51 protein-coding genes and 3 tRNA genes (1 of these 54 only partly in view) are annotated in these 57671 nt (G+C 45.1%); 32 read left to right on the forward strand and 22 right to left on the reverse strand.

Features of this window, described 5'->3' with window-relative positions; translation table 11 throughout:
• A protein-coding gene (locus FTU44_RS05745) for a cation:proton antiporter (protein WP_100329312.1) crosses the window boundary here: on the reverse strand, positions 1 to 1520 show its 5' portion. Its footprint begins 334 nt before the window's first position; the window shows 1520 of its 1854 coding nt (coding positions 1-1520); it begins with the start codon at positions 1518 to 1520; its stop codon lies beyond the left edge, outside the window.
• 75 nt (positions 1521 to 1595) lie between these two features.
• Positions 1596 to 3818 (reverse strand): primosomal protein N', encoded by a 2223-nt coding sequence (locus tag FTU44_RS05750; RefSeq protein WP_180049798.1) that lies wholly within the window; start codon positions 3816 to 3818, stop codon positions 1596 to 1598.
• A gap of 150 nt (positions 3819 to 3968) precedes the next feature.
• Here FTU44_RS05750 and gspF point away from each other — a divergent pair, with 150 nt between their 5' ends.
• From gspF to FTU44_RS05765, 3 genes are all read left to right on the forward strand, one after another.
• Positions 3969 to 5174, forward strand: coding sequence for a type II secretion system inner membrane protein GspF (gspF, locus tag FTU44_RS05755; protein WP_180049800.1), 1206 nt, complete (start codon positions 3969 to 3971; stop codon positions 5172 to 5174).
• 79 nt (positions 5175 to 5253) lie between these two features.
• Positions 5254 to 5688, forward strand: a complete 435-nt coding sequence (gspG, locus tag FTU44_RS05760) for a type II secretion system major pseudopilin GspG (RefSeq protein ID WP_005095357.1) — start codon at positions 5254 to 5256, stop codon at positions 5686 to 5688.
• 284 nt (positions 5689 to 5972) lie between these two features.
• Complete coding sequence (locus FTU44_RS05765) at positions 5973 to 6308, forward strand: hypothetical protein (RefSeq protein ID WP_005095358.1); 336 nt, start codon at positions 5973 to 5975, stop codon at positions 6306 to 6308.
• A 153-nt stretch (positions 6309 to 6461) separates the two neighbouring features.
• Here FTU44_RS05765 and lnt read toward each other — a convergent pair whose 3' ends face one another.
• Together lnt and FTU44_RS05775 are read right to left on the reverse strand one after the other, a co-directional pair.
• On the reverse strand, positions 6462 to 8021 hold the full coding sequence (lnt, locus tag FTU44_RS05770) for an apolipoprotein N-acyltransferase (RefSeq protein WP_180049801.1): 1560 nt from the start codon (positions 8019 to 8021) through the stop codon (positions 6462 to 6464).
• Positions 8018 to 8857: an HlyC/CorC family transporter gene (locus tag FTU44_RS05775; protein ID WP_005095361.1), complete on the reverse strand. Its 840-nt coding sequence runs from the start codon at positions 8855 to 8857 to the stop codon at positions 8018 to 8020. The genes lnt and FTU44_RS05775 overlap by 4 nt, the downstream gene beginning before the upstream one ends.
• Positions 8858 to 9059: 202 nt before the next feature.
• On the opposite strand from FTU44_RS05775, the gene tusA reads away from it, so the two are divergent.
• Positions 9060 to 9320 (forward strand): sulfurtransferase TusA, encoded by a 261-nt coding sequence (tusA, locus tag FTU44_RS05780; RefSeq protein WP_180049803.1) that lies wholly within the window; start codon positions 9060 to 9062, stop codon positions 9318 to 9320.
• Between the two features lie 248 nt (positions 9321 to 9568).
• Here tusA and FTU44_RS05785 read toward each other — a convergent pair whose 3' ends face one another.
• Positions 9569 to 11281, reverse strand: a complete 1713-nt coding sequence (locus tag FTU44_RS05785) for an electron transfer flavoprotein-ubiquinone oxidoreductase (protein WP_005095364.1) — start codon at positions 11279 to 11281, stop codon at positions 9569 to 9571.
• 186 nt (positions 11282 to 11467) lie between these two features.
• Between FTU44_RS05785 and FTU44_RS05790 the strand changes: the two genes are divergently transcribed.
• From FTU44_RS05790 to FTU44_RS05810, 5 genes are all read left to right on the forward strand, one after another.
• A complete protein-coding gene (locus FTU44_RS05790) occupies positions 11468 to 12079 on the forward strand; it encodes a DUF1285 domain-containing protein (RefSeq protein ID WP_005095365.1) in 612 nt (203 codons plus the stop codon).
• A 48-nt stretch (positions 12080 to 12127) separates the two neighbouring features.
• Positions 12128 to 13000 (forward strand): glutamate racemase, encoded by an 873-nt coding sequence (murI, locus tag FTU44_RS05795; protein ID WP_100355488.1) that lies wholly within the window; start codon positions 12128 to 12130, stop codon positions 12998 to 13000.
• 118 nt (positions 13001 to 13118) lie between these two features.
• Positions 13119 to 14147, forward strand: a complete 1029-nt coding sequence (locus FTU44_RS05800; protein ID WP_005095369.1) for a DUF4062 domain-containing protein — start codon at positions 13119 to 13121, stop codon at positions 14145 to 14147.
• A gap of 65 nt (positions 14148 to 14212) precedes the next feature.
• Positions 14213 to 15226, forward strand: a complete 1014-nt coding sequence (gene hemH / locus FTU44_RS05805) for a ferrochelatase (protein WP_005172935.1) — start codon at positions 14213 to 14215, stop codon at positions 15224 to 15226.
• A 22-nt stretch (positions 15227 to 15248) separates the two neighbouring features.
• Positions 15249 to 15893 carry an MBL fold metallo-hydrolase gene (locus FTU44_RS05810; protein ID WP_100534671.1) on the forward strand — a complete coding sequence of 215 codons (645 nt, stop codon included), beginning with the start codon at positions 15249 to 15251 and terminating at the stop codon, positions 15891 to 15893.
• Positions 15894 to 15931: 38 nt separating this feature from the next.
• Here the strand turns inward: FTU44_RS05810 and FTU44_RS05815 are convergent, their stop codons facing one another.
• Positions 15932 to 16114, reverse strand: coding sequence for a hypothetical protein (locus FTU44_RS05815; protein WP_005095373.1), 183 nt, complete (start codon positions 16112 to 16114; stop codon positions 15932 to 15934).
• Between the two features lie 174 nt (positions 16115 to 16288).
• A complete protein-coding gene (locus FTU44_RS05820) occupies positions 16289 to 16462 on the reverse strand; it encodes a DNA gyrase inhibitor YacG (RefSeq protein ID WP_005095374.1) in 174 nt (57 codons plus the stop codon).
• A gap of 85 nt (positions 16463 to 16547) precedes the next feature.
• On the opposite strand from FTU44_RS05820, the gene FTU44_RS05825 reads away from it, so the two are divergent.
• The gene (locus tag FTU44_RS05825) at positions 16548 to 17192 is read left to right on the forward strand and encodes an SAM-dependent methyltransferase (protein WP_171063366.1); all 645 of its coding nucleotides are present in this window, start codon (positions 16548 to 16550) and stop codon (positions 17190 to 17192) included.
• 4 nt (positions 17193 to 17196) lie between these two features.
• Positions 17197 to 18396, forward strand: coding sequence for a TIGR03862 family flavoprotein (locus FTU44_RS05830; protein ID WP_180049805.1), 1200 nt, complete (start codon positions 17197 to 17199; stop codon positions 18394 to 18396).
• 157 nt (positions 18397 to 18553) lie between these two features.
• On the opposite strand, the gene FTU44_RS05835 is transcribed toward FTU44_RS05830, so the two are convergent.
• Positions 18554 to 19135 carry a hypothetical protein gene (locus tag FTU44_RS05835; protein WP_005095379.1) on the reverse strand — a complete coding sequence of 194 codons (582 nt, stop codon included), beginning with the start codon at positions 19133 to 19135 and terminating at the stop codon, positions 18554 to 18556.
• A 15-nt stretch (positions 19136 to 19150) separates the two neighbouring features.
• Positions 19151 to 19927: a class I SAM-dependent methyltransferase gene (locus FTU44_RS05840; protein ID WP_074383957.1), complete on the reverse strand. Its 777-nt coding sequence runs from the start codon at positions 19925 to 19927 to the stop codon at positions 19151 to 19153.
• Positions 19928 to 20040: 113 nt separating this feature from the next.
• On the opposite strand from FTU44_RS05840, the gene FTU44_RS05845 reads away from it, so the two are divergent.
• The 3 genes from FTU44_RS05845 to FTU44_RS05855 all read left to right on the forward strand — a co-directional run bounded on the left by FTU44_RS05845 (position 20041) and on the right by FTU44_RS05855 (position 22679).
• Positions 20041 to 21312, forward strand: a complete 1272-nt coding sequence (locus FTU44_RS05845) for a hypothetical protein (RefSeq protein ID WP_180049807.1) — start codon at positions 20041 to 20043, stop codon at positions 21310 to 21312.
• Between the two features lie 126 nt (positions 21313 to 21438).
• Complete coding sequence (locus tag FTU44_RS05850; protein ID WP_005172920.1) at positions 21439 to 21636, forward strand: hypothetical protein; 198 nt, start codon at positions 21439 to 21441, stop codon at positions 21634 to 21636.
• 89 nt (positions 21637 to 21725) lie between these two features.
• Positions 21726 to 22679, forward strand: a complete 954-nt coding sequence (locus tag FTU44_RS05855; protein ID WP_180049808.1) for a 2-hydroxyacid dehydrogenase — start codon at positions 21726 to 21728, stop codon at positions 22677 to 22679.
• 70 nt (positions 22680 to 22749) lie between these two features.
• On the opposite strand, the gene FTU44_RS05860 is transcribed toward FTU44_RS05855, so the two are convergent.
• Positions 22750 to 23244, reverse strand: coding sequence for a hypothetical protein (locus FTU44_RS05860; RefSeq protein ID WP_005095391.1), 495 nt, complete (start codon positions 23242 to 23244; stop codon positions 22750 to 22752).
• A 226-nt stretch (positions 23245 to 23470) separates the two neighbouring features.
• Positions 23471 to 23860: a hypothetical protein gene (locus tag FTU44_RS05865; RefSeq protein ID WP_005095392.1), complete on the reverse strand. Its 390-nt coding sequence runs from the start codon at positions 23858 to 23860 to the stop codon at positions 23471 to 23473.
• An 11-nt stretch (positions 23861 to 23871) separates the two neighbouring features.
• On the opposite strand from FTU44_RS05865, the gene FTU44_RS05870 reads away from it, so the two are divergent.
• A complete protein-coding gene (locus FTU44_RS05870; protein ID WP_141667087.1) occupies positions 23872 to 24921 on the forward strand; it encodes a hypothetical protein in 1050 nt (349 codons plus the stop codon).
• Between the two features lie 25 nt (positions 24922 to 24946).
• Here the strand turns inward: FTU44_RS05870 and glyS are convergent, their stop codons facing one another.
• Complete coding sequence (gene glyS / locus FTU44_RS05875) at positions 24947 to 27016, reverse strand: glycine--tRNA ligase subunit beta (protein ID WP_180049810.1); 2070 nt, start codon at positions 27014 to 27016, stop codon at positions 24947 to 24949.
• On the reverse strand, positions 27016 to 27999 hold the full coding sequence (gene glyQ / locus FTU44_RS05880; protein ID WP_005095400.1) for a glycine--tRNA ligase subunit alpha: 984 nt from the start codon (positions 27997 to 27999) through the stop codon (positions 27016 to 27018). The genes glyS and glyQ overlap by 1 nt, the downstream gene beginning before the upstream one ends.
• 313 nt (positions 28000 to 28312) lie before the next feature.
• On the opposite strand from glyQ, the gene FTU44_RS05885 reads away from it, so the two are divergent.
• Both FTU44_RS05885 and FTU44_RS05890 read left to right on the forward strand, forming a co-directional pair.
• A complete protein-coding gene (locus tag FTU44_RS05885) occupies positions 28313 to 29155 on the forward strand; it encodes a transglutaminase family protein (protein ID WP_179999123.1) in 843 nt (280 codons plus the stop codon).
• Between the two features lie 232 nt (positions 29156 to 29387).
• Positions 29388 to 30506: an HPP family protein gene (locus FTU44_RS05890; RefSeq protein WP_180049812.1), complete on the forward strand. Its 1119-nt coding sequence runs from the start codon at positions 29388 to 29390 to the stop codon at positions 30504 to 30506.
• Positions 30507 to 30628: 122 nt separating this feature from the next.
• On the opposite strand, the gene FTU44_RS05895 is transcribed toward FTU44_RS05890, so the two are convergent.
• The 3 genes from FTU44_RS05895 to FTU44_RS05905 all read right to left on the reverse strand — a co-directional run bounded on the left by FTU44_RS05895 (position 30629) and on the right by FTU44_RS05905 (position 33402).
• A complete protein-coding gene (locus FTU44_RS05895) occupies positions 30629 to 32041 on the reverse strand; it encodes a DASS family sodium-coupled anion symporter (RefSeq protein WP_005172903.1) in 1413 nt (470 codons plus the stop codon).
• 83 nt (positions 32042 to 32124) lie between these two features.
• Complete coding sequence (locus FTU44_RS05900; protein ID WP_100329294.1) at positions 32125 to 32910, reverse strand: sulfite exporter TauE/SafE family protein; 786 nt, start codon at positions 32908 to 32910, stop codon at positions 32125 to 32127.
• A gap of 216 nt (positions 32911 to 33126) precedes the next feature.
• On the reverse strand, positions 33127 to 33402 hold the full coding sequence (locus FTU44_RS05905; protein ID WP_005172901.1) for a PspC domain-containing protein: 276 nt from the start codon (positions 33400 to 33402) through the stop codon (positions 33127 to 33129).
• Positions 33403 to 33645: 243 nt separating this feature from the next.
• Between FTU44_RS05905 and FTU44_RS05910 the strand changes: the two genes are divergently transcribed.
• On the forward strand, positions 33646 to 34338 hold the full coding sequence (locus tag FTU44_RS05910) for a hypothetical protein (RefSeq protein WP_180049814.1): 693 nt from the start codon (positions 33646 to 33648) through the stop codon (positions 34336 to 34338).
• A 180-nt stretch (positions 34339 to 34518) separates the two neighbouring features.
• On the opposite strand, the gene FTU44_RS05915 is transcribed toward FTU44_RS05910, so the two are convergent.
• From FTU44_RS05915 to FTU44_RS05935, 5 genes are all read right to left on the reverse strand, one after another.
• Positions 34519 to 34594 (reverse strand) — tRNA-Lys (locus FTU44_RS05915).
• A gap of 58 nt (positions 34595 to 34652) precedes the next feature.
• Positions 34653 to 34728: transfer RNA gene (locus FTU44_RS05920), tRNA-Lys, on the reverse strand.
• A gap of 20 nt (positions 34729 to 34748) precedes the next feature.
• Positions 34749 to 34824, reverse strand: a tRNA-Lys gene (locus FTU44_RS05925).
• Positions 34825 to 35019: 195 nt separating this feature from the next.
• Positions 35020 to 36861, reverse strand: a complete 1842-nt coding sequence (locus tag FTU44_RS05930) for a long-chain-acyl-CoA synthetase (protein ID WP_180049816.1) — start codon at positions 36859 to 36861, stop codon at positions 35020 to 35022.
• Positions 36862 to 37034: 173 nt separating this feature from the next.
• Positions 37035 to 40517, reverse strand: coding sequence for an Rne/Rng family ribonuclease (locus FTU44_RS05935; protein ID WP_180049818.1), 3483 nt, complete (start codon positions 40515 to 40517; stop codon positions 37035 to 37037).
• A 766-nt stretch (positions 40518 to 41283) separates the two neighbouring features.
• On the opposite strand from FTU44_RS05935, the gene FTU44_RS05940 reads away from it, so the two are divergent.
• From FTU44_RS05940 to FTU44_RS05970, 7 genes are all read left to right on the forward strand, one after another.
• Positions 41284 to 42240: an RluA family pseudouridine synthase gene (locus FTU44_RS05940; protein WP_180049819.1), complete on the forward strand. Its 957-nt coding sequence runs from the start codon at positions 41284 to 41286 to the stop codon at positions 42238 to 42240.
• Between the two features lie 390 nt (positions 42241 to 42630).
• Positions 42631 to 43299: an HAD-IA family hydrolase gene (locus FTU44_RS05945; RefSeq protein WP_180049821.1), complete on the forward strand. Its 669-nt coding sequence runs from the start codon at positions 42631 to 42633 to the stop codon at positions 43297 to 43299.
• 406 nt (positions 43300 to 43705) lie between these two features.
• On the forward strand, positions 43706 to 44503 hold the full coding sequence (locus tag FTU44_RS05950; protein ID WP_005095421.1) for a 2-keto-4-pentenoate hydratase: 798 nt from the start codon (positions 43706 to 43708) through the stop codon (positions 44501 to 44503).
• A gap of 24 nt (positions 44504 to 44527) precedes the next feature.
• Positions 44528 to 45421: an acetaldehyde dehydrogenase (acetylating) gene (locus tag FTU44_RS05955; RefSeq protein WP_004278526.1), complete on the forward strand. Its 894-nt coding sequence runs from the start codon at positions 44528 to 44530 to the stop codon at positions 45419 to 45421.
• A gap of 11 nt (positions 45422 to 45432) precedes the next feature.
• Positions 45433 to 46452, forward strand: coding sequence for a 4-hydroxy-2-oxovalerate aldolase (dmpG, locus tag FTU44_RS05960; protein ID WP_180049822.1), 1020 nt, complete (start codon positions 45433 to 45435; stop codon positions 46450 to 46452).
• Positions 46453 to 46881: 429 nt separating this feature from the next.
• Positions 46882 to 48141, forward strand: coding sequence for an OprD family outer membrane porin (locus tag FTU44_RS05965; protein ID WP_180049878.1), 1260 nt, complete (start codon positions 46882 to 46884; stop codon positions 48139 to 48141).
• Positions 48142 to 48426: 285 nt separating this feature from the next.
• Positions 48427 to 49287: an alpha/beta fold hydrolase gene (locus tag FTU44_RS05970; RefSeq protein WP_005095425.1), complete on the forward strand. Its 861-nt coding sequence runs from the start codon at positions 48427 to 48429 to the stop codon at positions 49285 to 49287.
• A gap of 379 nt (positions 49288 to 49666) precedes the next feature.
• On the opposite strand, the gene hcaR is transcribed toward FTU44_RS05970, so the two are convergent.
• On the reverse strand, positions 49667 to 50575 hold the full coding sequence (gene hcaR / locus FTU44_RS05975) for a DNA-binding transcriptional regulator HcaR (RefSeq protein ID WP_074383970.1): 909 nt from the start codon (positions 50573 to 50575) through the stop codon (positions 49667 to 49669).
• A 280-nt stretch (positions 50576 to 50855) separates the two neighbouring features.
• Here hcaR and hcaE point away from each other — a divergent pair, with 280 nt between their 5' ends.
• The 7 genes from hcaE (at position 50856) to FTU44_RS06010 (ending at position 57413) form a co-directional block, all read left to right on the forward strand.
• A complete protein-coding gene (gene hcaE / locus FTU44_RS05980; protein WP_005095430.1) occupies positions 50856 to 52223 on the forward strand; it encodes a 3-phenylpropionate/cinnamic acid dioxygenase subunit alpha in 1368 nt (455 codons plus the stop codon).
• Positions 52220 to 52738, forward strand: coding sequence for a 3-phenylpropionate/cinnamic acid dioxygenase subunit beta (gene hcaF / locus FTU44_RS05985; RefSeq protein ID WP_159516200.1), 519 nt, complete (start codon positions 52220 to 52222; stop codon positions 52736 to 52738). The genes hcaE and hcaF overlap by 4 nt, the downstream gene beginning before the upstream one ends.
• A complete protein-coding gene (gene hcaC, locus FTU44_RS05990; RefSeq protein ID WP_005095433.1) occupies positions 52738 to 53064 on the forward strand; it encodes a 3-phenylpropionate/cinnamic acid dioxygenase ferredoxin subunit in 327 nt (108 codons plus the stop codon). Before hcaF ends, hcaC begins: the two co-directional genes overlap by 1 nt.
• Positions 53065 to 53066: 2 nt before the next feature.
• Positions 53067 to 53882, forward strand: coding sequence for a 3-phenylpropionate-dihydrodiol/cinnamic acid-dihydrodiol dehydrogenase (hcaB, locus tag FTU44_RS05995; protein ID WP_005095434.1), 816 nt, complete (start codon positions 53067 to 53069; stop codon positions 53880 to 53882).
• 113 nt (positions 53883 to 53995) lie between these two features.
• Positions 53996 to 54961 carry a 3-carboxyethylcatechol 2,3-dioxygenase gene (locus FTU44_RS06000; protein WP_074383973.1) on the forward strand — a complete coding sequence of 322 codons (966 nt, stop codon included), beginning with the start codon at positions 53996 to 53998 and terminating at the stop codon, positions 54959 to 54961.
• Positions 54962 to 54966: 5 nt separating this feature from the next.
• A complete protein-coding gene (hcaD, locus tag FTU44_RS06005) occupies positions 54967 to 56193 on the forward strand; it encodes a 3-phenylpropionate/cinnamic acid dioxygenase ferredoxin--NAD(+) reductase subunit (RefSeq protein WP_005172868.1) in 1227 nt (408 codons plus the stop codon).
• A 311-nt stretch (positions 56194 to 56504) separates the two neighbouring features.
• Positions 56505 to 57413, forward strand: coding sequence for a DMT family transporter (locus FTU44_RS06010; protein ID WP_100534656.1), 909 nt, complete (start codon positions 56505 to 56507; stop codon positions 57411 to 57413).
• The last annotated feature ends 258 nt before the right edge of the window (positions 57414 to 57671 follow it).

Below are 57671 nucleotides of genomic sequence, written 5' to 3' on the forward strand. Positions count from 1 at the left end.
AGATGCACATGATGACGATCACGTGCGCGTACCCATAAACAAGTTTCAGGATAATTCAGCCGGATATACCGCACGATCAGCATCGAATCTTCAATATCATCAATGGCAATAATCACTTGCTGGGCCATCGCAATTCCTGCATGTGCCAAAGTTTCTGGCTCTGTCGCATCGGCCTGATAGAAAGGAATTTGATACTGCGCAAGCAGTTCAGTGGCTGGCACATTGCTGTCCATGACACTAAATGCATGCTGTTGTTGCAGTAAAATCCGGGCAATAATTTGTCCAAAGCGGCCAAATCCAATCAGCAAAATAGGGGGGCTGGCTTGAGGACTGGAATCGGTTTCAAAGGTCGCAGCCAGATGATTGTTTTGATCCAGACGCGGTAAAACCTGACTGTGTAATAACCAGTAAAATGCCGGGCTAAGTAATAATGAGAAACTCACCATCCAGAGCAAGGGAGACAGCAGATTGGCTGCGATGATCTGGTCGGATACCGCAATCACCAGCGCCAGCAAGGCAAACTCGCCACCTTGTGCCAGGCTGGCTGCCAGCAAGCTACTGTTGCGCCAGCTATTTTGATGATAACGCGCCAATACCAAACTGATTGCAAACTTGACCAAGATCAAAGTGAAAGTGCCACCGAGAATGATCCAGAGGAAATTCAACAGATCAGATAGCTGTAATGACATGCCCAGACTGATAAAGGCTAGGCCCATCAATAAGCCCTGAAAAGGCCGAATGGTGCTTTCTACCGCGGGCCGGAAATCTGAATCTGCCAGTAAAATCCCGGCAAATAAAGCGCCAAGAAACAGATTCAGTCCAAGCGTATTCATCAAGAGCAGCAGTGCCAAAGTTACCGCAATCGCCACAATGGCATGCAGTTCGTGACTGCCACTTTTTGCAATCCAGCGATATAGTGGCTGCATCAGATAGCGATTACACAGGAACAAGCCGGTAAAAGTGGTGATCATTGCGGCAAAATAAGCCACTCCGTGTTCGGTCGAGGGAATTCCGCTAAATAAAGGAATGGCGGCAATCACAGGAATGGCCAGCAGGGCATGCAGCAGCAGGATTGAATAGGTCTGTTGACCATAGCTGGTGGCAAACTGTTCCTGATTGTGGAGTTGTTGAATCACCAAGGTCATGGCTGACAGACTGCCAGCAAGTCCAATCACAATACTGGCAAGCAGGCTTTGTTGTAGAAAAATCCAGGCCAGCAGGCTAAAAATCAAGGTACTCATTAGTACCTGCAAAGCAGCCGTCATCCACAGAGATTGACTGATCTGGGCGATGCGTTGTGGTCTGAGTTGCAGCCCGATCCAGAACAGCAGTGCCAGCAGGCTGACGTTCATGAAACTGTTCATCAGGTCTGGAGTCTGAATCAGATGCAAAACACCCGGACTTAAGATCAGTCCTGTTAACAGATAGCCCAGTACGCTTGGTAGTCTGAGCCTTTTACTCAGTGGCACTATTAACAGTGCGACCACCAAAACCAGTGTTATTTGTAACAGTATCGACATTTTCCTGTCCTAAATTTTATGCTTGATCCAGACGTTGATGCGTATGTCCCGGACATGGACTCAGATGCAATTCTCTTAGCTGAGTTCTTGCGGGTCAATGTCCAGTGTCAGCTTCATGCTGGAAGGTTTGTCCTGCAGCATATTCTGCCACCAGCTGCGCACATAGTAATGCAAACGTGGACGATCTGCTGACAAGAGCACCATATGCGACTGATAGCGCCCAGCCTTACGTTCCATCGGCGCAGGAATTGGCCCCCAGATGTCCAGCGCCAGATCAGGATATTGCCTGAGGAATGCCGCATGTTTCTGTAAGAATTCGGTGTTTTGTGCCTGATCCTTGGATTCGCAGCGAATCAGGATGGCATAACGATAAGGCGGCATCTGGGCAATTTGCCGTTCCTTTAAGGTCTGCTGGGCAAACACACGATAATTTTCATTGACCAAGGTATTCAGCAGGGCATGATCCGGTCTGAGCGTCTGCAAATAGACATCGCCTTTGTGTTCACCACGTCCAGCCCGGCCTGCGACCTGAACGATCAGTTGTGCGGTACGTTCGGTGGCACGGAAATCCACACTGAGCAGACCGGAATCAATATCCAGAATCGCCACCAGCGTCACATAAGGAAAATGATGCCCTTTGGCCAGCATCTGGGTGCCGAGCAGAATCGCGGGTTCACTTTTTTGAATCTTGTCATAGATTTTTTGCCAGCTACCCACCCGGCTGGTGGAATCGCGATCGACCCGAATCACTTCATGATCCGGAAAAAGTTCATTCAGATGTTCTTCGACCTTGCCAGTGCCCATACCCAGTGTGACCAGTTCCTGATGCTGACACTGCGGACAGTGCTCCGGCATCCGGTGAATGGTGCCACAGTGATGGCAATGCAGATGCTGATAAGGCTGGCGATGCACAGTAAAATTGGCATCGCAGTGCGGACATTGTGCCTGCCAGCCACAACTGCCACAAAGCAGGACGGGAGCATAGCCACGGCGGTTTAAAAAGATCAGTACCTGTTCTTTTTTCTCCAGACGCTTTTTGATGTCCTGAATCAATTGCAGACTGATGCCATGCTTTTTCTGTGCCACCTTTAAATCCAGAATATGGATTTTCGGCATTAAGGCTGTGCCGGCACGTTGATTCAGCTCCAGCACCTGCATTTTGTCATATTCAACCAGCGCATAACTGTCAATGCTTGGCGTCGCTGATCCCAGCAGCACTGGACATTGCTGTAAATGGCCGCGGTACAGCGCCACATCGCGGGCATGATAGCGGAAGCCTTCCTGCTGCTTAAAAGACAAATCATGTTCTTCATCCAGAATGATCAGACCTAAATTCGGTATGGGGGTATAGATGGCGGAACGTGTGCCGAGGATGATTGAAGCTTTGCCAGTTTCTGCTGCCTGCCAGGCTTGCAGACGTTTTGTATCATTTAGGCCTGAATGCAATAGCGCGATATGACACTGAAAACGCGACTGGAAACGGCTAATCGTTTGCGGGGTCAGACCAATTTCCGGCACCAGCACCAAAACCTGCTTGCCCTGTTTCAGCACCTGTTGCATGATTTGTAGATAGACTTCGGTTTTACCACTGCCGGTCAGACCATCCAGTAAAAAAGCCTGATATTGATTGCGATACTTTAATACCTGATCAATGGCATGTTTCTGTTCAGGATTAGCGGTTAGCGGCATTTGCGCCAATTGCATCGGCTGTGGACTGAAATCTTGTGGCTCCAGCACACAGGTACAAATCTCTTTTTTCTCCAGTGCTTTTAAGGTCGCAGTTTCAATTCCGGCCAAATTCAATACATTTTCAGTGGTGCCAACCGGATGCAGTTTTAAAATCCGGTAGGCTTCCTGCTGCTTTTCCGAACGGCGTATTTTAGCTTCAGCATCAGGGTTCAGAAGTTTCCAGGTGCGGGCCAGCAGGTTATAAGGCTTACCTTGGCGTAACAGCGTTGGCAGGGCACTGTGCACCACTTCACCCATCGGAAACTGATAATACTGTGCCGACCATGTCAACAAACTTAAAACTTTAGGGTCTATGATGGCACGTTCATCCAGCAATTCAGTGACGGGCTTGAGTTTAAAACGTGGGTCGACCGGAGTATCTGCGGAGAGCTTTTCGATAATCACCCCAACCAGATTCTGTCGTCCAAAAGATACCAATACGCGTGCGCCGACTTGGGCCTGCTCAAATTGTTCTGCATTCATGCTGTAATCAAAACAATCGAATACATGCACAGGTACAGCAACGCGTACGCGACAAAGTGGACTAGAATCGGTATGAGAATTTTGCATGTCTGGTGCTGGATATCCTGAAGAAATTTCGTCGTGCTTAAAGTTCGATTATGGTAGAGTGAGCAGATAATTTATATCAAAGAATATGAATGATTTCGGTGGTCTGACGCAACAGCGTTAAGCAAAATTTTGGAAAATTAGAGCATTACAATGCCTGCATATCAGTTTATTGCGCTTGATGCTTCAGGAAAGCAGCAAAAAGGCGTGCTGGAGGGGGATTCTGCACGTCAGATCCGGCAACAGTTAAGGGATAAAGCACTTATTCCGGTCTCTGTTGATCCTGTCGAGAAAAAAGACAAACATGATCGGCGGAAATGGTTTGAAAAAAGCATTACCGCTTATGATCTGGCCTTAATGACCCGGCAATTATCTGTACTGGTCGCTGCCGCGATTCCGCTGGAAGAAGCCATCCGCGCCGTTGGCAAGCAAAGCGAAAAAGTACATGTACAAAATCTGCTGATGTCGGTGCGTTCCAAGGTTCTGGAGGGGCATAGTCTGGCGCAGGGTCTGCAACAGTCCGGGCGGTTTCCAGAATTGTATATTGCCACCATTGCGGCCGGTGAGCGTTCCGGGCATCTGGATCTGATTCTGGATCAATTGGCTGACTATACCGAAAACCGTTTTGCCATGCAGAAAAAAATTCAAGGCGCGATGGTCTATCCAATTATTCTGATGCTGATGTCTTTTGCCATCGTGATGGGGCTGATGACTTATGTGGTGCCAGATATCGTCAAGACTTTTGATCAAAGCAAAGATGCCTTACCGTGGATTACGGTCACCTTGATGAAAGCCAGTGATTTTATTCGTATTGCGTGGCCATTTCTCTTGGTTGGCGGTTTCTTGGGCATCTCCCTGCTGATACGATTCTTGAGAACCACAGCCGGGCATTATGCCTTCGACCGTTTAACCCTGAAACTGCCTTTATTTGGAAAATTATCACGCGGGATTAATGCCGCACGTTTTGCTAGTACCTTGTCCATTTTGACCCAGTCAGGCGTGCCTTTGGTCGATGCCCTACGGATTGGCGCTGCAGTCAGTAATAACTGGGTGATTCGTGATGCGGTCAATCTGGCAGCGGAAAAAGTCACCGAAGGCGGCAACCTGGCAACCCAGCTGGAGCGCAGTGGTTATTTTCCGCCGATGATGGTACAAATGATCAAAAGTGGCGAAGCCTCGGGCGAACTGGATCGCATGCTGGAGCGTGCATCACAGATGCAGGATCGGGAAGTCACCACGCTGATTTCGACTTTACTGGCCTTATTGGAACCTTTAATGCTGGTGCTAATGGCCAGTATTGTTTTGGTCATTGTGATTGCGGTGATGCTGCCAATCGTCAATATGAATAATATGATTTAAACAGAATCAAGTTAAAATTCCTGTGGTATTAAAATTAAATTGAATGTTGTGAATGATGCAAATGAATGAGAGAGATTGAATGAAAAGGAATCAATTAAATAAACAGACGGGCTTTACCTTAATCGAAGTGATGGTGGTGATTGTGATTCTCGGTGTGCTTGCTGCACTGATTGTACCGAACGTGATGGGACGCGGTGAAAAGGCCAAAGTGGATACCACTGTGATCAAGTTACAGAGTATTGCTGGTTCACTGGACCAATATAAGCTGGACAATGGCAAATATCCAAGCATGCAGGAAGGTGGTCTGGATGCACTGGTGAATCAGCCAGCGACTGCGAAAAACTGGTTGCCGGGCGGCTATGTCAAGGGCGGCTATCCTAAAGACAGTTGGGATAATGATCTGCAATATGTGATGCCGGGCACAAATGGTCGTACTTTTGATCTGTATTCATTCGGTGCAGATGGTCAGTCGGGTGGTGAAGGCACCGATGCTGATATTTATTATCAGCCTTGATTGAGAATCAATATAAACTCTCAATAGATGGAATATATCACTTCACTTAATAGATGTTTTCAATACTAAGTGAAGTGATAATAACTCTTAATTATAAATTATAATCTAAGTTTTTGATATTTATTGTAATTAATTAATAATTTGTATATGCGAGTTATAATAAGAATTATTCCCATATTTATCTATTACAATTATCGTAAAATATGAATAAATATAGACTTTCTATTTACTCAAAAAGGCTCATAATGATCTGAACGGCACTTGACGAGCCAACGGAGAAGAATATGAAAGCATTAATCTTAGGGGATGAAATAAACCAATTTCATTGGTCGATGCTGAAATCTGTTCTTTTGGTTTTAAGCATGTTACCGATTAGTCAGGGCATTCTGCATTTATGGCAGACTACCGAGGGTAGCAGCCAGATTATGGTAGGTTTTTTTGCCATCAGTTTGATGAGTTCATTATTTGCATTGTGCTTCTGGTCGGCATTGAAAGCCTCGGTATTGCAATTAAAACAACGGCAGATGTCTGTATTCGAAAATATGATGGTGCAAACTTACCGCTATCTTCCAATGTTATCCCTCGCCAGTATGATTTCTTATCTAGCAGTTCAGTTCTAAAATTTGAAATATAAAAAACCGAGGCATTGACCTCGGTTTTTTATTGCCTTGAGTGTCCGTCCCTTTCGTAAAGGGAGCTTAGGAGAGATTGATAAGATGTTATATCTAGGAATTCACCTAAATCTCCCTTTGTAAAAGAGGGACTTGAAGAAATTATCTTCTCGACTTAAAACTGACATCCACTTTACGGGGACGGAAGCGCCAGCCCACCAGCAAGAGCAGAATCGAGAAGATCATCACCGGCCAATCACTCAGTTTCATATAAGGTGTTTCGCCTTGCATGGCTGGAAGTTCACCCCGCAGTACCGCTTCCTGATCCATCGGGGCTTTTTTCACAATATGGCCATTGTGGTCAATAAAGGCGGTCACGCCGGTATTGGTGGCACGGATAAACCATCGGCCATTTTCCTTAGCGCGCATTTGCACCATTTGTAGATGCTGCAAAGGTCCTGCCGTGCCGGTAAACCAGGCATCGTTCGAGACCGTAACTAAAAAGTCACTTTGACTGGCATTGCGGCGTGTCAGGTTTGGATAAGCAACCTCATAACAAATTGCGGAACCTAAAGGATGGTTTTTCACATTCAAGGGCTTTTGATTGTCCGCCCCACGGGTAAAGCCGCTCATAGAGGGATCATTCTGTAGACCTGGCAATACCCAGCTTAACCAGCCTGACAGCGGAATATATTCACCAAAGGGCACCAGGCGCTGCTTTTTATACAAACCCTCCGACTCATCACCCGTGGCCATAATGCTGTTGTAATATTTCGGATAACCCGCAGCTTGTGATTCTGGTAAGTCCCAATACGGAATGCCGGTGACCCATGCAGTACCGGATTTTTCAGCCTGTACTTTCATCGCTTCGAGAAAAGCTTCAATATCGGTCTGGAACATCGGAATCGAGGACTCTGGCCAGACAATCAGGTCACGGCCCCATTCGGTCTTGCTCAGATTGGCATAAATCAATAAAGTTTTTACCTGATATTCAGTCAGCCATTTCAGATCTTGCGGAATATTGCCCTGAATCAGAGAAACCGTAAGCGGCTTTTCATTCTTTGGTTGCACAAAACTCAATTGAGCCGCGCCCCAGGCACTGAATAGTAAAATTGCAGCAGGAACCGCCCAGAACAGACGTCGGTTCAGAATTTCGACCAGTGCACAGGCCAGAATAATCACGACAAAAGATACTCCAAACACCCCAAACAGAGGTGCATAGGCATCTAGGTAGCGTTCGGTAAAGGCATAGCCGGCAAACAACCACGGGAAACCGGTAAAGACCCAGGTTTTAGACCATTCAAACAGAACCCAAAGCGGGGCAAAGGTCAAAGGGGTTTCCGGGAAAAAGCGGCGATAGACAAAGGTTTGAACGGCGCTAAACAGGCCCATCACTAGTGCCATGATCAAGATCATTACAACACTGAGAAATGCACTAGTATCGCCGTAGACATGAATAGAGGTATACAGCCAGAATGCGCCCACAAACCATAGGCCAATTCCATAGGCCCAGCCAATTCCAAAGGCCTGTTTGGCACTACGTCCACGCAGGCAGGCATAGAGCAGTGCCGGAGACAGGATGGCCAGCCACCAGTAATGATAGGGAGCCAATGCCAAACTGAAGATAGCACCTGCAAATAAGGCAATTAAAACAGGATAGATCAGCGGCAACGGTTTTTGCTGTTGATCAGAACTCAACAGCTTGTCGAAATACGCTCTCATTGGCGCACGGCTCGAATTAGGTGAATAGAGCGTGAATCTGCTTCAAGAATGGTAAATTGCCAGTTTTCCAGTTCAATGGTCTGGCCTTCAAGATCGTTCACCAGACCAATTTCCTGTAATAACAAGCCACCCATGGTTTCCACTTCATCGTCAGAAAAATTCGCATCCAGCATATTATTGAAATGCTCAATCGGGGTCAGAGCTTGTACTATCCAGGTATTGGCGGTGTTTGGATCGTTATCCGGAACAATGAACTGCGCCTCTTCATCGGCATTGTCATGTTCATCTTCAATTTCACCAACAATTTCTTCCAGAATATCTTCCAGCGTGACCAGACCCGAGGTGGTGCCGTATTCATCAATCACCACGGCAATATGGGTCTGGGTGTTTTTCAGCATCCGCAGCACCTGATCGGAACGGGCGCTCTCTGGCACAAATAAGGGTTGACGCATCAGTGCGCGAATATCGACTTTGGAGGTTGGTTCGGTCAGAAAAGGCAATAAATCCTTGGCCAATAGAATGCCGACCACATTATCGGTTTGATCGGAGGAAAAGACCGGAAAACGCGAATGCGCAGATTCGACCAACACATGCAGGATATCCAGCAGTTGGTCATCTTCCTGTAAGCTGATCATCGACGTGCGAGGCGTCATGACTTCGCGAATTTTGGTTGCCGGAAGGTCAAGTACACCTTCAAGCATGGCAACAGTATCGGGTTCTAAAAATCGACGTGAATCTTGTACTAATTTTAGCAGTTCGTCGCGAGTTTCGGGTGCAGTTCCCAGCCATTTACGTAAGCCGCGCATACCCCACGACGGGCCTGATTCCTCGTGCATGATTTTTCCTGAAGACTCTTAATATCTAAAAAAACGTGGTTTTATCATACCGCAGAAAATACGCTTGTCTATTGTAAATATGATGTGCAGGCATGATCGTATCAGTCAGGGCTGCGTTTAGTCGTGTGTACTTTGGCAAAGCCGCAATGCCCGAGCGGGATTATGCTAAAATATTTTCAGTCTTCCACTCTTGAGTCTATCGATGTCCCCAACTGAAATTATCCCAAGCCTGCAATTAAATACCCGAGGTTTACGTTGTCCTGAGCCAGTCATGATGTTGCATCAGGCCATTCGTAAATCTAAAGCCGGTGATGTGGTTGAGGTGTTTGCTACCGATAATTCAACCTCTTGGGATATTCCAAAATTTTGCATACACTTGGGACATGAATTGCTGTTGCAGGAAGAGCGACTGGATGAAAACGGCAATAAAGAATTTCATTATCTGGTGAAAAAGGGCGGTTAAATTGGCCGAAATTTTTTTGAAATTTATGATCTGATAAGAGTTCTTATTCGATTTTAAAAATAATATTATCGTCATTCTCCAGAAAATAAACCCGCTCGAAAGCGGGTTTATTTTGTTCTCATGAGAGCTTAAATATTCGGATATGAGAACTTGCGGAATATATTCCTCATTCGCAAGATTACCCTAACATTACATGTTAGGGTATGAACTCGCGCAAGGACTAGCCGAATTACATATTCGGATACTAATTACATGTTAGGGTAATTAGGACCACCGCCACCTTCTGGTGTTACCCAGGTGATGTTCTGAGACGGATCTTTAATGTCACAGGTCTTGCAGTGCACACAGTTGGCTGCATTGATCTGGAAACGTTTTGAACCATCATTATTTTCCATGATTTCATAGACACCCGCCGGGCAGTAACGCTGCGCCGGTTCATCCCATTTAGGCAGGTTTACTTCAACCGGAATAGAGGCATCAGTCAGCTTTAAATGCGCAGGCTGGTTTTCTTCATGCACGGTATTCGAGACAAATACAGAAGATAAACGGTCAAAAGTCAGCTTGCCATCCGGTTTTGGATAGTTTGGCTTGAAGCTTTCAGCGGCTTGGGTTTTCAGTGCAGCATGGTCTTGCACCAGATCATGCAGGGTAAATGGTACTTTGAACACGTTCTGGTCGATAAAGTTAAATGCACCACCCATCCATTGACCGAACTTGTGCATCGCCGGGCCAAAGTTACGTGAATTGTATAACTCTTCTTTGAGCCAGCTGTTGTTGAACTTGTCGGTATAAGCGGTGAGTTCCTTAACAAAGAAATCGTCACCCTCAACCACACGTGCAATCGCCAGATCACCGCCTTTTTCCACACCAGCCGCAATCGCTTCAAATACCGCTTCACCGCAGAGCATGCCGGATTTCATTGCGGTATGTGAGCCTTTGATTTTGGCAAAGTTCAGGAAGCCGGCATCATCACCAATGAGTGAGCCACCCGGGAAAGTGAACTTCGGTAACGAGTTAAAGCCACCTTTGGTCACGGCACGGGCGCCATAAGAAATACGCTTGCCGCCTTCTAAATACTGCTTGATTAAAGGATGGGTTTTCCAGCGCTGCATTTCCATGAATGGATACATATGCGGGTTGGTGTAGGACAGATCCACGATCATACCCAAAGTCACCTGATTGTTTTCAGCGTGATACAGCCACCAGCCGCCTGAAGAACCGGTTTCATTCAATGGCCAGCCGGCGCCGTGCATCACCAGACCCGGTTTGTGCTTGGCAGGATCAATCTCCCAGAGTTCTTTAATGCCGATCCCGTAATGCTGTGGATCTGCATCTTTGGCCAGATTGAACTGTTCAATCAGACGTTTACCGAGGTGACCACGACAGCCTTCAGCAAAAATCGTATATTTGGCATGCAGTTCATAACCCGGAGTAAAGTTATGCGTCGGTTCGCCATCTTTACCAATGCCCATGTCACCGGTCTGGATGCCTTTTACCGTACCATCTGCATGATACAGAATGTCTGAGGCGGCAAAGCCCGGGAAGATTGAAACTTCCAGTTCTTCTGCTTTTTGGCCTAACCAGCGCACCACATTGCCGAGCGAGATGACGTAGTTGCCATCATTGTGCATGGTTTTTGGCACCATCCAGTGTGGTGCTTCTTGTGATTTTTCATCTGAAAGCAGGAAGAAGGTTTTATCTTCAGTCACCGGCACATTGAGCGGCGCACCTTGTTCTTTCCAGTCCGGGAACAATTCATTGATGGCACGCGGTTCTAGCACAGCACCAGACAGAATATGTGCGCCAACTTCGGAGCCTTTTTCTACGACACAAACGGACAAATCATTTAAGTTGTTTTCAATTGCAAGTTGACGGATTTTGATCGCAGCAGATAGACCCGCAGGGCCTGCGCCGACGATGACGACGTCAAACTCCATCGATTCACGTTCGATGTGTTCCATGTAGGACTCCTCATATTACTATTCGGTGGCAACCATAATCGGATGATTGGGTGCTGCCATAAGTGTTCTTGGTTCCTAGACACAAAAATACTGGTGTCTTTGATAATCTGGGCTAGTATAGTTTTAAACCGAGTTTTAGCCAATTGGCTGAAACATATTATTTTTCCGTCATTAAGGTCTTCTTTTATGGATAAGCCAGTACCCAGCAAACATCTGACGAAAAAAGTAACTTCTCCTGATGATAAAAATTTAATGGATATCGCGCAATACTTAAAAGATGCACAGGGCGGTCACAAAAGGTCAATTCCCCCTTTGGAGCAATGGCAGCCAAAGCATTGTGGCACAATGGATCTGAAGGTTTTGGCCAATGGAGAATGGTGGCACGAAGGTCAATTGATCAAACGCCAAGCCATGATTGACCTGTTTGCAACCGTCCTTTGGAAAGAGCAGGGAAAATTCTACCTAAAAACACCGGTAGAAATGATTGAAATTGAAGTGGAAGATGAACCTTTATTGGTCAATCAGGTCGATCAGGTCGAGATTAATGGACTGAGCTATTTGCAACTGGGCACCACAACCCAAGACCTGATTATTGTGGATGCTGAACATCCGATCTTTATGCGTGAATATAAAGATGAGTTGCGACCTTATGTGCATGTACGTTTTGGAATCAATGCCCTGATCCAGCGTGCCGCATTTTTGCATCTGGTCGAGATGGGAGAGCTTGATGAAAATCCGGCAGGTGAAGCCGTTTTAAGTTTGAAAAGTGGCGATTTAGACTTGCATTTGAGCACCTGAGGTTTAAGCTTGGTCGCTAGAGTTTTTGACACCGCAATTCAGACCGTTATGAGCGCCATTCAACCCATTTCTCCGCTATTAGACCCGATGCCCAACGCAACAGCAGATGCGCCGATTGGTATTTTTGACTCGGGCGTAGGCGGCTTGTCGGTGGCTCTGGAAATTGCCCGCCATCTGCCGAATGAACGCTTTGTCTATTATGCCGATACTGCACATGTGCCTTATGGCCCGAGAGATGATCAGGAAATCCGTAGCCTGACTGCTCAGGCGATTGAATGGCTGTATCGTCAGGGCTGTAAAGTGGCAGTCGTGGCTTGTAATACGGCCTCTGCCTTTAGTCTGGATTATTTGCGTGACTATTATGGCGAGAACTTTCCAATTATCGGTTTGGTGCCAGCACTTAAACCTGCAGTCTTGAATACCCGGTCGAAAACAGTTGCGGTCTTGGCAACACCGGCCACTTTTCGCGGGCAACTGATTAAAGATGTGATCTCCCGTTTTGCCGAACCGGCTCAGGTTAAAGTCCTGCCTGTGACCAGTCTGGAACTGGTACCTTTTGTTGAGGCTGGAGAGCAGATGAGTGAAGCCTGTTTACAGACATTAATAGAGATTTTACAACCAGTTGTGGATCAAGGCGCTGATTATTTAGTACTGGGATGTACGCATTACCCCTTCCTAAAAGCGTCAATTCAGTATATTTTTGGTCAAAAGCTGACATTAATTGACTCAGGATTCGCAGTTGCGAGACAAACGGCCCGAATTTTAATTAAAAATGAGTTATTATTTGAGCATGAGCGTAAAGAAAGCGTGAAAATTGAATTGGTGGTGAGTGGGCAGAATGCTGAACAGCTCCGGCCGGTTTTGCAGCACCTGATTCCTGCCGGTTTAAAATGGCAGATCAGTAATATGAGTGCAGTTTAAAACTCATTTTTATAATTTTAAAAGAACGATATTTTTTCATTTTGGGGTGGTCATATTGTGTCAAAATGCATGAATTCATGCATTTTTTATGCAAATGTACAGGAGAAGAGGATAGCCCATGCTGGATAAACGATACCAAGTGTTCATCTCAACCTCTGGGGCAGAAATGCAGCCGGAACGTATCATTTTGTCTCAAACATTAGTGGGTATGGGGTTCTTCTCTTGGGGACTGGAACAGCGTACGCCGCTGAATACTGCTTTTTCACGCCGCCAGATTGATGATTGTGACTATGTAGTGATTTTGCTAGGCAGTCAGTATGGGGAACAGTCTGTCTCGGGTGTCGGTTATATGCACCTCGAATACATCTATGCAGTGACCAAGCAAAAACCGATTATTGTGTTTATGCATGACGATCCGGCATCACGTGAAAGCTCATTACATGATACCAAGCCGGAATTGCGGGAAAAGTTTAAGGAATTCCGTCAATTACTGCAGCAGGAAGTAGACCAGGTCTTTACTTATCGCAGCTTGCGCGATCTGGAAATGGCAGTACGTTTTAATATGCCGCAAATGCTGGAGCGTTATCCGGTGACCGGATGGGTGCGTCCGCAAAATACCCAGGCGCTGCATGACGAGATTGATCAGCTCAAGGCTAAAGTGAGCCAACTGGAGCGTGATGGTGGAACGGCGGAAATAGATCCGTTCCTGAGCCTGCCTAAAGTATCCATGCATGAAGTCTTTTCTTTTGAATACCGGATGCAGGCTTATCAGGATGGAAACTTTAAGGAAATTAAAGTTCAGAAGAAGCTGACTTGGGCGCAATTATTGGCCCTGCTGGGCTCTACCTTTGTCAATCCGACACCGGAAGAGTTTTTCTCCAAGCGGATGAATGAATATTTAAATGAAAACGGTCTGGAAGATGCACGGGCAGAAATGCCACGTGCACATGCCGTGGCTCGTGCCCAGATGAATATTCGTGCCTTGCATAGCTTGAAAATTCAGATGCGCCAGAATGACTGGATTGTGCCATCAGGTCGGGATGACCGCCAGCGCATGCTCTGGCAGATTACGCCGAAAGCTCAAAAATTACTGGACAGCAGTTTGCTGGATTTAGATCGTACTTTTCAATCTAAGTCAGTGTATTAATCCATATAGAGAATCAATCAAAAACTGTTAAAGTACAGGGGTTGATACCATGACGGATAAACTGAATGTCTTCTCCTGCTAAAGCTAAAGTGACGATTATATTGGCCAACTTGGGTACGCCAGATGCGCCCACGATTCCAGCAGTACGCCGTTTCCTGAAGCAGTTTTTGTCTGATCAGCGGGTGATTGAAATTCCGAAACCCATTTGGCAAATAATCCTGCGTTTATTCATTTTGCCATTTCGGCCTAAGCGGGTTTCACAGGCCTATGCACAGGTCTGGGGAGAGGATTCACCGATGCGTGAAATCCTGTTGCAGCAGGTCAATACAGTCAAAACCCATTTGACCCAGCTCTATCCGCAGTTTGAGTTGAATGTGGTGCCAGCAATGACTTATGGCAATCCGAATATTCAGCAGGTTTTGGCCAGAGTGTCTGAACAGCCGCAGGACCATGTGATCTTATTTCCACTATTTCCCCAATATTCTGCTACTTCGACTGCACCTCTCTATGATGCCCTGGCAAAATGGGTGGTGAAGCAACGCAATTTGCCTGGTTTGAGCATCATTCGGGATTATTATCAACATCCTTTATTTATTCAGGCTCTGGCGCAAAGCGTGCGTGACTATCAGGCAGTGCATGGTCAGCCGGAAAAACTGTTAATGTCTTTTCATGGTATTCCGCAGCCTTATGCCGACAAAGGCGATCCTTATGCCGATCGTTGTCGTATTACCGGACAACTGGTTGCACAGGCGTTAGGGCTGAGTGCAGAGCAATATGCGATTAGCTTTCAGTCACGCTTTGGCAAACAGGAATGGATTAAGCCCTATACCGATGTTTTGCTGGAAGACTGGGCCAAACAGGGGGTGAAATCCGTGCAGGTGATGAGCCCGGCATTCTCGGCTGACTGTCTGGAAACGCTTGAGGAACTGGCCATAGAAAATGCCGAAACTTTTAAATCTCTGGGGGGAGGCAGTTATCGTTATATTCCTGCTTTAAATAGCCGTGAAGATCATTTGCGATTGCTGAACAGTTTGCTACAGGCTAATCTGGATGCATTGACACAAACGCTTGCTCATTAATTTTTCCGAGGTTTTTTGCCCTATGTTACAAGTCAAAATTGTTCCGGTTACTGCCTTTCAGCAAAACTGTTCGATCATTTGGGATACGGACACGAAAGAAGCCATTTTGATTGATGCAGGGGGCGAAGCTGAAAAACTCAAAACTGAGGTCGAAGCTCTGGGCTTAACCGTAAAAGCTTTGTGGCTGACCCATGGACATCTGGATCATGCAGGTGCAGTAGGCGCCTTGAAAAAAGCCTGGAATGTACCAGTAATTGGGCCACATAAGGAAGATGCTTTCTGGCTGGACATGATTCAGGAGGTTTCAGCACGTTATGGTTTTCCGATTCCAGAAAAAGTTGAAGTGACACAATGGCTGGAAGGGGGGGAAATACTGAAGCTCGGTGATGAAGAATTTGAAGTGCGTTTCGCGCCAGGGCATACCCCGGGCCATGTGATGTTTTATAATAGCAATCATGCCCTGTTATGGACGGGCGATGTGCTGTTTAAAGGCTCGATTGGCCGTACGGATTTCCCGCGTGGCGATCATCAGCAGCTCTTGGATTCAATTCAGCGTGAATGTTTTAGCCTGCCGGATGAAACCCAGTTTATTTCAGGACATGGACCGATCAGCACCATTGGTTTTGAAAAGCAGCATAATCCCTTTGTTGCAGGCAAAGCGGGTTAAATATCGACGTGAATCAAAGACCAAGTATCCTTGGTCTTTTATTTTGAAAATGGATCACTGCTAAATTGACGGGTTTGCATGTGAATTAGCCAAGCCATAAAAGCAAAAAGCACACCCAGTACAATAAACAAGCTATCTTGTTGGAAAATACCGACTCCCAGAGAGAGAAGTGCCAGTAGACCCACCCCAACTAATATGACTTTTAAAATAATATAGCTCATATTATTGCTCTAAAAATAATGTGAAGATTTAAAGTAGAACAATAATGCTAAGGCACGATGAATGGTGTTAATTCGTGTTGGCTTTTCAGGGTGATTTTATAAACTTTATGTGATTTTTGGCTAATTTTCTACATAGTCTTCAGTTCGGAAATATTTTTTTACTGCACAGAACTTCTAATCCTCAGAAGTGTCCGCCTGCGGTGCATCTTGAGTGGGCAAGCTATATTCTTCATTGGCCCATGCGCCCAGGTCAATCATCTTGCAGCGTTCTGAACAGAAAGGACGGAAATCATTCTCTTCCCAGGTCGTCAGTTTGCCACAGCGCGGACAGTTTAAAGTAGTGGGCATGAGATCAACTCCAAAGAAAAATAAAGCTTCGATTAGGCAAATATAGCCGCACTTGGTAGACTTATGCGGTTTTTATTAGTTTGATCTGATTATGCCGATTCGTCAATTTCAAGCACAGCGTATGCATGCACCCCGTGATTTTCAAAGCATCAGTCCTGAAGCGGTCTGCATCGAAGTCGGGGCGGGTAAAGGCAAACATGCTTTGTTATTTACCAAAACCCACCCCGATACTCAACTGATTGCGATTGAACGTACCCGCGAAAAATTCCTGGCCATGCAAAAACAGCACGGGATTGAAGGTCAGGCCAATTTACAGACCGTTCATGCCGATGCTTTGCCGTGGATCGTGCATGCATTGTATCCAGAGCAGGTAGAACAATTCTTTATTTTGTATCCAAATCCGGAACCGCATAATCCGGCGCAGCGCTGGGTCAATATGCCATTTTTTGAGTTTTTACTTTCCCGTTTAAAGACGGGTGGAACCATTACACTGGCCAGTAATATTCCTGCCTATATCGAAGAAGCAGAACAGCAGGCAGAACAACTGTGGAAATTACCTTTTATTAAAGAAGTCATTGCCCAGGATTCAGCACGCACCCATTTTGAAATTAAATATCTGGAACGTGGGGAATTGTGTCAGCAACTTATTATTACTAAACCTGAAGCTTATGTGACACGGTTTGATGATTTCCAGCCTTTGCAAGGGCAGAATGCTAGCATCGCGGAATAATCAGATGAGCAAACGTATTGCCATTGTTGGCGCTGGCCCTGCCGGGTTAATGGCCGCAGAAGTCCTTAGTCAGTTTGATTATGAGCTGCACGTCTATGAGCAAAAACCGTCTGCTGCACGTAAATTTTTGATGGCAGGCAAAACCGGCCTGAATATCTCTCATGCGGAACCGGTTGAGCAATTTGTGCAGCGTTATGATCAGGTGGACTGGTTGTCGCCATGGGTCAAACAGTGGGATGCTGTCTGGATTCAAAACTGGATGCAGGAACTAGGCATTGAGCCTTATATTGGTTCATCCGGCCGGGTATTTCCTACAGAGATGAAAGCTGCTCCCTTGCTGCGTGCCTGGCTCAAGCGCTTGGCCAGTCATGGCATCCAGTTTCATTACCGGCATAAAGTCAGCCGACTGCATCAGCAACAGCTTGAGCTGCACGATCTAAAAAATAATGAACTTCGCACTGAAAAATTTGATGCAATTATTTTGGCCTGTGGCGCAATATCCTGGTCAGAACTGGGCAGTGACGGCGCATGGCAAGCCTGGTTAAAACCCGATGAGATTGAGGTTTTTCAGGCCAGTAATGCCGGGGTGGAATATCCATGGTCCAAGTTCATGCAGCCAGTCTTTGGTCAGCCTTTAAAACGTGTAGAAGCCTGGGTCGGGCAAGGTGAAAAAACCACGGGTGACATTGTGATCAGTCATTATGGGCTTGAAAGTGGTTTGATTTATAAGCAGGGAAGAGGTTTACGCGAACAGCTAAAACAAGGTCAGCAAATGCAACTGAGTCTGGATTTATTTCCTGACCAAAGTGTGGGGCAATTGGCGAAAAAATTACAGCCGACTAAGAAGCAGTCTTTAAGCAATGTTTGGCGTAAAGCCGGATTGGATGGTGCCAAAGCGGCTTTGGTGCGTGAACTGGTGGCCAAGACTTGGTGGCAAGATGCTGCTGAATTAGCCAAGCAGATAAAACATTTGACCATTCCACTTACAGGCTTTCGTCCGATTGAAGAAGCGATTAGCTGTGCAGGTGGGGTCAAGCGTGAAGTGCTGTCGGAACAGCTCCAACTTAAATCCAATCCGTATGTATTTCTTTGTGGGGAAATGCTGGACTGGGATGCACCGACTGGAGGTTATCTGCTGACAGCCTGTTTTGCTACAGGCCGGGCGGCAGGTCAAGGGGTGCATCAGTTCCTAAAGGCCAGCTAAGTCATTTTATGCTGAGGGAGAAAAAGCCCTTATTCTGAAATGCAGACCAAGCCTGGACAGTATCATGCTTATTCAAGGTTCCTGTATGCACCCATTGAGCTTAGATATGCGCTGTGTATTTTAGTCAAGCTGGGTGCAAGCAATGAGCTCCATGGAATTAACTGGCTGGGCGGGCAGGTGCTGTGTTGGCATTCAGATCCGGATATTGCGAACGCCAGCGTTCTAGTTGCTCTTGCGCATGCAGATATTTCCCTAAACCTTTGACACTTTCACTGGCCTCATTCACTGTTTTGGTTTGAGTCTCAGGACTATTTACCAATTTGTCCTGATGTTGCCAATATTGATACATCATGCCCTGAATATAACGGCCCTGTTCGGTTTTCAGTTCTAAATCCTTCAGCATATTCAGGGCTGACTGTACATGATCGCGCTGGCGTTGCTGAATAAACTCCGGACTCAAGCTATCTTCATCACGCATGCTGTTTAATTCTTTTTCCAGCTCCGCACTCATTTCCTGAAAACGTTGCTCATAATCGGTCAGTACTGCAATATCATGTGGATCCTCAGTGGTTTTGGGAAAGTCTTTCAGCGGCTCGGTTTTCAGTTCCTGCATCACCTGATCTGAAGCCGTGCTGTCTGCAGCCGGTTCGGTACTTTCCGATGTTTTCTGGTCACATGCCATGAGCAGCATGACTGCTGCAAACAGGGCAGTGCGTGTCATTCCTGATATTTTATGCATGATTGACTCCTGTTTTTAATTAGTTTTTTTAAATACGTATATATGAGTAATATAAGGAAAATCAATCATTTCCTCTATACCTTTGGCTGTATAGTCCCAGATAATCTGTTCAAACTGTTGTTTGAGCTGTGCTTGCCGGGATGCTGGCATGGCTGCAATAAAGCTGGTCGAGAGTAGCCGTTTTGATACCACCTGCTCCACACTGCCCTGTTGTTGCCGAGTCATGCTGATTTCTGCATACGGCTGAAACAGGGTTTGTTGTTCAAATACCTTGCGCCACGCTCCGCTATGATAACGCGGGGTATCACCTTCTAATGGGGCGATACACTCTGCCAGTGCCTGAACCCAGGCTACCCGGGTATCCCGCTGATTCCAGACCAGAACCAGATAAGCATCGGGTTTGAGGACTCGGTTGAGTTCCTGTAAGGTCTCTGCATTCGCAAACCAGTGAAATGACTGTGCACAAAATACCGCATTCAGGCTATGATCAGGCAAGGGGAGTTGATGGCTCAGGCCTTCAACAGCCTCAATGTCCGGATGGGCCAGTTTTAATTGTGCCAGCATTTCCGCAACCGGATCGACAGCGATGATGTTTTTACTGAGCGGGCGTAAATAAGGAATAAACTTGCCGGTTCCACTGCCCAAATCCAAAAGACGCGCATCGACAGGCAAAGTCAAAGTATCGGCCAGCCACTGACTGATCTCTGCCGGATAATCGGGACGCACTTGCTGATACAGCTCGGCAGATGCACTAAAACCCCGTTTTGCTGCCGGATGTAATGATTGTGTCATATTTTGCGCTTTTTAATCTTTTTGATCGATATAAAATAGCATATTCACTTTTTTGACAGCATTCATTGATTGAATTGTTGTGGAAGGGTTCGATTTACCAGCACGGGAAAGTTATGGACAAGCAGATTGTTTTTGAAGATGAGCATATACGCGCGATTTTTATGCCGGGGTCATCTTCAGAATTGATTTTTTCATTTGGCGATTTGATTACCCGTGCCAAGGGCCTCAACATCAATGCAGAAAAGTCGCTACAGAAATTCGAGTTCAATGTTCTGGGTATTATGCCCAAGCACAAGTCCTGGTTCCCGCAAGGTTCCATGTGGAACATGTTAAAGGCAGTGGCTGAACTGATTGCGCCGTTTCAGCAGCGGGTTGCCTATGGTGGCTCGATGGGTGGCTATGCCGCGATCAAGTATTCCCGCGCCTTAGGCGTGCAGCGCGTGGTGGCGATGGTGCCGCAATATTCGATCAATCCGGATGATGTACACGATGCCCGCTATAATATGTTCTATCAACCAGAGCTGAATGCAGGAATGCGGGTTGAAGCCGAAGATATCGATAGCACGTGCGAATATATTATTGTCTATGATCCGTATTGTGCCGAAGACCGTGCGCATTATCTGAAATTACAGGCCCTGATTCCGCAGCATCATGTGCTGCATTTGCCATTTACCGGACATGATGCCATTGCCGTTCTGGCCAGTTCCGAATTGCTGTATGACTTTTTGGTATATGATTACGAACCGAGTTATTTTTACCAGAAAATGCGTCGGGTCAAGAAAAACAGCAAGTTCTATTATCGCAAAGTCATTGAAAATGTCTTGCCACGCCATCGTATGGCCTTGGGGCGTATCCTGAAAAATAATGATCTGCAACTGGATAATCAGTTTTTTGATGCCAGCCAGAAACAGGTGATCTTAAGAGAATTATTGCAAAATAAACAGGTCGATCAGCATGACCTGCTCAAGCTCGGCATTCATGTCAATTTGCCGCAGGAAAATCGTCAGTTGCTTCTGGATCAATATGGACATGGTCTGGTATTTAATGTCATCAGTCATAAAATCGAAAGTTATGCAGAAGGCGCGATTGCCCTGAACCATAAATTCCTGATTCCGATTTATGCCAAAGGCAATGGCCTATTGAGCATCAGCTTGAATGATGAGCGTTATCTGGTGGTGATGAATGACCGGCATGTCATGAAACTGATCAAGGAGCAGGATGAACTCAGTCTGGGCATGCACCCGATTCTCATGAAACGTTATAGCGATTATTATATGTTCAGCTATAAGCACTTGAATTTAAGTACCAATGAGTATGGCGCTGCGGCCTTTATCGATGAAAGTGACAAAAATACGCAGTTTGTGACGCACAATGAGATAAACTAGCTTTATTTTTTAATAAAAAACAATTACTTGACATGTGATTGGCTAGGCATAATATAGAGATAGGCGGTACAAATAATATCCACCCGTACTGCTCCCGATAGTTGAAACGAACCAGGGGGTCTCTATATGATGCAATCTGCCCAGATGATACAAGTCTGTTTCATGGTCGGTTTAGCGCTGCCCAATCTGGCACATGCAGAAAGTGTACATCCAGCCGTGATTATGATGAGTGCATCGATTATTTTCATGATCATTCTGGCGGTGTATGTGATCTATAAAATCCGGCGTTCATTGCGCAATCATCTCGATAAACCGCTAGATTAAGATTGGCAGAGCGGAAACTGCTTGAAAAGCCTCAATGACTTGTTTTAAATGATAAAGATCAATGGTTCAACAGGATTGAGGGAACAGCCATGAAAGCCGTTTATTTAGACTATGCTTCTCTAGACCAACAGGATTTGGACTTTCAGGCACTGCATGCAGCCTTTGATCCGCTTGTGTTGTATCCAACGACTTCGGCTGCCGAGATTGCTTCCCGCGTGGCCGAGGTTGAGGTCATTATTAGCAATAAAGTACTGATTGATGCTGCGACCATTCAGCAATCTCCTGAACTGAAACTAATCCTGATTTCTGCGACCGGCAGCAATAATGTCGATCTGGCAGCAGCCAAAGCACACGGCATTGTGGTCTGTAACTGTCAGGCTTATGGTACTTCTGCGGTTGCACAACATACTTTAATGTTAATGCTCAATCTGGCCACTTCATTTCTGTCTTATCAACATGCGCTACAACAAGGCCAGTGGCAAAAATCTTCACAATTCTGTTTGCTGGATGCGCCAATTGTCGAGCTGGCCGGAAAAACACTGGGCATTGTCGGTTATGGTGAACTGGGCCATGCGGTGGCGAAACTGGCTGAAGCTTTTGGCATGAAAGTTCTGATTGCGGCGCTGCCAAACCGTCCAGCAGATGCATCCCGTGTAGCATTTGCCGAGTTGCTTGCTCAAGTTGATTTTCTCAGTCTGCATTGTCCACTCACTGAAGACACCCGGCATTTGATCAGTCATGCTGAACTCGAAGCCATGAAGCCAAGCGCATTTTTAATTAACTGTGCGCGTGGCGGAATTGTCGATGAAGCAGCCTTGGCGCAGGCGCTGCGTGAGGGTCAGATTGCCGGTGCAGCGACCGATGTTTTAACGGTGGAGCCACCGAAAGAAGGCAATGTCCTACTCGATGCAACAATCCCAAACCTGATTGTGACGCCGCATAATGCCTGGGGCAGTGTTGATGCACGGCAGCGCATTGTGAATCAGATGGTCGAAAATATTGAAGCTTTTAAAAATGGCCAGCCGATACGGCAGGTGAATTGATTTTTAACCCTTCTCTTGAAGTGAGTATTTTTTGCTGAAAGATAAATAAAAAGCCCATGACGGGCTTTTCTTATAAATCAGTCACTGCATAGCTGGTGGCAGTGCCGGAACCGGATTGAGGTTGCATCTGTGGTGTTGTGGTTTGCTGAGGCGCAGAGGATTCACTCAAAGGCTGTTGCACAATCGGTGCTGCTTGTTGAGGGTTGGCGCGCCACACTTCTTTGGTTTGCTGGATTTTCTGATTGGTTTGTTGGGCTGCTTGCGTAGCTCCCTGATCGACTTTTTGTGCGGTTTCTGAAGCCGCTGCCTTGGTATTTCCCCAAGCACGATCTACACCTGGTTTGACTTTGGCAATGCCTTTTTCAGTCACTTCACCGACTTTTTCTGCGGTATTGATGACGCCTTCCTGAGCTTTATAGGCAAAGACATGCAAAAGATTTGGATTGGTGCCATATGGCGCAATAGGTTTACTGGTTTGTGCTTCTGATTCGGTTGCAGCTTGTGTCAATACCGGAATGCAGATTAAAAATGCAGTGCCGAGAATAATAGCTTTTTTCATCATCATAATGTGATCGACCTCGAAGTAGTCAAATAGCGATCTTTTGTTTGATTTTGAGTGTAGCGGATAATTTCACGAAAACAATGAAGATCTGATGGATTCGCGAGCACTTCCAAGAAGTACAATTTAGCTTTTTTGTAATGAAAGACGGCGCGGTGAGATATGAAACCGGTTTTTATTTATTTTAGATAAAGAATTGCCCCATTTTCTGAATAAAAACAGGGCAGGATGCTTAGTCACATTGAGTTAATGCATCTTTGGCAAAGTGATGGCGGAGTGAAATAAAGTTTTTTTGTACATTTTTGGCATGTAGATCAAACTTTTGTGCAGTGCTGGTGCCGTCGCGCTGGAAAGTTGCTGAACCTGCATCCATCAGGGTAAGGCCTTTAAATGACCATTGTTCAACGACACGGTTATTGCCAAGATCGCCGGTAAATTCAATCACGCATTTGTCGAGGAACTTGGTCAGTTTTGCCTTGTTGTTGGTGGTTTCTGGAGATACTTCGAGGTTTTGTACTTCCTGTAAGACGCCAACTTCAAGCTGCGGGATTTTTGGTGCAGATGTACAAGCTGTAACTGCGATACTCGCAAGACCCGTCAAAATAAGAGCTTTAAATTTCATATGATTCTTTCTTGTTGAGTGTTGTTAGGTTGAGTATAGGCAATTCAGATGAAATTGCCTATGATTTGAAAACTAATTTTAAAGAATACTCTACCCGTATAGATATAAGTATGGATCATCTACTAGACTCTTTAGATCAAATAGAAAATTTAGAAAATCAGCTGCGTAATTATATTAATTGTGGAGTTCTTCATTACCAATTATTAAATGATAAGCACAGATGGTGGATGCTATGCAGTGCTTTAGATGTGTTAGGAGACACATCCTTAGCCTTTAAGGATTATCTGCAAACGGAGTTTCCTAAAGAAACAGGGCTTAAATACATTCATTGCTATGGAATTTTACAATGTTTCATTCTTCAACAAGATAGCTTGAAGCATCTATATGAAGTATTCAAAGTTCAATGGGAAGCAAATAGTGAGTTGAAAAAGATCCGTAAGGTTCGGAATGCTTCGATTGGGCACACAATCCTAAATAATGAAGGAGGAAGAAGCGAAAAAGATAAGGATGAATTTAATAATTTTATTTCTCGTATCACAATTAATAAATCTGGTTTTGACTTGTTGAGATATTCTAAAAAGAAAGAAGATACAGTTTATGAAGAAATTTCTATTTATGAGTTACTCAAGAAGCAATTAGATGAAGCAATTGTTCTCTTGAGAAGACTGAATAAAGAAATAATTATTATGGAAAATGAAGTTAAAAAGAAATTTGAAAATGAAAAATTAGTTGGCTTGTTGCCAATTTCTTATTGGTTTGAAAAAATTCATAGTATTTATGATGAGCAGAATAAACTATTTGCTTATACAGCTTTAGATAATATCCAGAGAGAATATTTAGCGTTAAAACAATCTTTAGAAAATCGATTATTACATGGTGAATATTGGTTTAATGAAATTGAAGATTATCTAGTTGCAATCGAGTTAATGAGAAAAGCAATGCGGAGCAATGATGAACGAGCTGGACGAATATATAATTTTTATCTTAATGAAAAAAATGACTATTTCAAAAGCTTAATGGCTGAAATTGATGAAAAGTATGAAATAAAAAACCCGCTTTAAAGCGGGTTTTTTATTAAATCGGAACTTAGTGCTGTAACACTGAAATATCAGCGACTTTCGTAAACAAATCACGCAGCTGAGCAAGCATACGTAAACGGTTTGCTTTAAGGTCTGCATCATCAGCCATCACCATTACACCGTCAAAGAACGCATCGACTGGCGCACGAAGTGCAGCTAAAGCTGAAAGTGCAGCAGTGTAGTCTTTGGCAGCAAATAACGGCTCAACCACAGGTGTGATTTTCGCAAGTTCAGCGAACAATGCTTTCTCAGCATCTTCAACCAGGCTTGCTTCAACAATTTCACCTTCAGGTGCAGCTTCTTTTGCAAGAATATTGGCAACACGCTTGTTGGCAGCAGCAAGGGCAGCAGCTTCAGGCAAGGCACGGAAGTGATTGACCGCATTGACACGCTTGTCAAAATCAAGCGGTGATTTAGGCGATAACGCTTGAACTGCTTGAATCACATCAACTGCAACGCCTTGATCTTCGTATTTGGCACGGTAACGACCTTCAAGGAATGCAACAGCATCAGCTAAAGTCTTGTCGTGATCTTTCAATACATCGCCGTATGCAGCAAGTGCAAGTTTGATTAAATCTTCAATTGAAACATCAAGCTCGTTTTCAGTGACAAGACGCAAAATACCAATCGCAGAACGACGCAGTGCAAACGGGTCTTTAGAACCTGTAGGCGCTTGACCAATACCGAAAATACCCGTCAATGTGTCTAAACGGTCGGCAAGGGCAATGGTTGTACCTGTTTTGGTTTTCGGTAAAACGTCACCCGCGAATTTAGGTAAATACTGCTCACCTAAAGACTCAGCCACTTCAGCATTTTCACCTTCAAGACGCGCATAGTAAGTACCCGCGATCCCTTGAAGTTCAGGGAATTCACCCACAAGCTCAGAGGTTAAATCGCATTTTGCAAGAAGTGCCGCTTTTTCAGCATCTTCCGCTTTTGCACCTGTAATAGGCGCAAGCGCAACAGCCAATTTTGCAATACGTTCAGACTTGTTCCAAAGCGTACCAAGCTCTGCTTGGAACACCATGTTCGCAAGTTTTTCTTTACGAGACGCAAGCGGTTGCTTTTGATCTTGCAAGAAGAAGAATTCAGCATCAGACAAACGTGGGCGAACCACTTTTTCGTTACCTTCAATAATTTGTGTCGGGTCTTTCGACTCAATGTTTGACACAGTAATGAAGTACGGTTGAAGTTTATTGTCGCTATTCACCAAACAGAAGTATTTTTGGTTGTCCTGCATCGTCGTAATTAATGCTTCTTGAGGAACAGCAAGGAAGCGTTCTTCAAAGCTTGCACGTAGCGCAACAGGCCATTCAACCAATGCAGTCACTTCGTCACGAAGATCACTTGGTACAATTGCGATGGCATTCACTTCATCCGCCAATGCTTTCACTTGTTGGTCGATGATCGCTTGACGCTCTTCAAAAGAAGCCACAACATGCGCTGCTTTTAACTTCGCAAGGTATTCGTCAGCATGCGCTAAAGTGATCGCTTCAGGCGCGTGGAAACGGTGACCATACGTCACGTTACCCGCTTTATGATCTTGAATGGTTGCATCAATCACATCGTTATCTTTTAACAACACCACCCATTTTACGGGACGTACGAATTCAGTACGGCTTGCCGCAGAACGCATACGTTTTGCAATTGGAAGATTGTCCAAAGCATTTTGTAAAATTTGTGGTAGTAAAACGTCAAGGCTTTGACCTTTCACGTCTTTCAAGAAGCATACTTTTTCAACTTTACCCGCTTGGAAAGTCGATACTTGATCAACCGTGATGCCTTGACCACGCATAAAGCCTTCAAGCGCTTTGGTTGGGTTGCCTTCCGCATCAAAGGCTGCTTGCTTTGCAGGGCCGTCGAAACGTTTTTGCGTGTCAGCTTGCGCGCCATCAACATTGGTAATTTTTAATGCTAAACGACGTGGTGCTGCATAGGCTTCGATAGAATCAAAAGCAAGACCAGCATCTTTTAAGCCTTTTACGGTTTCTGCTTGCAATGCATCACGTAATTTTTTAAGGCTTTTCGGTGGAAGTTCTTCACAGCCTAATTCGAACAAAACGGTATGTTTAGACATTATTTGCTCTCCTTAGATTCAACTTTTGCTTCCGCTTCAACTTGTGCTTTTAACTGCGCTAAAACTTCATCACGAAGCTCAGGTTCAGCCATCGGGAAGCCCAATTTCGCACGCGCTGCTACATAGCTATTTGCAATGGCACGTGCCAAAGTACGCACACGTAAAATATAACGCTGACGTTCAGTCACCGAAATCGCGCCACGCGCATCTAATAAGTTAAAGCAGTGTGATGCTTTAATCACTTGCTCATAAGCAGGCAATGGCAGTTCAGCTTCGATTAAACGTGTTGCTTCAGCTTCGTAGAAATCGAACAACTCAAACATTTTTTCAACGTTTGCATATTCAAAGTTATAAGTTGACTGCTCAACTTCATTTTGATGGAACACATCGCCATAGGTCACAGTACCGAACTGACCTTTGGTCCAAACTAAATCGTAAACCGAGTCTACACCTTGCAAGTACATGGCAAGACGCTCAAGACCGTAGGTAATTTCGCCTGTTACCGGGTAGCATTCAACACCACCCACTTGCTGGAAATACGTGAACTGCGTCACTTCCATGCCGTTGAGCCAAACTTCCCAGCCTAGACCCCAAGCGCCGAGGGTTGGCGATTCCCAGTTGTCTTCGACAAAACGAATGTCGTGTACCAGTGGATCGATTCCAATCGCTTTAAGCGAGTCAAGGTAGAGCTGTTGGATGTTGTCCGGGTTTGGCTTCAGTACCACCTGGAATTGGTAATAATGTTGCAGACGGTTGGGGTTTTCGCCATAACGGCCATCTTTCGGACGACGTGACGGCTGAACGTAGGCTGCGTTCCAGGTTTCAGGCCCTAAAGCACGAAGGAAAGTCGCTGTATGGAATGTTCCTGCGCCCATTTCCATGTCGTAAGGCTGCAAAATTACACAGCCTTGCTCCGCCCAGTAAGTTTGTAAGGCAAGAATTAAGCCTTGGAAGGTATCAATATGCGATATGGCGCGACTCATGGTCATCCACTTAAAATTAGAGAAAAATTGTGCTCAATTATAAGGACTTTGCAGGGGAGTGGCAAAGGGTTAATGTGTGGAACCTTTTTTGAAAAAATCCAGAATACCTTTAAACAAGAAGAGTCATCTATGCATCTGTCGTGATTTCAGCTTTACTGGCCAATTGAGGCTAACTTAAAAATCAAGAATAAATCAGATATATGGCATCCGATTAACCGGAGCGTTATAAAGCTCAACTGATCTTATACGATTAGCATCCTAAAATTAGTTTAATATTCACACAATATAATAATGCTTAAAAATAAGGAAATTCATGACCACTTATCAAATTCAATGTCATTTAAAATATAAGGTTGTCCAGACCACAGAATTTGTTTTTCTGATTCAGGCGGCACATCATTCCGATCAAACTATTCTTGAACAACAACTGACATTTAATATGCCTGTCGTATGGCGTGAATTCCAGGATTTAAATCATCAAAATCGTTATATACGTCTGCATGTCCAACCTTGTGATGTCTTTGAAGTGCATTATAACGCGACAGTTGAACGTCATCCGGTGATCAATGCAGATGCGCAGCATAATCTGAATGAAGTGCTGATTCCGGATTTGCCTGATGCGGTGCTGCCTTATTTGCTGGCCAGCCGTTACTGTAATTCGGATTTATTTGCAGAAATGGCCAATCGGTCCTTTGGCTGGATGACGCCGGGTTATGCGCGGGTCAAAGCGATTGAACAATGGATTTATAACAATATATTTTATGTTTCTGGCAGCACGGATCAGTTTAGTACTGCAACAGATGTGCTCATCCATCGGGCGGGCGTCTGTCGTGACTTTGCTCATTTAGGTATTGCGCTGTGTCGTGCTTTAGGCATTCCAGCACGCATGGTGGTCGGTTATGTCGAAATCGAAAAGTTTTTACCCGATTTTCACGCCATTTTTGAAGCTTATTTAGAGGGTGGGTGGGTACTGTTTGATCCGACCCGTTTGGCGCCTGTAGAAAATTTAATTCGGATTGGCACTGGCGTCGATGCCGGAGATGTGGCATTTTCGACCTTCTATGGTGAGGTCGAGCTGATTAAAATCGAGCCGATTATTCGCTCTGAATCAGATGAAAATCCGCTATCAAAGCCTACTGAAATTACTGCAAAATAACATGATTTTAAACAGTTTTATCAGCTTCATTGTAAGTCATGATGTTGTTGGAATATGCAGAAGCATAAAGCCTTAGCTATTCAAAACCATTTTGATAATAAGCAATCATGCCGACATTTTTTTTCTAAAAAGTAGGCATACCTGCAACATTAAAAGATATAAAACAAATATACCTTTAAGGCTGCTTGGTTCTATAATGCGGAAAATCGATAAAAAGTAAATCAGGTAGACTGTGTTTCACTCAAATCTAGACTGGCTCAATACCTTAAAACCAAACTTCAAAGTCCTTCCGCTCAAAGACCGTCTGTTATGCGGCATCGGTGCCCTGATCGGCTTGGCCGTATCTTCATTGCTGAGTTTGTGGATTCTGGGTGATTTTAAGGCCTGGTATATTGCACCGATGGGGGCGTCTTCGGTGTTGCTGTTTGCAGTGCCGGCCAGTCCTCTGGCACAGCCCTGGAATATTATGGTGGGGAATACCATTGCGGCTGTGGTCGGCGTAACCTGTGCATTATTCATGGCCAATCCGACTGAAGCTTTTAGTGTCGCCGTCGCTCTGTCGATTATGCTGATGATGACCACAGATTCCTTGCATCCCCCGAGTGGTGCGGTCGCGATTACTGCGGTCTTGGGCGGAAATGCGGTACATGATCTGGGCTATGCCTTTGTGTTTTATCCGGTGCTCTTAAATTCACTGCTGCTGATGATCATCGCCATTGTATTTAACCGCATGATTGGCAAGAGCTATCCGCAGCAGGCGCAACTGAATACCCGTTCTAAAGATCCAACCCCGACCCAGAAAGTTACCATTCAGCCGCAGGATATTCAGGACGTGCTAGACCAGCAAACAGAATTGCTGGATATCAGTGAATATGACCTGCAAAAGATTATTCTGGAAGCACAGGATATTGCCAATGCGCGCGCGGTGCATGAATTTACTTGTCAGGATATTATGACCAAAGATGTGGTCACGCTGCATGAAAATGACAATATTCATCATGCGCTGGACAAGTTTAAACAGATGAACCTGATGAGCCTGCCCGTGGTCAATGCAGAAGAAAAACTGGTCGGTACTTTGGCCATGTATGACGTGGTGGAATGGTTTAAGCGTGCTTCAGATATTCGCAGCAGTTGGGAAGATCAGGTCAGGCATATTATGAGCTTAAAAGTCGTCACGGTGCAGCCGACCCAGCCGATTCAGGATCTGGTGCCTTATTTTGTTGAACGTTCTTTTAATTATATTCCGGTGGTCAGTCAACAACGGCTGGTGGGAATTATCAGTCGTGCCGATATCATTGCTGCACTGAATCAGGAACTCAATCAACTTAAGATCAAAAGCAGAACTGAATAAGATGATTTTAGAGAAATTATCTGAGTTTAATGCATCTGCTTTGAGCAAGGATTTTGCTTAAAAAGCAGCGATACTTGCCAATAAAAAAGCACGCCAAAACGTGCTTTTTTATTGGACTTGGTTTAGAGGAAGAACCAGTAAATAAACAGTGAAATAATAAAGATACACATAATATTCAGTACAAAACCGACTTTCATCATTTCGCTTTGCTGGATATGACCGGTTCCAAAAACAATCGCATTGGGCGGGGTAGCTACCGGCAGCATAAAGGCACATGAGGCACCAATACCAATGACAATCACCAGAATTTCTTTGGGCATGCCCATCTGATCCGCAATTGCGGCAAATACTGGTACCAGCAGGGCAGCCGAAGCGGTATTACTGGTAAATTCAGTCAGGAAGATAATAAAAGTGGCGACTACAAAAATAATCATCAGCGGGGAGGCATCACCAAAGGCATTGGCCAGAGTTTGCCCCAGTACCAGCGAACTGCCTGAATCCTTCAGAATGGCACTCAAGGTCAGACCACCACCAAATAGGTACAAGACCCCCCAGTCGGTATTTTCTGCAATCTGTTTCCAGCTTGCGGTACCTAGAATTACCACCATACAGGCAGCCGAAATTGCAATCCAGGTATCCGGCTGAGAAATACCAAAAATTTCGGTGAATTTTTTACTGAAAATCCAGGCAATTGCAGTACAGAGAAAGAGGATCATGGTGGCTATACGGGTGCCGGTCCAGGGAATATCTTCGGTCACAAATTGTACTTTGTGATTTAGTTTTGGACGTAGTACCAGATATAAACTGACTAGCATGGCGGGGAGAATAATGAACATCATCGGCAAGCCGATTTTCATCCAGTCGGCAAAATCATAGCCGAGTGCCTTGGCGGCAATGGCATTCGGAGGGGAACCGACCATGGTGCCCAGCCCGCCAATACTGGCCGAATAGGCAATGCCGAGCAGGATAAAGACAAAAGTTTTACGATCCTTGCTGACATCCAGATGTGAAAGCAAGCCTAAGGCCAAAGGCAGCATCATGGCAGCAGTGGCCGTATTGGAAATCCACATGGACAGCAGCGCCGTCACCACAAAAATCGCCAGTACAGAAATACCCAAATGCCCACCAGACATGGAGATAATCCACATGGCAATTTTCCGGTCCAGCTTCTGGATATGCAATGCCGTTGCCAGCGCAAAACCACCAAAAAACAGGAAAATGACAGGATCGGCAAAAGTGGCCAAAGCGGCTTGTGTGGTGATGGGAACCAGTCCCCCGTCAGAGGCCATTGGCATGGCGAGTAACACCGCCATCACTGGAACTAAAAGTGCGGTAATGGTGATATGAATCGCTTCAGTCAGCCAGAGAATACCGATAAAAGCCAGCAGAGCCAGACCCTTATTGGCATTCTGGTCATAGGGCAGATAAAGATAGAGGCTATAGGCCACAATAGCTGCAACAACAATAAGGATCCAGCCTTTGAGCAGCCCTTTAGGCATCGCATTGGTTGGGGTGGCTAGATTGGTCTGAGTCATATGCTCTCCTTGCAAGGTTTTTATTTACGTCATTTTTTTATATCAGCTTTGAATTTGTAATTTTGCTTTGTTTAAAAAATACCCTATTTAAAGATACTATAACCAGATTGTTGCAATAATCCAGCACTTTGCCAGAGGGCATACAGGCCCAAGCCAAAAAGTAAAGCCAGGACAATCCATTTGAAGTGCTGCTGAGATAAACGATGGCGTATTTTGCCTCCGATCCAGACACCAGCAAGGGCGAATAAGCTGATCCCGATCAGAATATGCTGTTGATGGGTTTCCAGTGTGATCAGAATTGGAAATAGTAAAATCAGCTGGATCAGTTTACCGGCAATAAAATTGAGATTACTGATAATAACAATATCTATCTTTGAGAGCTGGCAACTCATCAGATACATCATCAGAAAAGGTGCCATAGCATTGGTCGCACCTCCAATAATGCCGGCCAGTAAACCAAAACAGAGCATGCTGGAAATATGCGGACTAACTTGTAAGGGTCGTGCCCGTAACTGGTCCAAGACATAAAATACAATTACCAGACCCAATAACAGTTTTAAATAAGCCTCATTTAGCCAAAGTAACAGCTTGACCCCGAGTACACTGCCGATCAGGCTACTAAGCATTAATGGCCAATAGCGTTTTATATAATAGCCAATACTATTCAACAGACTATGTGCAGGATCGGCATTCAGCATGATCAGATTCAGCAGCAAACAGGGCAGAATGACAAGGGTAACCGCGATGCTAAGCGGATATGCGCTGGACAGAACAGCCGTACTCATCATGGGAAAGCCAAAGCCGCTTAAACCATGCAGCAGGGCTGCTACGGCACAGAGCCACAGCATCATCCATTCTGCCTGAGTCATCTGACATCCATTTCAAACATTGGAATATTGAATTTATCGCTAATTGAGCTAAAAGATAAAGTAAAAAGCTGTCATACAGCATAGAAATAACAAAAATATAGGCAAAAAAAAGCCACGATAATCTAGGGGAATTATCGTGGCATCAAAATCTCACCCCATTAGACTGGGTGAAGGAGGAAGCACTTCAATACATCTTGCTATAAATTAGAATGCAGATTAATAGCGTTTATCCTGATTGACGGTGCGCACAGGATTTTGATAGTCCTGAACTTGCTGAACCTTGTCCTGTTCAATGCTGTACTGCTTTTTTGGCATGATTAACCACAGAACCAGATAGACCAGAATACCCGGAAATGCAGCACTCATGACCGAAATCACCACAAAGATAAGGCGTAATAAATTTGCGTTCCAACCAAAACGTTCAGCAATACCACCCATCACACCTGCAATCATGTTTGAGCGGTTAGAGCGATATAAACCAACATTGGCCATTAAAATCTCCTGATTAAAAATAGGGTTGAATCCTAAAACAGATCCATACTTCAAAAATGGAGTTGGATCAAAATTTTTAAAGTGCTGATTGCAAATAAATTCGTTAAGTAATGTTAATAAAGATTAAATCCAGCTCTAAGAGCCACTAACATAGTGAAAATTCTATTGAACTCTTGTGTAAAGTTCATTGGCTTGCAATGTGCTCTGTACGTGCTGTGTTTCCTAATTTAGGTATGCTTTAAAATGAAATTGGATGTATCAAGTTGTACATTAAGCAGTTTTTTTAAATTCGGCCTAATGTTGGGGGGAATGGGCATGCTACAGGCTTGTGATCGCCATCAAGTCAAGCCTGAGCAGGAGCTTCAGGCAGAATCAGGGCAGGAGGGGGTGAAAATTTCCGCTGCGAATGCACAGCCAGATGTCGTTCCGGTGAGTGCAAAATCTTTAACTCAGGTAGCAGGGCAAGCTACCCTTCGGGCAGAAACCGAGTCAAATCTGGCCGTCGTACCAGATTATGCCAAAGATTTTATCGGCCGCTATTATACCGAGATCGACTGTGATGGTAACTTTGCGCCCTGCAATGAGGGTAAGGCAGAATTTATTTTGACCTTAATGCCGGATGGTACGGTGCATCGCAGCATTTTGCAGTATGGCAAAGTGTTTATTGATAATGCCAAAAGTAGCACTGCCAGCAATATCACCTATCGCAAAGACCGTTGGTTTATCAATCCGGAGCGTACCGAGGTGGTGGTGAGTCGTAAAGAAGGGGCGAGCTTTTATTATACGATTAAGGATTCGAACCATCTGGTGATGAATCTGGACAAAATCTATAGTGAAAAGGAAAGAATCAATCGTGAATTATTTGATCGCGGCTATCCTGCACCCTCTAAAGCTTATGAGCTGGTAAAAGACACCACATTTGATATTAGAAAATAATGCGATAAGAAACGGCGCTGCTCTTTTTTTAGAATTGGATTAAAGAAAACTATTTAAAAATCAAAACAAGTTTTGAAGACAAATCAGCCTAAAATCCAAGCGTGAACATATAATAGCAGCTGATAGAAAGCAAATGAAAATAGTGTAGGGGATGTTTCAGAAGACATTCTAAGTAAAGAATGGTGGGCCGTCCGCGACTCGAACGCGGGACCAATGGATTAAAAGTCCACTGCTCTACCAACTGAGCTAACGGCCCATTCTGGGTAATCAAAATGACTTTGATTGAGATTTCTAAAACTGATGTTTTAGAATGATGGTGGGCCGTCCGCGACTCGAACGCGGGACCAATGGATTAAAAGTCCACTGCTCTACCAACTGAGCTAACGGCCCATCAAGGGATATCAAAGAAATGGTGGGCCGTCCGCGACTCGAACGCGGGACCAATGGATTAAAAGTCCACTGCTCTACCAACTGAGCTAACGGCCCTGAACCGGCATTCAAACTAGGTTTGAATGTATAGTGCAAGTCAAGCTAAATAGCTTAAAGCACCACTTTGTTTGATGGAGCGTATTGTAGCAAGATCTCATTTCAGCGCAAGCAAAAAATAACAAAGTTGCCCATGTTTGATTATAAATAGAACAATTGTGCTTTATCTAAACAAAAAATAGGCAACTTCAGTACTTAGAAGCGATATTGGTAGGCCTGAATGTTGGCAAAAATCTCTGCTGTGAGCTCAGAATAGGCCGTTGCACCTGGTAATAGAACCAACAGGCGTTCATCGGTTTTATTCGGATCGAATGCTTGCTCTTTCAACCTGTTTTTCTGGTATTTAAAGGTGCCTGTCGTTTCGACTTGCTGCTGGATACGTAAAAACACCGGAACGGCATAAGCAGGCAAGCATTTTTTAAAGCAAGCGGCCATGGCTGCTAAATCTGCATCATCCAATTTTACATCGGGTTGCAGGGTAATCGCGGCCATACCGGCACGACCATTGGTATTGGGAATTTCTACGCCATAGACCACGGCTTCAACAATTTTGTCATACTCGGTGAGCATATTTTCGACTTCGGTGGTCGAGACATTTTCACCTTTCCAGCGGAAAGTATCACCTAAGCGGTCGACAAACTGGGCATGACGAAAGCCGATATTACGTACCAGATCGCCCGTATTGAAATAAGCATCACCTTTGCCAAATACATCCTGCATGATCACGGACTTGTTTTTTTCCGGGTCGGTATAACCATCAAAGGGTGAGCGGCGGGTAATTTTACCAATCAGTAAACCTGTTTCACCTTTTTTCACCCGTTTGCAGTGACCCTTGTTATCCCGAACCGGTTCATTTTTATCTTTATCAAAGGCAATAATGGCATAGGGTGTCGGGGAGAAACCGACGGTATTGTCAAAATTGAAAATATTGCTAAAACCGACATTGCCTTCACTGGACGCATACAATTCCAGCACTTCCTGAATCCCAAAACGGGATTTGAACTTGTCCCAGATATTCGGGCGCATGCCATTTCCAATCATTCGGGTGACCCGATGGTCTTTTTCCAGTTCAGAGGGAGGGGCATCCATCAGATAGCGGCACAACTCACCGACATAGCCAATCGCAGAGGCATCAAATTTCTTTACATCTTTCCAGAAGGAGGAGGTCGAGAATTTACGTCGAATCGCAAGCGTTCCTGCACCTGCAATCACGCCACACCAGCACACCACCATGCCTGTGGCATGATAAAGCGGCAGGGTGCAGTACATCACATCATCTTTCTTCAGGTTTAGCACATGGCCATAGGTGCCATAAGCCAGCGTCCAGCGCCCGTTGGTAAAGATGACTGCCTTAGGCAGGCCGGTGGTGCCCGACGTATAAATGTAGAACAGCCCATCTTTGCCTTGCACCGAATGGGTGGTCGGTGGATTGAATTTCGGGGAGAGATCGATTTTTTCAGCCAGATTGATAAAGCCTGCAGGCGCCTGACCCGGATCGGCTTGAGTATTTTGGTCGGCAAACCAATGCAGGCGATCACTGCTAATATTGAGGTCATCGCGAATCTCGTTGACCGCGTTCCGGCACTCTTCACCGACAATCACCGCAATTGGTTTGACCAGGTTGATACTGTGGGTCAGCACCTTACCCACTTGCGAGGTATTGACCAGTGCCGTGGTGACACCAAGTTTGGCCAGACCGAGTACGCTGGCAATCAGTTCAGGGCGGTTCTCGACCATCAGCGCCACGACATCACCTTTTTTGGCACCCAAGGAAAGATAAAAATGTGCAATCTGGTTGGCCCAGGCATTAAGAGCGGTATAACTATAGCTTTGATCTTCAAAACGCAAAGCGATACCTTCAGGATTGCGCTGTGAAGCTTTTTCAAAAGCCAGACCCAGACCGGCCGGTGTATTCGGAGTACGTAAATAAGCCTGTCTTAGCCCAGTCAGCAAATTAGGCACTTTGATTAAGAAGGCCGGGATTTTGGCAGCGACATCTGCAATACCAATAAGATCGTGCGGTTTCATTTGGGTCATGAGAATCCTATTTGTTTTTCGTATCCGATAGGTTTAATTTATATACAGTAGACAAGCTATCCATCTTTTAACGTTAAAAAGCTAGTGCAATCTACCTATTTTGACCAAATCTAGCAAAAAAAACCTAGTCATCGAAATGACTAGGTTTTTTTATGTGACTGCAATTGGGCAAATTATGACTCAGTTGCAGTATTGGCTTTTTTCGGTGGACGGCCACGTGGACGACGCGGGCGAGCAGCTTGCTTCTCGGCTTTTTCCGCTTCGCTGGCTTCAGCTTCCTCTACGGTCGCTTCTGCCACATCTTTGCTTTTTGCCACAGGCGCTTCTGTTTCAGCACTTGCTTCAGCTGGAGCAGCTTCTTCGACCTGAACTTCAGCTGGTGCAACTTCAGTGGTCACTTCTACTGGTGCTGCGGTTTCAGTTGCTGGTTCCGTCGGCTGAGTATTTTCTGTCGTTTCAATCACTGCTTCCGATGCTATAGGTGCTTCAGTTACAGCTGCTTCAACAGGTTCAGCTGGTGCTTCTACTGCTACAGGTTCTGGCGCAGCTTCAACTGCCGGCGCGGCTTCCACTTTTGCCTGCTGTTTGGCTTGTTGCAAAGCCTGCTCCGCAGCCTGTTTAGCCAAACGGCGACGCTCACGTGGATCGTTGGCAACACGCTTGTCTGAGACCGGTTTTGGTGGGTTCAGGTCCAGGACTGGAGCAGGCTCTGCTTCAACCTTGGCTACCGTTACTTCAACATCACGGGTGACCGGTTTTTTCTCTGCAGCAGCAGGTGCTGCGGCAGCCACCAGACTCGCGTTGTACTCTTTCGTGAACTTTTCTAAAGCACGGTTGAAGGTTGGTAATAAACCAAACTGTTCAATCAGCACTGAGCAGTCTTCACCATAGACATGACGAATCAGGCTACCAATGGTGAACTGGCCCAAAGTTGGCACTTGTGACGGTGTTAACTGCTGAGCTGCAGGTTGTTGCGACTGTGCTGCACGCTGCTGGCGACGACGCTGACGCGGATCGTTGCTGGCCCGTGTTTTTTCAGACGTTGCTTCAGTCGCTACAATTTCTTCCACAGGAGCTGTCAAGGTGGCTTCAACCACATTTTCAGCTGCAGCCGCTTCAACTGGCGCATCTACCGGTGCAGTGACTTCAACTGCTGGCGTTGCAACTGTAGCATTGTCATTCAATGCCACGATTTCGCTTTTTGCCTGGTCAATATTTACGACCATTGCTGTTGGCATCACATCCGTACGGGGTGCATCGACCAATTCAACACGAAGCTGCTTGTCATTGACGGCCGGCGCTTCAACAACTGCAGGAGCTGCCTGAGGCGCTTGTTCGTTCAGAACACTTGGATCGCGGTGGCGATTTGGGCGTTCCGGACGTTGCTGGTTGCGGCGGTCACGGCGCGGCATTGCCTGTTGTGGCTGTTGTTCATTGTTCTGAACATCATTTTGCTGCGCTGGCTCGTTGTGATGCTGACGGCGAGAATGACGCTTGTTTTCACGTGCTTCATGGCGTTGTTCTTGACGAGACACCTGAACCACTTCTTCATGCACTTGATGTTGCTGAGGTGCAGGAGCTTCAGACTGAACCTGCTCGCGCGGTTCTTTGTGCTTCGGGTTCGGGTTGCGCGGTTTCTTGTTGTGACGTGGTGCCCTTTCTTCACGCTCTGCCGGTTTTTCTGCCGCATCACGTTCCTGTTTTTGTGCAACAGTCGATGGTGCCAGGTAAGCATTATTGTTGCTTGATACAGCAGCAGGTTGTGCTACGTGCTGTGGTGCTGGCTGTGCAACCGGTGCAGCCACCTGACCGAACTGGCCACGACTTACCGCACCGCCATTGATCATTTGTTCAATCGCTGCTGCAGCATTATTGGCAGTACGTGATGGATCAACAGTCGCTGCCTGTTTTTGTACAAACAGGTTTTCTAACCATGCACATGGGCTGCTTGAAGCTACTGGAGCTACTGCCTGTACAGGTGTTTGCTGTGCCACTTGCGGTTGAGCCGGCTGGTTTTGTGGATTGCGGCGTTTATTGTTATTACGGCCGTTGTTTTGTTGCGGCTGTGAAGGCGCTGGTGCTGCGTGTTGCGCATGCTGCTCTTCTTCTAGATGCCATTCAGAAGACTCATAGCCCAATTCTTTTTCACTTGAACGGGTCGCTTCGGTACGTTCATAGCTGGTTGGGGCAAAGCCTTCGGCATTATAGGTAATTTCATAATGCGGTGTTTCTAGATGCGGATGCGGCAATACTGTCACACGTACATTCGAGGTCTGTTCCAGATATACCAAGGTATGACGCTTTTCATTCAACATGAATGCAGCAATTTCGACCGGAACTTCGACCTGAACTTCACCTTGACGTTCACGCAGCGCAATCTCTTCCACTTTACGCATGATTGAAAGTGAAAGTGAACGCAAGTCACGCACCATGCCGGTACCATGACAGCGTGGGCAGACATAGCCAGTCGCTTCTTCAAGAGAAGGACGTAGACGCTGACGGCTCATTTCCATCAGGCCAAAACGTGACAATTGACCGAATTGAATACGGGCACGGTCACTCTGGGTCGCTTCACGAAGTTTCGCTTCCACCATACGCTGGTTGCGATCTTTGGTCATGTCGATAAAGTCGATCACCACCAGGCCGCCGATATCGCGTAAACGCAATTGACGCGCAATTTCTTCTGCAGCTTCAATATTGGTGTTCAGCGCAGTATCTTCAACATCACTACCGCGGGTCGATTTTGCTGAGTTGATATCGATCGACACCAAAGCTTCAGTTTGATCGATGACGATCGAACCGCCAGAAGGCAGTTTTACTTCACGTTCATAGGCAGTCTGAATCTGGCTTTCAATCGCGAAATGAGCAAATAAAGGCTCATTTAAGGTATAGGTTTTTAGTTTGTCGAGTTGACGTGGCATCACTGCTTTTACGAAGTTATAAGCTTCGTTATAGGCTTGCTCAGAGTCAATCAGAATTTCCGCAACATCATCACGCAGGTAGTCACGAATGGCACGTGTCACCACACCCGCTTCCTGATGCACCAACATTGGAGATGGGCCAGAACTTGCTGTTTTCTGGATTTGTGCCCAAAGGTCAAGCAGATGTTGCAGATCAAGTTGCAGCTCTTCTTGTGAACGGCCGATGCCGGCAGTACGCACAATCACGCTCATGCCACGTGGTACGTTAAGCGTCGCCAGCATTTCTTTCAGTTCTTCACGCACAGCACCAGAAATTTGACGGCTGATACCACCACCTTTCGGGTTGTTTGGCATTAAAACCAGGTAACGGCCAGCAAGTGAAATAAACGTAGACAGGGCAGCACCTTTATTGCCACGCTCTTCTTTTTCCACCTGAACCAAAAGCTCGGTGCCTTCCGTGATCAGTTCACGGATATTTGAGGTCTGGCGTGGATCGGCTTTGTAATATGAGTTTGCGATTTCACGCATCGACAGGAAGCCTTGACGACCTGCACCATATTCGACGAATACAGCTTCTAAAGAAGGCTCAACGCGAGTCACGTGACCTTTATAGATATTGGATTTTTTTTGTTCACGGGTACGATTCTCTAAATCAAAATCGTAAAGACGCTGACCAGTGACAAGTGCAACGCGAATTTCTTCGGCATGTGTTGCATTAATCAACATACGTTTCATGGGTGTAACACCTTATAGTGATACACAGCAAAAAATCGCTATACACGTAGCGAACATCACACATCACGGATCAATGGCTCAAATCTGCAATGAATTTCATTGTGGTCTGAGTCTTTTCTTACCGGCTTCTACTTGTATAGATAGGCTTCGGTTTTGATTCACGTATTGATGATGGCAATACGGCTTCAATCTTTAAACGGATTAAAGTCACCTGAACGCTTCACTGGCGGACGAGCGGTGCATTGGATGTATGTAACTTTCACTGTCACATTGCTCGAAGATCATCCCTTCTTTATAGAAAGTGTCTTGATACGGAATTGTCGTCGTATCTTTACAAACTGTGCAGATCCAATGCATCGACGCTGTAGCCTGAAGTCGTCTTCAGGGTGCGACTAATCTGATGTGTATCAGTTTACGTTTAAAAACCAACGAAAGTTGGCGACATATTTTTTAAGACAAACTGATTTATGTACCTGAGGTACAATTAAACGCAACAGTTTGCTTTGTTTGCCGATATAATAAGCCTTCGGCGTCGGCATAATTCTTTGGGGACCTTCCCGTATCATGTGAGTCTTTAATTGAACAATCAAGTTCAGAAAAATCTGAAATGATTCAACTTTTACCCACAAACGATGGTTTCCGTGCGCTGACTATATCAAACCTTGCATCATCTGCCTATGGGCTAAGCTTATGTTTCTTGTGTAAAGCATAACCTAAGTGATCAGTTTTTAATCAATTTTAGTATTTTTTGGGTCATAGTAACTGTATGAATTCTACGCAACAATGGCAAAACGTCACTTGGTTTGAAGTGGATGAACATCAAGATGGACAACGCATCGATAATTTCCTGTTTAGTCGTTTGAAAGGTGTGCCAAAAAGCCGTATCTATCGCCTGATTCGTGAAGGCCAGGTGCGCGTCAATAAAAAACGCATCAAGGCAGAAACCAAACTGGCGATTGCTGATCAGATTCGTGTTGCACCGATCCGTTATGAGCAAAAAGATGAATCTGCTGCGCCCATCTCTGACAAGGTTGCCAATGGTTTGTTGGCCCGCGTGATCTATGAAGATGAAGGTCTGATGGTGGTGAATAAACCTTCGGGCATCGCGGTACATGGCGGTAGTGGTGTCGCATATGGTCTGATCGAAGGCTTACGTGCAGCGACTGGGAAAAAATATCTGGAACTGATTCATCGTATTGACCGTGACACGTCTGGTCTGGTGATGATCTCGAAAAAACGTAGCGTACTGAAAAGCTTACAGGACATGCTGCGTGAACATAAAATTAAAAAAACCTATGCTGCTGTGGTCAAAGGTAACGTAGCACTTGACCGTCAGTTGATTGATGCGCCTTTACATCGCTATGAGCTGGCCAATGGCGAGCGTCGTGTCTGTGTATCGCCGAAAGAAGGTAAAGAGTCGAAGACGCAGTGGAATGTGCAGGAACGCTTTATGCATGCCACACTGGTCTATGCCTCTCCACTTTCGGGTCGTACCCATCAGATTCGTGTACATGGTTTGAGTATTGGGCATCCGCTAGTAGGCGATGAAAAATATGGTCATGAAACTGGTTATAACGGGCCGAAACCGCGCCGCTTGTGTCTGCATGCCATGCGTCTGGAGATTCCGGGTTATGCCATGATTGAAGCACCTTTGCCGGAAGATATGCAGAGTCTGGTGGCGCAGTTAAGAGCGCAGAAAGCGGATAAACCGGCTGCCCAATAAGGACTTATTTTTTCTTTTAATAAATTTAATCCACCCTCACCCTCCTTTGAAAAAGGAGGGAATTCCCCCTCTTTCTTAAAGAGGGGTTAGGGGAGATTAAAAATCTTCCGAGTAGTGTGAAATTAAGGAAATGCCACAACGGGTCTTTATAAAATGATGAGCCTTTGTGTGGGCCAAGCCTTACTTTTCAAAGATGAAAAGTAACAAAAATCTTTTGTAGATCTGATGGCACTTCCTTGTGCCACAGATCTACAGCGACATCCATGTCGCAATCGAGTAGCGACAGCCTGTTGTGAAATTGAGTAATCACTATTTTAGGATGAAGCTCTCCCTCCTTTAAAAAAGGAGGGTCAGGGTGGATTAGCACTGAATCAAATCTAGGAACCTTATATGAACTCACCTGTAAAACTGGTCATTTTTGATTGGGATGGCACGTTATTTGATTCGGTCAGTCAAATCGTGGCGAGTTTGCAGTTTGCAGCACAACAGTTTCAGCAGCCTTTAAGCGATGAAGACGCGAAAAGCATTATCGGCTTAGGTTTGCCTGAAGTGGCACAGCGTTTATTCCCGACAGTACCAGAATTACATACGGATATTTTGCAGGCTTATTCCGATCATTATGTTGCCAACTCATCAGGAGATTCCTGGTTTGAAGGCGTAGCGCACATGCTCGCAGATTTACAGCAGCAAGGCGTGAAGCTGGCAGTAGCCACAGGGAAAAGCCGTAAAGGTCTGGATCGTGTCTTGAAGCAGACCAACAGTGAGCAGCTGTTTGTGACCACGCGTGCTGCCAGTGAAACCCGTTCCAAACCGGATCCACTCATGTTAGAAGAAATACTGGCAGAAACAGGTGTGCAGGCCAAACATGCGCTTATGGTCGGTGACACTTCTTATGATCTGGAAATGGCACAAAATATGGCCATGCCAAGTGTCGGTGTCAGCTATGGCGTGCATGAACCTGAGCTTTTGGCGCAATTCAATCCGGTCTGTATCGTGGATGATGTGACCGCTTTACATGCGGCATTGTTGGCTAAAGTCCAATGGAAACAAGTGATTTAATCTATTATCTTGGTTACAGTAAAAAATGGTATTTCCCCGGTTTAAAACTGCCGGGGAGCGCTACAGATTTAAGCATTTGCTCTTATCTTTTAGTCTAAAGTCACAATTATGTTGATTTTATTCGGTCGGATTAGCAGAGTTTTTCTGCTAAATAATGATGTATTTTAAATACTAACATTTTGTTTTGTCTTGGTTTTTATGGATTTTCTTTATAGATAATAGCTATAGCAAAAAATAAAATAACTATTGGCATAAAAGCCGTATTTTTCCCATTCTAAAACTGTTTATTCCTATGCTCGCTCTGAGAAAGGTAATCCTGACGGATTATCGGCCTGATCATGTCCATATTTTCTGTCCATCTTAGATCTCAGCATAAGCCTAATTTTTGCAGTTTAAGGAAACATTGATGTCGAATTCTGCTGTTGTTGAATCAGTTGCACAAGCCCTTCGTAGCGCTGAATTATCACAAACTGCGATCGCGCCGATTCGCCCAGAACTGGGTGGTGAAAGTGCTGACGTAGATATTGCCTATGCCGTTCAAGAAGTGAATACCGAGCGCGCTTTGTCTGAAGGTCGCCGTCTGGTCGGCCGTAAAATTGGTTTAACCTCTAAAGTGGTTCAAGCGCAACTCGGCGTAGATCAGCCTGACTTCGGTATGTTGTTTGCTGACATGGCCTATGGCGATGGTGAAGTAATTCCTGCAGGTCTGCTGATTCAACCTAAGGTTGAAGCGGAAATCGCATTGGTGATTAACCAGGATTTGACCAAAGAAAAACATACCTATGCTGACATCATCAGCGCGACTGAGTATGCCCTGCCTGCAGTTGAAGTGGTCGATAGCCGGATCGAAAACTGGAAAATCAGTTTAATTGATACAGTTGCAGATAATGCATCTTCCGCAGCATTCGTTTTAGGTTCTCAACCTGTAAAACTTGAAAACCTTGATCTGGTGAACTGCAAAATGGTCATGACGCGTGGTGACGAAGTTGTGTCTCAAGGTGTGGGTAAAGCATGTCTGGCCAATCCACTCAATGCTGCAGTTTGGCTGGCAGATGAAATGGTACGCCGTGGTCGTCCATTACTTGCAGGCGACATTATCTTAACAGGTGCCTTAGGGCCTATGGTTGTGGCTCAACCAGGCGATGAATTCAAAGTTGAAATTGAAGGCTTCGGTTCTGTTACAGCTGCATTTGCTGCTGAATAATCGAGATTCCAAGAGAGTACATTCATGAAAAAGATTAAATGTGCAATGATCGGTCCAGGTAATATCGGTACTGATTTGCTTTACAAGTTACAACGCAGCGAATGGTTAGAGCCAGTGTGGATGGTGGGGATTGACCCAACTTCTGAAGGTCTGGCACGTGCTGCAAAAATGGGTTTAAAAACCACCGCTGAAGGTGTGGATGGTCTTCTGCCTCACGTGATTGCAGATGATATTAAAATTGCATTCGATGCAACGTCTGCTTATGTACATGCTGAAAACAGTCGCAAGCTCAATGAACTTGGTGTACTGATGATTGACTTGACGCCTGCTGCGATCGGTCCATTCTGCGTACCACCGGTCAACCTGGAAGCATTGCTTGCGGGTGGCGAAGTGCCAAACGTAAACATGGTCACCTGTGGCGGTCAGGCAACGATTCCAATGGTAGCTGCAGTTTCTCGCGTTCAGCCGGTTGAATATGGTGAGATCATCGCAACGGTATCGACTAAATCAGTAGGTCCAGGTACACGTAAAAACATTGATGAATTTACCCGTACCACTGCCGGTGCCATTGAGAAAGTGGGCGGCGCGAAACAGGGTAAAGCGATTATCATCATCAACCCGGCTGAGCCACCACTGATGATGCGTGACACGGTTCACTGTCTGGTAGAAGGTGAACCGGATCAAGCAGCGATCACTGAATCTGTACATGCAATGATCAAAGAAGTTCAAAAATATGTACCGGGTTACAAGCTTGTCAATGGTCCAGTTTTTGATGGCAACCGCGTGTCAATTTACTTAGAAGTTGAAGGGCTTGGTGATTTCCTGCCGAAATATGCCGGTAATCTTGACATCATGACTGCTGCTGCAGCACGTACTGCAGAGATGTTTGCAGAACACGTATTCAATAAAGACGCTTAAGGAGCAACCACATGTCTAAGATTATTGTTCATGATATGACGTTACGTGATGGTATGCATCCACAGCGCCATCAAACCACTGTTGAGCAAATGATTGCGATTTCAACAGCACTTGATGATGCAGGCGTACCTTTAATTGAAGTCACGCATGGTGACGGCCTTGGCGGTTCATCCGTCAACTACGGTTTTGCTGCTGCGACTGACGAAGAATATTTAACAGCTGTTGTACCACGTATGAAGAATGCAAAAATTTCTGCATTACTTCTACCTGGGATCGGTACGGTTGACCATTTAAAAATGGCGCATGAAATTGGTGTTTCTACTATTCGTGTTGCAACGCACTGTACAGAAGCGGATTGCTCAGAACAGCACATCACTGCTGCGCGTAAGTTAGACATGGACACAGTGGGCTTCCTAATGCTTGCTCACATGGCATCTCCTGAAAAACTGCTTGAAGAAGCGAATAAGATGGTGTCTTACGGTGCAAACTGTATCTATGTCACTGACTCAGCAGGTTATATGCTTCCTCAAGATGTCATCGATCGTGTTGGTCATTTACGTCAACACTTGGACCCAAGCATTGAGCTCGGTTTCCACGGTCACCATAACTTGGGTATGGGTGTATCGAATACGGTTGCTGCGGTACAAGCCGGTGCAGTACGTGTTGACTTGGCATCTGCAGGTTTGGGTGCGGGTGCGGGTAATACACCACTTGAGTTGTTCATTGCGGTTGCAAACCGTATGGGCATGGACACTGGCGTTGACTTGTTCAAAGTACAAGACGTTGCTGAAGATCTGGTCATTCCAATGATGCACAACCCGATCCGCGCGGATCGTGATGCAGCAACTTTGGGTTATGCGGGTGTGTATTCTTCATTCCTGTTGTTTGCTAAACGCGCTGAAGCAAAATATGGCGTTTCTGCACGTGAAATCCTGATGGAGCTTGGTCGTCGTGGTACGGTCGGTGGTCAGGAAGACATGATTGAAGATTTAGCATTAACCATGTCTAAAGCGCGTGAGTTACAAGCTTAACTTTTAATCGCTCAGTATTAAAATAAGTTTGATAAAAAAGCATCCAAATTGGGTGCTTTTTTATTTTAAATGAGACTGATTAATATATTAAAACTCTGGGGTGAGATGTTTTAGTGATAATATTGTAGGGCGATTATTTTGGCTTTATATTTTCCTTAAACATAAAAACGATAAATAAAAAATGGCTGCTGAAAGATTTTAAAAAATTTACTCTTATTAATAGAAGAAACAAAAGTTTGAATTAAATATCTGGTCAATTTTTTATTTTAATTAATCGTTTTAAAATCTAAGCGATTGGTTGCTTGAGGAGAGGTCTGAAATATCGGCCGATGAAAGCAGAAAATCTTAATACTGTGGTCGGATTTTTTATTTAAATCGACTTGCGCATGATGGCGACATAGATTTTATCTGTTAAATGGGGAACTCATGATGCGTCGTCAAAACTTATGGATAGCAATGTTTGCTGCGATAGCAACTTTAGGAACAACTGCAGCGAATGCAGATTTTATTGACGACAGTAATGTGCAATTAAAATTTAAAAATTTCTATTTAGATCGCCAGTATCAAGATGATGCTTCATCACGTAACTGGGGTTCTTGGTCACAAGGGGTGACTCTGGATGCCAAGTCGGGTTATCACGATATTGGCGGTGGGATAAAGGTCGGTGCTGATGTGCTAGTTCAACATGCAGTTAAACTCAAAGGTCGTGATAAGAATCCGGATTGGGTTTTACCGCATGATGGCAAGCAATCAAAAGACCATTTCGGTAAAGTCGGTGCAACCTTAAAAGCCAAGGTTTCAGAAACCGAATTAAAAGTTGGTGAATTACGCCCAGTGTCGCCAGTTTTAGTGTTTGATCCATCGCGTCAGTTGTTAACAACTTATAGCGGTGCATGGTTAGAGTCGAAAGAGCTTAAAGATACTAAGCTTACACTGGCTTATATTGACGGGATTAACAACCGTTATGACAACCAGTTCCGTGATTTAACCAAATTTAATCCACCACAATTTGATAATGGTGCAGAAGCGGATGGGATGTGGATTGCCGGTATAGATCACCAGCTGACAAAAGAGTTGGGTGCAAGTTATTGGTATGCCGATGTTCAAGACATTTACCAGCAGCATTATCTGGGTGTGAGTTACAAAATCGGGTTAGGTGAAAAAACCAAATTAGATAGTCATGTGCGTTATTTCAATAACTCCGAATCTGGCGATAAATTATATGGTGAGATCGACAACCAGGCATTATCGGTAGCTGCAAAAATCAATCATGGTACGCATACGGTCGGTGTGGGTTATCAGCAAATGTTTGGTGACAGTGCATTCCCGACATTGGGAGGCTGGGTGCCACAGCCTTATTTGGCAAACTGGGGAGTCGCAACTTTCACAGCGCCGGAAGAAAAGTCATGGCATGTGTCTTATGGTTATGACTTTTCTGAAGTCGGCTTGAAGGGACTAAATGCAACAGCGATTTATTTCAAAGGCTATGATCAGCAAGGTACCGGAGTATATCAAAGTCAAAACTTCAATACGGATGAAGTGAATGCAATCGTCAATTACACTGTGCCAGAAGGTAAATTAAAAGGTTTAGGCGTACAGGGCATGTATATTGATGTGAATTTTGCAAATCCAGCAAAACCAGACCTTCAGGAATACCGTGTAGCAACCACTTATACCTATAAATTCTAATTCTGCTGCCTTGATCAAGAGCGCTATCCGGTGTAGCGCTGTTTTTCTATCTGCACATAAACTAAATCCTGAAAATAAATAAGGGTTTTGATATTGAAATAACCATATAAAACATAAACTTAAATTATATTTATTTTGTAGTGTGCAATCGTAATTTTGTATCAGTTGACCCGTCTTGAGCGGTTAAGATAAGGATGTAAAAAAAGTCATTTTAATGAGTCAACTTGACGTCGAATTCTTGAAAAGAGAGGGACACGCAAGCGAAAGACTGTAAGAGGAAGTAATATGAGCACTGTTCAAATCCCTGACTATCAAACAGATCCGTTCTTTGGCTTGGAAGACAAATGGATTGAAACTGCTGAAGGTGAGTTGACCCATTACCACGAAATTGGTGAAGGTACGCCTATTCTATTTTTACACGGTTCAGGCACAGGTGTATCTGCTGCGGCAAACTGGTGGTTAAACCTGCCACAAATTGGTGAGCAAGCACGTTGCATCGCGATTGATACCATTGGTTATGGCCAAACTGTGGTTGCGCCAAACACTGAATATGGTATTCGTGCCTGGGTGGACCATGCGATCCGTACGCTAGATGCTTTGGGTATCGAAAAAACCTGGTTAGTGGGTAACTCTTTAGGTGGCTGGTTGGCATTCCAGTTGGCACTGGATTATCCAGAGCGTGTTTTGGGTATCGTGTCTATGGGGACAGGCGGTGCGAAACAAACTGCTGCACTCAAAGCGCATGCAAACCCGGTGTTGACTGAAGAAGGCATCAAGAAAACCTTGTCAATGTTTGTGGTAAATAAAGACTTGATCACGGATGAACTGGTTAAAGTTCGCTTTGCTTCTGCTGCAAATGACTATGCATCAAATCGTTTGATGGATGTAGTTGGCGCACGTGACCGTGACCGTTTCGAATTCCCGCTTGATTTCGAAAAAATGAAAGATATTACTGTGCCAGTGTTATTGATTCATGGTACGCAAGACGTGGTCATTCCAGTATCACGTACTTGGGACATCCTGAATGTGGTTCCAAATGCTGATGCGCACATCTTCAGCCAATGTGGTCACTGGTCTCAAGTTGAGAAAGCAGACGAATTCAATACTGTGATCAAAAACTATCTTGCTGTTCACGGCGTAAAATAATTTTACCGTGTTTTAAAAAGGGATGGCTTCGGTCATCCTTTTTTTGTGGGCAAAATATTGAACAGAATGTATTTAAGTGCATATGATTCTCATTTGTATAGGTTGATGTAAAAATCTAATTATTTTTAGCAAGTTATTAAATTTAAGCCGAGAAAAAACTGACTTAACTTTTATTAGACTTAAGTTGTAAATGAAGGGAGTTTAGGGTGAAAAACAGGCAGTATTAGCCCAGATCAGGCGACCAATTAAGGAGCTACAGATTGATCCTTTATCAAAAAATAGAATTTAAAATAAATTTTTTAGCAAAAAATGATAAAACAAAAAAGCACATGCCACTCAAAAGTTGAATGGCATATGCTTGATCGGAGATGGAGCGGGATTAGTCCTGTTCTTCGCGGTTAATATCTAGATAAAACACCCGGGTTAATAGCTCAAGAAATTTGGTTACCGCATAGGATTTGTTGTTTTTGTGGTAACTGACATACAGATCCAGATATGGCAGTTCCACGTCCAGAGGGCGAATTACGGTATTGTCCATGGTCAGCGGTACAATATAGCCCGGTAATATGGTGCAGCCCAAGCCGATACCAATCGAGTTGATATTGAACAGGATATTATCCGCTTTCTGTACGATGTTGAGCTCAACGTTATTGGCTTTGGCAAAGTCCAGAATGGCATGATGCAAAGTATGTGACTGCTCTGCTGATGGAATAATAAAATCAATACCATTCAATGCTTTAACTGGAATTCTCTCGTATTTTGCCAATGGGTGATCTTTAGGTAATATAAAAATCAAAGGCTCACGAATCACAAACTGGCTTTCAATTTCATCACTATTGAAGTTATGACGGGTAAAAGTCAGATCCAGATCGCCTTTTTTCAACAGACGCATTTGTTCATTATTGTTCAGGCTGAGCAATTCAATTTTTAAATCCGGATTTTGCACACGCAGATTTGGCAAGATATACGGGAAGATTTTCATCTCGGCCACCGGAACAAAACCAATCCGTAGCATTTGCTGCTTGGCTTGTGACACCTGACGTGCCATGGCAACGGCCTTGTCTGCTTGTGCCAGGGTCAGACGCGCCTGTTCCAGAAATACGGCACCTTCTTCGGTCAGCTCCACTTTACGTTTGGTCCGGTTGAGTAGCTTGACGCCGACATCTTCTTCCAGGTCTTTGATTTGCTGGCTAAGTGAGGGTTGAGCCGTATAAAGTTTAAGTGCTGCCTTACTAAAGTTCAGTTCTTCAGCAACGGTGATAAAGTAGCGAAGGTGTCGTAATTCCATGTCATCAGCCCGAAGAGTAATCCAAAAAATGTCTTACTATAATTTCATAGAAGTATAATCTATAAACAACTATGTCGTGAAGGTTATTTTGATATTTAGAAAGTAAATACTCTTGAGATATTTATTAATGTTTTAATATCAGAACAAGCACGTGGAATAATTGCTTAAAGCTATTAATTGAAACAAAAAAAATATTTCCCCAAAATCAATCCAAAATCCATTATCCATTCGAATTGAGTCTATTTACTTTGTGCCTTGATGGGTCACAGGAGAGCTTTTCATGAGTGGAAAAATTGATGTGCGTGAAATCGACGCTTTAGTCGATGCACAAAATGGGCGTATCACTCCATCTATCTATACAGATCCAGATATTTACGAATTAGAACTTGAACGCGTTTTTGGCCGTACTTGGTTGTTCCTTTGTCATGAAAGCCAGATTCCAAAGGCGGGTGACTTCTTCAATACCTATATGGGTGAAGATCCGATCATCGTGGCACGTCAAAAAGATGGCTCAATCAAAGCATTCTTAAACCAGTGCCGTCACCGTTCTATGCGTGTGAGTTTCGCAGACTGTGGTAATACCCGTGCATTCACTTGCCCATACCACGGCTGGTCTTATGGCATTGACGGTTCTTTAAAAGACATTCCGCTTGAAGAACGTGCTTACCCACAAGGTGCATGTAAAGAGCAATGGGGCTTGGTCGAAGTGAATCGTGTCAAGTCTTACAAAGGCCTGGTATTTGCTTGTTGGGATGAAACCACACCTGATCTTGAAGAATACATGGGCGATATCGCCTGGTATCTAGATGGTGTACTTGACCGTCGTCCAGGTGGTACAGAAATTATCGGTGGTGTACACAAATGGGAAATCGAGTGTAACTGGAAATTTGCAGCGGAACAGTTTGCATCTGACCAGTATCATGCCTTGTTCTCTCATGCATCTGCGATCCAAGTCCTTGGCGCAAAACCAGATGATGAAGCATCGAAAAAACTTGGTGCTGCACAAACGGCTCGTCCAGTTTGGGAAACGGCTAAAGATGCACTTCAGTACGGTTCACGTGGTCACGGTTCAGGTTTCTTCTTTACAGAGAAACCAGATGCAAACGTATGGGTCGACGGTGAAGTAGCCAACTACTTCCGCGAAACTTATGAAGAAGTAAAAGAGCGTTTAGGTGAAGTCCGTGCCCTGCGTCTTGCAGGTCATAACACCATGTTCCCGACCTTGTCTTGGTTGAACGGTACGGCAACGCTTCGTGTATGGCACCCACGTGGTCCAAACAAAACTGAAGTATGGGCATTCTGTATTGCGGATGCTGAAGCATCGCAAGAAGTCAAAGAAGCATTTGAACGTTCTGCAACGCGTGCTTTCGGTCCTGCTGGTTTCCTAGAGCAAGATGACTCTGAAAACTGGATCGAAATCCAGAAAGTTTTACGTGGTTATAAAGCCCGTCAAAACAAACTCATTATGGAAATGGGTAAAGGCAACGAGAAAATCCGTGAAGACGGTATTCCGGGGATCACCAACTATATTTTCTCTGAAACTGCAGCACGTGGCATGTACCGCCGCTGGGCAGATTTATTGATCCATGAAAAATGGGAAGACGTTGAAGCAGCAGCTGACGCATACGAGAAGGAGCTTATGAAATGAGTCAAGTGAGTTTAGAACTTCATCATCAAATCAGTCAGTTCCTGTATCGCGAAGCAAAATTGCTGGACGACTGGAAATTCCGCGATTGGTTGGATACCTTGGCTGAAGATATTTCTTATACGCTACGTACCACACCAAACGCGCAAACCCGTGACCGTCGCCGTTCAGTTGAGCCACCGACGACTTGGGTATTCAACGATACCAAAGACCTTTTAGAGCGTCGTGTCGCACGTCTTGAAACCGGTATGGCTTGGGCTGAAGAGCCTCCATCACGTACCACTCACATGGTGAGCAACGTGATCGTAGAGCCAGCTGAAGTTGAAGGCGAATACGACGTATATGTAACCTATTTGCTATATCGTACGCAAAAAGAGAAAGACATTGTCATTTACTGCGGTAAACGCCATGACAAGATCCGTAAAGTTGAAGACGGCCTCGGCTTCCAGATCTTCAACCGTAAGATCATGCTGGATCAAGCGACCTATAGCTCACATAACCTGAGTGTATTCTTCTAATGAATAAGATTTTTGTTTGCCAAGTTGACGAATTAGACGAAGGCGAAGCGCTAAAAGTAGATTGCGGCGTGAATGGTATTGATGCATTGGCAGTATTCAATAACGGTGGTGAGTTCTTCGCAATGAACGACCGCTGTTCACACGGCAATGCGTCTATGTCTGAAGGTTATCTGGAAGACGACGGTACAGTGGAATGTCCACTTCATGCTGCACGTTTCTGTTTGAAAACAGGTGAGGCACTTTGCTTGCCAGCAACTGATCCAATTCAAACATTCCCGGTAGTGGTTGAAGACGGCGCATTATATGTAGAGATGGCAGGAGAGTAATCATGGGTTGGCTACAAGGCGAAGTTGCACTTATTACCGGTGGTGGTTCAGGCTTAGGCTGGGCGCTAGTGGAACGTTTCCTGGAAGAAGGTGCACAAGTTGCCGTTCTTCAACGTTCAAAAGCAAAAGTGGAGGCATTAAACGAACACTTTGGCGGTAAAGTTCTTGCGATTGAAGGCGATGTAGCCAGCTATGCAGACAACGTTCGTGCAGTGAATGCCACTGTAGAGCGTTTCGGCAAACTCGACTGTTTCGTTGGTAATGCCGGGATCTGGGATCATTATGCCGATATCGTCAATACCTCTGGTGAGCAGCTGGAAAAAGCCTTTGACGAGATTATGGGGATTAATACCAAATCGCTCATTCTCGGCGCGAAGGCTGCACTGGATGCATTGATCGCTTCTGAAGGTTCTATCATATTTACTTTGTCTAATTCGGCACTGTACTCCGCTGGCGGAGGCCCTGTATATACTGCATCTAAGCATGCAGGGGTGGGTATTATGAAAGAATTGGCCTATGAGCTTGCGCCTAAAGTACGAGTGAATGCGGTTGCACCGTCAGGTATGAATGTGAATATCAAAGGCGCAGCGTCGCTCGGTCAGGAAAATGTTGGCCTGCTCGATGCACGTGATCCTGAGAAAATTGCACGTGGTATGCCACTGAATTTCTTGCCTGAACCGGAAGATATGACAGGTTCATACGTACTCTTGGCATCTCGTCAAAATAACCGTCCTTTGACTGGCGTTCTGATCAATGCAGAATGCGGTCTGGGAATTCGTGGCTTACGTCAGCCCCGTGCCGGTTTCTTTGACGAATAAAAATCTGCTTTTAAAAATCTCCCCTTACCCCTCTTTATAAAAGAGGGGGAAAATCTCCCTCCTTTTTAAAGGAAGGATGGGGAGGATTTAAGTCTTCCTTTTTGGAGTCTCTCATGGCCGTTAAACTTATTTGTGCATCGCACAGTCCGTTAATGGAATTTGCTTCACCACAGGAAAAGCGTAAAGAACAAGCCGTTCGTGATGCTTTTGAAAAACTCTCTGCTGAAGTAAAAGCTTACGACCCAACCCTGATCATCACCTTTGGTCCTGACCATTTTAATGGTTTCTTCTATGACCTGATGCCAAGTTTCTGTGTCGGTATTCGTGCCAAAGCTGCGGGTGACTGGGATTATGGTAAAGACAATGATCACATTGATGTACCTGAAGACAAAGCATTAGGTTTGGTTCGACGTGTACTCGATGAAGGTGTCGACGTTGCATATTCTTACCGTATGCAGGCGGATCATGGGGTGACTCAGCCATTGCACTTCCTGTGTGACGGCAAACTCGATCGTTATCCAACGATTCCAATTTTTATTAATGGCGCTGCAGCACCGATGCCAACCCCCAAGCGTACCATTGCTTTGGGCCGTGCTGTAGGTCAGTTTATTAAATCTTTAAACCTTGAAAATGAGCGTGTCCTTGTTTTAGGTACAGGTGGTCTGTCGCATGATCCACCCACACCGCAAATGGGTTCGGTTCCACCACAAGTAGAAGAATTCCTGATTGCAGGTCGTAATCCAACGCCTGAAGCACGTGAAGCACGTCAGGGCAAAGTCATTGCAGTCGGTCAGAAACTGGCAGCAGGCGATACTTCGGTTGCAGTTCCTTTAAATGCTGAATGGGATCGTGCACTGCTTGAAACCTTCAAGAACGCTGATTTTGCGACCTTAGAAGCCATGACAGAAGATGAAATTCGTCGTGACGGCGGTCGTGGTGGTCAGGAAGTCCGTTCCTGGATGGCCGCATTTGCAGCCTTAAGCGAAATGGGCGAATACGACATGACAACACACTGCTATGAAGATATCAGTGAATGGATTGCGGGCTTCGGCATCGTATCTGCAGAGTTAAAAGGTTAATTGACATGAGCAACATCGAAACCATCGTAATTGTAGGGGCTGGCCAGGCAGGTGCAAGCGCGATTTTAGAACTTCGTGGCAACAAGTACGCAGGTAAAATCATTCTGATTGGTGATGAAACGCATCTTCCTTATGAGCGTCCGCCACTGTCGAAAGACGTGATTCTAAAACCTGAGGACACCAAGATTGAAATTCTGTCAGCAGAAAAACTGGCTGATCTTGGCGTGACCACCATTCGTGGCAATGGCGTGACTCAAATCAACGCGACCGCGAAAACGGTTGAACTTCAAAATGGTGATGTTGTTGCTTATGACAAATTGCTTCTCGCAACAGGTGGTGCCGCGCGCCGTTTGCCTAATTTCGATGCTTTGGGCAAACACGTCTATACCTTGCGTAACCTTGAAGACTCACAGGCATTGGTTCCTGTATTGCAAGCAGGTCAACGTATTCTGCTGATCGGTGGCGGTGTGATCGGTCTTGAACTGGCATCCTCTGCGCGTTACAAAGACTGTCAGGTGACTGTGCTTGAGCAGGGACCAATGGTAATGGGGCGTTGTTCACCGCGTATTTTAAGTGAATTTCTGCTTGAACAACACCGTCTGGCAGGCGTAGATGTTCGCTTAAATACTCAAGTTGCAGCTTGCCGTTTAGATGGTGAAGAAATTGTGGTGACTTTAGCTGATGGCGAAGAGTTACGTGCTGATGCTGTGGTTTATGGAATCGGAATTGTGCCAAACGCACAGCTTGCCATTGCAGCCGGTTTAGATGCTGATCTTGCGATCAAGGTCAATGAAAATTGCCAGACTTCAAATGCCGATATTTATGCAGCAGGCGATGTCGCGACACAACTTCGTGAAGACGGCGAATTCCGCCGTGTCGAGACTTGGGAAAATGCCAATCTTCAGGCAGGCATTTTTGCGCGTCATGTCATGGGTGTCGAACATCCAAAAGCCAATCCGGCCTGGTTCTGGACCGATCAGCTCAATATCAACTTCCAGTTTGTCGGTGATATGGCAGCGACCCAATGGCTGGTTCGTGGTGACATGGATGCAGCCAAAGGCGCAGACAATTCATTTGTGATGTATGGTGTGACAGATGGTCAAATCGTTGCCGGTATTACCGTCAATGCGGCCAAAGAAATGCGTCATCTGAAAAAAATGATCAGCAAGAATACGGCTTTTGAAGCTGAAAAACATTTGGATCTGGCACAAGACTTACGCAAAATTGCTTAAGTTGTATTGAGATATCTTGGAACAGACCTATGTTTTGCATAGGTCTGTTTTTTTATATTGATCGAATACTCTCTATATGATCACTACCTCAAGTTTCAGTTTTGGTTTGTATTACTTTGCGTAGGTAATGCCTCACTTTTGAGAGATGAGCCATACATGGCGCAAGGTGACAAAAATCTTTTTCTAAACTGAGGATATGTCCATATATCCCAGTTTAGCGGCGGCATCCATGCCGCAATCAGTATTGTCGATTGTGGATTTGAACGAGAAGTTAGTTCAACTCTTTCTGATTAACTTTAATTGAGTCTTTTATGAATTCAAATTCATCTCCCATGCTGGTGACGGCAAGTATTTATGCTTTACTGGTGCTGATTTGGGCCGCAACGCCTTTGGCGATTGTCTGGAGCGTGGCCGAGATTCACCCGATGTGGGTACTGATCATTCGCTATTTTGGCGCATCGATTATTGCGCTATTCCTGCTAAAAATCATGCGTGATCCTTTGCCTTTTGACAGCACCTCAATGAAAAGCTATCTGGCCGGCAGTCTGAATTTAATCGGTGCACAGCTGTTTATTTATCTGGCAGCCAATTATCTGACCTCAGGTCTGATGGCCCTGATTTTTGGTTTTTCGCCGCTGATTGCCGGTCTGATCGGGCATGTGATCTTAAAAACTCATCAGTTAGTGTGGCTGCAATGGTCGGGTATGGCTGTTGCCATTGCCGGACTGAGTTTTGTATTTTTAGATTCGGCAGACAGCAAGGTGAATCCTTGGGGTGTGGTGCTGATGCTGATCAGTATGGTGTCCTATATCAGTTCAATCTTCTGGGTCAAACAGATCAACGCACCTTTAAGCCCAATGTCACAAGCGACAGGTTCATTGCTGCTATCAGCAGCCGGTTCACTGCTCTTGATTCCATTTATCTGGCAGCATATGCCGACCCAGTTGCCTGGCACACAGGCGCTGATCGGGTTTGTATTTACCATGATCATGTCCTCGATTGTGGCGATGCTGTGTTATTTCTGGCTGATTCGGCGTTTAAATGCTTCAACAGTATCTTTGAGTAATGTCATGACGCCAGTCATCGCACTGGTACTTGGTGCGACTCTGAATCATGAAATCATCAGCAGTCATGCCTTTGCAGGAATTGCCGTGGTGATGTTCGGCATCATTATGTACTTTTGGAAAGAGTGGCGTGAGCAATACTTTTCCAAGCGCTAAATCTGTAGCAAATCAAAAGGGCGAAAGCCCTTTTTTATGCTTTAAATTTTTTAGATGAAAGAAGTCTATGGCTACATCCGTTCACAAGAGTTTAAGCAAGTTTATTTAGCAGATTGGCCAAATGTTAAAAATAGTAGATGTCATCGTCCGCACTCTCAATCGTTGCATAACTCAGGCATGCACGATCAAATCAGCACATTATGAGGATAAAATTTTGGCTGAAATCAGCAGAGTAGGGCTTGGTATGATTTTGTATTT

The sequence above is a fragment of the Acinetobacter sp. YH12105 genome (assembly GCF_013419095.1).
Classification (GTDB): domain Bacteria; phylum Pseudomonadota; class Gammaproteobacteria; order Pseudomonadales; family Moraxellaceae; genus Acinetobacter; species Acinetobacter pseudolwoffii.

What these genes read in the sequence shown, in the direction of transcription:
- FTU44_RS05750 (WP_180049798.1), bottom strand. Translation starts at nt 3,818, where the DNA reads ATGCAAAATTCTCATACCGATTCTAGTCCACTTTGTCGCGTACGCGTT.
- gspF (WP_180049800.1), top strand. Translation starts at nt 3,969, where the DNA reads ATGCCTGCATATCAGTTTATTGCGCTTGATGCTTCAGGAAAGCAGCAA.
- gspG (WP_005095357.1), top strand. Translation starts at nt 5,254, where the DNA reads ATGAAAAGGAATCAATTAAATAAACAGACGGGCTTTACCTTAATCGAA.
- FTU44_RS05765 (WP_005095358.1), top strand. Translation starts at nt 5,973, where the DNA reads ATGAAAGCATTAATCTTAGGGGATGAAATAAACCAATTTCATTGGTCG.
- lnt (WP_180049801.1), bottom strand. Translation starts at nt 8,021, where the DNA reads ATGAGAGCGTATTTCGACAAGCTGTTGAGTTCTGATCAACAGCAAAAA.
- FTU44_RS05775 (WP_005095361.1), bottom strand. Translation starts at nt 8,857, where the DNA reads ATGCACGAGGAATCAGGCCCGTCGTGGGGTATGCGCGGCTTACGTAAA.
- tusA (WP_180049803.1), top strand. Translation starts at nt 9,060, where the DNA reads ATGTCCCCAACTGAAATTATCCCAAGCCTGCAATTAAATACCCGAGGT.
- FTU44_RS05785 (WP_005095364.1), bottom strand. Translation starts at nt 11,281, where the DNA reads ATGGAACACATCGAACGTGAATCGATGGAGTTTGACGTCGTCATCGTC.
- FTU44_RS05790 (WP_005095365.1), top strand. Translation starts at nt 11,468, where the DNA reads ATGGATAAGCCAGTACCCAGCAAACATCTGACGAAAAAAGTAACTTCT.
- murI (WP_100355488.1), top strand. Translation starts at nt 12,128, where the DNA reads ATGAGCGCCATTCAACCCATTTCTCCGCTATTAGACCCGATGCCCAAC.
- FTU44_RS05800 (WP_005095369.1), top strand. Translation starts at nt 13,119, where the DNA reads ATGCTGGATAAACGATACCAAGTGTTCATCTCAACCTCTGGGGCAGAA.
- hemH (WP_005172935.1), top strand. Translation starts at nt 14,213, where the DNA reads ATGTCTTCTCCTGCTAAAGCTAAAGTGACGATTATATTGGCCAACTTG.
- FTU44_RS05810 (WP_100534671.1), top strand. Translation starts at nt 15,249, where the DNA reads ATGTTACAAGTCAAAATTGTTCCGGTTACTGCCTTTCAGCAAAACTGT.
- FTU44_RS05815 (WP_005095373.1), bottom strand. Translation starts at nt 16,114, where the DNA reads ATGAGCTATATTATTTTAAAAGTCATATTAGTTGGGGTGGGTCTACTG.
- FTU44_RS05820 (WP_005095374.1), bottom strand. Translation starts at nt 16,462, where the DNA reads ATGCCCACTACTTTAAACTGTCCGCGCTGTGGCAAACTGACGACCTGG.
- FTU44_RS05830 (WP_180049805.1), top strand. Translation starts at nt 17,197, where the DNA reads ATGAGCAAACGTATTGCCATTGTTGGCGCTGGCCCTGCCGGGTTAATG.
- FTU44_RS05835 (WP_005095379.1), bottom strand. Translation starts at nt 19,135, where the DNA reads ATGCATAAAATATCAGGAATGACACGCACTGCCCTGTTTGCAGCAGTC.
- FTU44_RS05840 (WP_074383957.1), bottom strand. Translation starts at nt 19,927, where the DNA reads ATGACACAATCATTACATCCGGCAGCAAAACGGGGTTTTAGTGCATCT.
- FTU44_RS05845 (WP_180049807.1), top strand. Translation starts at nt 20,041, where the DNA reads ATGGACAAGCAGATTGTTTTTGAAGATGAGCATATACGCGCGATTTTT.
- FTU44_RS05850 (WP_005172920.1), top strand. Translation starts at nt 21,439, where the DNA reads ATGATGCAATCTGCCCAGATGATACAAGTCTGTTTCATGGTCGGTTTA.
- FTU44_RS05855 (WP_180049808.1), top strand. Translation starts at nt 21,726, where the DNA reads ATGAAAGCCGTTTATTTAGACTATGCTTCTCTAGACCAACAGGATTTG.
- FTU44_RS05860 (WP_005095391.1), bottom strand. Translation starts at nt 23,244, where the DNA reads ATGATGATGAAAAAAGCTATTATTCTCGGCACTGCATTTTTAATCTGC.
- FTU44_RS05865 (WP_005095392.1), bottom strand. Translation starts at nt 23,860, where the DNA reads ATGAAATTTAAAGCTCTTATTTTGACGGGTCTTGCGAGTATCGCAGTT.
- glyS (WP_180049810.1), bottom strand. Translation starts at nt 27,016, where the DNA reads ATGTCTAAACATACCGTTTTGTTCGAATTAGGCTGTGAAGAACTTCCA.
- glyQ (WP_005095400.1), bottom strand. Translation starts at nt 27,999, where the DNA reads ATGAGTCGCGCCATATCGCATATTGATACCTTCCAAGGCTTAATTCTT.
- FTU44_RS05885 (WP_179999123.1), top strand. Translation starts at nt 28,313, where the DNA reads ATGACCACTTATCAAATTCAATGTCATTTAAAATATAAGGTTGTCCAG.
- FTU44_RS05895 (WP_005172903.1), bottom strand. Translation starts at nt 32,041, where the DNA reads ATGACTCAGACCAATCTAGCCACCCCAACCAATGCGATGCCTAAAGGG.
- FTU44_RS05900 (WP_100329294.1), bottom strand. Translation starts at nt 32,910, where the DNA reads ATGACTCAGGCAGAATGGATGATGCTGTGGCTCTGTGCCGTAGCAGCC.
- FTU44_RS05905 (WP_005172901.1), bottom strand. Translation starts at nt 33,402, where the DNA reads ATGGCCAATGTTGGTTTATATCGCTCTAACCGCTCAAACATGATTGCA.
- FTU44_RS05910 (WP_180049814.1), top strand. Translation starts at nt 33,646, where the DNA reads ATGAAATTGGATGTATCAAGTTGTACATTAAGCAGTTTTTTTAAATTC.
- FTU44_RS05930 (WP_180049816.1), bottom strand. Translation starts at nt 36,861, where the DNA reads ATGACCCAAATGAAACCGCACGATCTTATTGGTATTGCAGATGTCGCT.
- FTU44_RS05935 (WP_180049818.1), bottom strand. Translation starts at nt 40,517, where the DNA reads ATGAAACGTATGTTGATTAATGCAACACATGCCGAAGAAATTCGCGTT.
- FTU44_RS05940 (WP_180049819.1), top strand. Translation starts at nt 41,284, where the DNA reads ATGAATTCTACGCAACAATGGCAAAACGTCACTTGGTTTGAAGTGGAT.
- FTU44_RS05945 (WP_180049821.1), top strand. Translation starts at nt 42,631, where the DNA reads ATGAACTCACCTGTAAAACTGGTCATTTTTGATTGGGATGGCACGTTA.
- FTU44_RS05950 (WP_005095421.1), top strand. Translation starts at nt 43,706, where the DNA reads ATGTCGAATTCTGCTGTTGTTGAATCAGTTGCACAAGCCCTTCGTAGC.
- FTU44_RS05955 (WP_004278526.1), top strand. Translation starts at nt 44,528, where the DNA reads ATGAAAAAGATTAAATGTGCAATGATCGGTCCAGGTAATATCGGTACT.
- dmpG (WP_180049822.1), top strand. Translation starts at nt 45,433, where the DNA reads ATGTCTAAGATTATTGTTCATGATATGACGTTACGTGATGGTATGCAT.
- FTU44_RS05965 (WP_180049878.1), top strand. Translation starts at nt 46,882, where the DNA reads ATGCGTCGTCAAAACTTATGGATAGCAATGTTTGCTGCGATAGCAACT.
- FTU44_RS05970 (WP_005095425.1), top strand. Translation starts at nt 48,427, where the DNA reads ATGAGCACTGTTCAAATCCCTGACTATCAAACAGATCCGTTCTTTGGC.
- hcaR (WP_074383970.1), bottom strand. Translation starts at nt 50,575, where the DNA reads ATGGAATTACGACACCTTCGCTACTTTATCACCGTTGCTGAAGAACTG.
- hcaE (WP_005095430.1), top strand. Translation starts at nt 50,856, where the DNA reads ATGAGTGGAAAAATTGATGTGCGTGAAATCGACGCTTTAGTCGATGCA.
- hcaF (WP_159516200.1), top strand. Translation starts at nt 52,220, where the DNA reads ATGAGTCAAGTGAGTTTAGAACTTCATCATCAAATCAGTCAGTTCCTG.
- hcaC (WP_005095433.1), top strand. Translation starts at nt 52,738, where the DNA reads ATGAATAAGATTTTTGTTTGCCAAGTTGACGAATTAGACGAAGGCGAA.
- hcaB (WP_005095434.1), top strand. Translation starts at nt 53,067, where the DNA reads ATGGGTTGGCTACAAGGCGAAGTTGCACTTATTACCGGTGGTGGTTCA.
- FTU44_RS06000 (WP_074383973.1), top strand. Translation starts at nt 53,996, where the DNA reads ATGGCCGTTAAACTTATTTGTGCATCGCACAGTCCGTTAATGGAATTT.
- hcaD (WP_005172868.1), top strand. Translation starts at nt 54,967, where the DNA reads ATGAGCAACATCGAAACCATCGTAATTGTAGGGGCTGGCCAGGCAGGT.
- FTU44_RS06010 (WP_100534656.1), top strand. Translation starts at nt 56,505, where the DNA reads ATGAATTCAAATTCATCTCCCATGCTGGTGACGGCAAGTATTTATGCT.